Source organism: Arthrobacter globiformis NBRC 12137 (assembly GCF_000238915.1).
GTDB classification, from domain to species: domain Bacteria; phylum Actinomycetota; class Actinomycetes; order Actinomycetales; family Micrococcaceae; genus Arthrobacter; species Arthrobacter globiformis.
Window position 1 is genome coordinate 113098 of sequence record NZ_BAEG01000073.1, and the last position, 56504, is coordinate 169601.

The following is a 56504-nucleotide window of genomic DNA, read 5'->3' on the forward strand; positions in this document are numbered from 1 at the left end:
GCGCCCAAACCGGCAGCCACCGAAATAGCGGGCAACCGCTGACATGAGGCACGCGCTTTTAGGCGGCCGTAATTGGTGCCCAGCCGGGCAACGGCCCCACAGGCAGCGGAGGGCCAAGGTTCTCGAGGCTGTCCGGCTCGACACAGTCAGGCTCGACACAGTCAGGCTCGGGGCCGTCGCGCTCGGGGCCGTCACGCTCGGGCCTGTCGGACTCGAAGCTGCAGGGCGCCGGGCTGACCGGGCCGGGTTTGTCTGGCTTGAGGCTATCGGGCCAGTGGGGTGGTTCCCAGTCCTGTTGTTCCGCTGGGTAGGACCGTCCCGCGGGTGAGATCCAGCCGGGCGGGCTCTCGCGGGTGGCGCCGACCGGTCTCCACGCCGACGTGTGTTTCAGGCGGTGGTGCTTGGGGCAGGGCTGGCCCAGGTTGGTGATCCCGGTGGTCCCGCCGTTGGCCCAGGCCAGGATGTGGTCGGCGTCGTTGTCCAGGGAATGGTTGTTGCAGTTGGGGAACGTGCAATGCGCGTCCCTAAGCCGGAGCCAGTGGCGCATCGGCTTCGTCAATCGGTAGCTGGTGCGTCCGATCTCCAGCGGTGCCCCGTCCCGAGGGTCGGTCAGGACCCGCAGGAAGGACGTGCCGCCGTCAGCGACGAGCCGGCGGGCCATGGACGGCGGGATCGGCCCGTACCCGTCCAGCACCGCCGGCTCCTCCGTCTGTCCGAGCAGCGAGAACACCGGAACTGTGACCAGGACCTGCGCCCGCGGAGACGGCACATCACCCGCCCTCGCCGAATCTGCCGGCAGACAACCTGTGGCCGGGCCGTCAATCCCCTGGGCTGGCGCGAGCAGCCATCCGGCGGCCACATCAGCCCGCAACTGGGTCAGGGTCCGTGTTTCGGCAGGTCCCTGCAGGATGCGGGCGGCGGCGGTGGTGCGGTCCCAGATCCCGGCGGCCTGGTCCGCGGGCAGGTACGCCGAGAGCCAGGCCATGCCGTCCCGGTCCGGGGCATACTCCAGCCGCCGGTCCTTCGCACACTTGCGGTGGCGGGCCTCGATACTCACCGGATGATGCCGCTCCCGCCAGGCACGTGCCCTGGCCCGGAACCTCCCCGGTGCCTGCTCCCCGGCGGGGCAGCCGCGCGCCGGGCTGGGCGCGTGCGGGTCGAGGAAATGGGCCTCCAGGGCGGCGGCCGCGGCGGGCTCCAGGTTCGCTGTTTCATCACACATCACCCGCGCATGCTGCAACGAAATCCTTCCTACCCCCAGCGCAGTCAGCGTCATCGGCCGCTCGGCGGTCAGGGTATGCGCCTCGCACAGCAGGGCACCGGCACTGCGTTCGCTCACGCTCAGGGCACCCGCGACCTCAGCGGTCACGGACATTTCCCGGGCGCTGCCCTCCTGCCTCGAACTCGACGGCACCGCCAAGGCCTCGTCAAGGGTGGAATACCCCGCGACCAAACGGACTTTCAGAGCCGCCAGCCGGGCCTCCAACCTGCCCAGCTCCGCCATGCCGTCCAAACACGCGTCCGCCTGATCCCGGAGCGGATCACCCGCAGCGGGATCCACAACGGCCAGATCACCGGGCGCGTGGCCATCACCGGGCGCCTGGCCATCACCCCCGGCGGCCGCGCGGACAAAACCGGCCAGCACAGCAACGGAGGACTCAATGCCCTCCCACGTTTCCACCACTGCCGTGCTATCCATACCCACAGCATGACAGGGGGCACCGACAATTTTGCGGAGCGCAGGGCAGACCATCCCAGGGGCGGCTCCGCTGGTTGCGCGGGTTGGTTTCGACAAGTTCAACCAGCGGTTCGGCTCCCCGACGGCGCCGAGAAGGTGCCCCCGCGGGAAGCATGCCCCGCAGTCAGCTGCCGGTACCTTCGACGGTCCCGGAACCGTCGAGCGTGACGGTGCCGGCGTCGCCGTCGACCTTAACGTGCTGTCCGCTGGACACGCGCTGGGTGGCCACCCCCGTTCCAAGGACGGCAGGAATGCCGTACTCCCGGGCGACGATTGAGCTGTGGCTCAGCGGCCCGCCGACGTCCGTGACGACGCCGGACGCCATCGCAAACAGCGGTGTCCAGGCGGGGGTAGTCATGCGTGCCACCAGCACCTCGCCGGGCCGCATGCTGGCGAAGTCGTCGGGGCCGTGCAGCAGCCGGGCCGGCGCGCTCACCTGCCCGGAGCTCGCGCCCACGCCGGTGATGACGTCCCCGGCCTGCTGCACCGATCGGGCTGGCATCATGCTGCCAAAGGCCCGTTCCATCCAGCGGCTCTCGGGGAGCAACTGCGGGGCAGCCGCTTTCCGCTGGCCACGCCACAGCATCTTCCGCTGTTCAACGGCCTCAGCCCGCACCGGCCGGTCCGTGCCGGTGATGGCCGCGCCGGGCGTGGCCAGCCCGAAGTCGATGGCGTTGCGGAGTTCGTCGAGCCGTAGCCAGAAGATGTCCGACGGCGTCCCGATGACGCCCGAGGCCGTCAGCCGCTCCCCCAGTTCCAGCAGCATCCGGCGCATCAACGGCCAGGCCAGTCCGACGTCGGCCAGGGCGTCCTCACGGACGGGCGCTGCCTTCTGCGCCCAGCGGAGCAGCCTGCGGAAGACAGCGCGGCGGCGCGGCCCCAGCCTGGCGCTGACCAGCCGGCTCTGTTCCTCCCGCAGGTCGGCGGACCGCTGCTGGCGCTCGTGCGGGTCCTTCCCCTGCCCCCGCACGAAGTACCTCAGGGTCTCCAGCAGGGCGGAGGGGTCATCGGCCGGCACAGGGTTGATGAAGTCCAGGTTGTAGACGGCATGCCCGTACCGGTCCAGGTGCCGCTGGAGGCGGGAACGCCACTCGTCCCACTGTTCCGGATCCACAGCCGGGGCTCCGTCCACGCCCGCGGGAAGCGTGCCGGCGCGGAGAGCGTCGGCGATGCCGGCCGCTGATCCTTCCGTGACGGCCGAGGCAAGCTGCGGCCGTTCGCGGGTCCACGCCGCAAGGTCGTACAGGGATTTCTCCGCGCGGATGGGTTCGCTGTCGTAGCCAAGGAGAAAGACCTCCGCGGACGGATCGCCGGGCCGCCGGGCGAGCTTGTCGTAGTAGCCCCGGAACATGATCTCGCTGGTTGCGGCGATAGGGATGATGGACTGCACGGCGGTGTAGTACGCGGCGCCGGCGTCCAGCAGCGCCGAAATGCCCTCCAGCAGTTCGGTGGCCGGACGGTCGGCGGGCGACTTGGCCGCCCAGAACTTCACGAGTCCGCGGTACTTCGGGTGCGAGTGGTCGCGCCAGCCCTTGATTCCCATGTGGGCCTTGCCTTGGGCCAGAGCGCGCATCGCCGTCAGCGACTTGCCCATGACCCGCCGCATTCCGGCGTTGTTGTAGTAGTAGTACGCGTAGCCGTTGACGGTGGGCAGCGAGACGTCCCCGGGCCGCACGACGCTCTTGCCGAATGCCTCGCTGAACAGGGCATTCAGCGACCGCACCACAGCGCCGTCAATGAGGTCGGCGAACAGGGGCGATAACGGGTCCGGCAACTGCTCTACGATGCTGGCCCGGAAGTACATCCCGTTCGGGTAGGGCAGCGGCCACTGCGTCGGGGCGTCGGCCGAGGGCTCGGGCAGGGCGGTGATGGGACGGGCCTGCAGGATGAAGAAGTCCCCTGCCGCCTGCGCCCACTCGATGTCCTGGGGCACCCCGAAGTGTTTCGCTATGGCCGTTCCCTGGCGGGCCAGCGCGACCGCCAGGTCGTCATCGAGCACGGGCTCCCGGCGCTTCGCTTCGGGCACCGGCTGCTCCCTGGTGCCTGTTCCGTCGTAGACGGTCATGACGTCCTTGTCCGCCGTCCTGCGTTGCTCCACGCGGCCCGTCGCGGCATCCACCACTACGTCGTCCGTGGTGACGGCCCCGCTGACCACTGATTCGCCAAGCCCCCAGGCAGCGCTGATCACCACCTGGTCGCGGCGGCCGGTAGCGGGGTTGGCCGTGAACAGCACGCCGGCGGCACCGGCATCGACCATCTCCTGGATCACGACGGCGAGGCGCACGGTGGCGGGATCGAAGCCGTTCCGTGAGCGGTATGCCATGGCGCGGGCGTTCCACAGCGACGCCCAGCAGTCAATGACGGCAGCGACGACGGCGTTGTGCCCGGAGACGTTCAGGTAGGTGTCCTGCTGGCCGGCGAAGCTGGCCGAGGCGAGGTCCTCCGCGGTGGCCGAGGAACGCACCGCCACCCGCGCGGGGTGGCCATTGCCGGGCTCCGCGCCGGCCCCATCACCTGATCCGGCCGCCGCCTGGTGGTCCAGCGTCTGGTGGCTCAGCCGCCCGTAGGCCGCGCGGAGTTCGCCGGCGATCTCCTCGGGCATCGTGCTCTCGGCAAAGAGGGCGCGGATCTGCCCGGCGGCGGCGTCATAGTCGTCGTTGGAGGCACCGGCGGGGAGGGCGGCGAGCTCAAGGATGCGGCCGGCGATCCCGTTGGCGTTGACGAAGTCCTGGTAGGCCGCCGTGGTGAGGACGAAGCCCGGCGGCACCGGGAACCCGGCCCGGGACAGCTCACCGAGGTTGGCGCCCTTGCCGCCTGCCTCGTCCAAATCGCTGCGTCCCAGCTGGTCAAAGTCCTTGATGTAGGTCATGACCCTGCGTCCCTTCTGCCAGGAGCCGGGACCGCGGCATTGCGGCTGGTGACCCCGTTCCGGCGCTGCACCCTATTGTGGCACTGCACCCGGTTCTGGCAATGGGGGATGCCAGGCGGAGACGGCTAGACCGGGATGGCTAGAGGTCGCCACGCGGCCGCCACACCACCACGGCCTGCGAACGGGGCCGGGGGCGCTGGCCGCGCGCCAGGCTCACCACGTCACCGGCGGCGCCGGCGGCAAAGATCCGGGACTCCAACGGCTCACGACGGCGGGCCAGTTCCTGGGTCAGTTCGCTCACCCGGTGTTGCAGGGCAGCAACCTGGTTTTCGAGTTCCAGGATGCGCTTGATGCCTTCGAGCGAGACACCCTCATGGGACAGCCGCTGCACTTCACGGAGCCGGTTCACGTCCCGCTGGGAGTACCGGCGGGACTTGCCCGGCGCCCGGCTGGGCGAGACGATGCCCAGCCGGTCGTACTGGCGGAGTGTTTGCGGGTGCATGTCGGCGAGCTCGGCGGCCACCGAGATGACGAAGATCGGCTGATCGAAATTAATGTCCACGGCCGGCACCCGCCCCTAAAGCCGGGCCTTGGCTGCCAGGCCCTGGCGGACATCCGCGCCGGTGGTGGCGGCTGCGAATGCTTTCACGGCCTCCTCGGCTTCCTTGCTCAGGTTCTGCGGTACGGCGACGTCGATGGTCACCAGCAGGTCCCCGGTGCCCTTCGACGTTTTCACGCCGCGGCCCTTGACCCGGAGCGTGCGCCCCGACGGGGTGCCGGCAGGAACGCGGACCCGGACGTGTTCGCCGTCGATCGTGGGAACCTCGATGTCGGCACCCAAGGCGGCCTCCGGGAAGCTGACGGGCACGTGGATCCGGAGGTTGTCGCCGTCGCGGGTGTAAAAGTCATGGTTTTTGACGTTGACGGTGACCAGCAGGTCGCCGTTGCCAGCCGGGCCGTACTGGCCCTTGCCGCGCACGCGCACCTTCTGGCCGTCCTTGATGCCCGCGGGCACCCGCACGTCGATGACCTCGCCGTCCGGTTCACGCAGCCCGATGGTGGTGCCCCGGATGGACCCGGCGAAGGAGATGCTGGTGCTGGCCGTCCGGTCGGCACCCTTCTGCGGTGCGCGCTGGTAACCGGCAGGGCCTGCACCGAAGCCGCCGCCGAACAGGTCGGCGAACTCGGGCGGGACGCCGCCGGCGGTGCTGAAGCCGCCGGAGTGCCGGCCGCCGCCGCCGGTGAACAGGCCGCCGAAGAGGTCCTCGAAGCCGCCGTTCGCGGTGCTGCCGGCGCCGTGCGGGGCAAAGCGGGCGCCGCCTCCCATGGCCCGGATGGCGTCATACTGCTGCCGCTCATCAGGATCGGACAGCACGGAGTACGCCTCGGAAATGTCCTTGAACTTCTTCTCTGCAGCAGTATCCCCGGAGTTCGTATCAGGGTGGAACTGCCGCGCGAGCTTCCGGTAAGCCTTCTTGATGTCAGCGTCGGAAGCGTCCTTGGCAACACCAAGGATCTTGTAAAAGTCCTTGTCCACCCAGTCCTGGCTAGCCAATGGCGTTTCCTTTCAAATGTGCAAAACGATAAGGCGAGATTACCGCCGAACGCCGCAGCGGATGAGGGGGCCCGGGAGTGGCTTCGGGCCTACCGGAGCGTGGCGGCTTAGGTCCGTAGGACCAAAGCCGCCACGCGTAGGGGCGGGGCCCCCTCATCCGCGGAGGCGTGGAGATAAGACTACGCAGGTACCGCGACGATCACCTGTGCGGCCCGCAGGACCCGCTCGCCTGACTTGTAGCCGGAGCGGAGCACCTGGCTGACGGTGTCCACTTCGATGTCATCGCCGGGCTGCTGGATGAGGGCTTCGTGGATGGTCGGATCGAACTCCACGCCGGTCTCATCGATGCGGGTCAGGCCGTACGTCTTCAGCGCATTCTCCAGCTTGGCGGCGATCGCGGCGAACGGGCCGTCCGCGAGGTCACCGTGCTGGCGGGCGGCGTCGACGTCGTCCAGCACCGGGAGCAGGGAGTTCAGGACGCCGATGACGGCCATCTCCCCTGCCACGGCGCGGTCGCGTTCAACGCGCTTGCGGTAGTTGACGTACTCGGCCTGCAGGCGGAGCAGGTCGTTCTTCAGCTCCGCCGCCTCACCGGTGGTTGAGCCTGCCGCAACCCCCTGCGCCACGGACTCCTCGGCGGGCACCTCAACCTGGTTGAGGATTTCCTCAGCCTGGGCGAGGGCGTCGCCGTCGGAATCCGCATCCGGCGCGGAAGACTGTGCGCCCTCCGGATGCCGGGCCTCCCCGGTCACCGGATCCACCTTGCGGTGGTCCCGGATGACCGGCTCGTCGCGCTTGCTGCTCTGGTCTCGGGAAGAGTTGTGCTCTTCTTCGTTACCGTGATGCGGCATGGCTACTTCTTCTCTTCTTCGTCAACGATCTCGGCGTCGACGATGTCCTCGTCAGCCTTGCTTCCGCCGGCGGGAGCACCTTCAGCACCCGCGGCGCCGGTGGCGCCGTCCGGAGAACCTGCCTGGGCGTAGATGGCCTCGCCGAGCTTGGTCTGGGAAGCCTGCAGCTTCTCAAACGCGGTCTTGACGGCGGCGTCGTCGGTGCCTTCGAGGGCCTTCTTGAGGGCGTCGACGTCGGCCTGGACCTCGGTCTTGACCTCTTCCGGCAGCTTGTCGCTGTTGTCGGCGATCAGCTTGTCCACGGAGTAGGCGAGCTGCTCGGCCGTGTTGCGGGTGTCGGTGGCCTCGCGGCGTGCCTTGTCCTCGGCTGCGTGCTCCTCGGCGTCCTTGACCATGCGGTCGATGTCTTCCTTGGAGAGCGCGGTGCCGCCGGTGATGGTCATGGACTGTTCCTTGCCGGTGCCCTTGTCCTTCGCCGAAACGTGCACGATGCCGTTGGCGTCAATGTCGAAGGTGACCTCGACCTGCGGGACGCCGCGCGGGGCCGGCGCGATGCCGGTCAGCTCGAAGGTGCCCAGCGGCTTGTTGTCGCGGGTGAACTCACGCTCGCCCTGGAAGACCTGGATGGCCACGGACGGCTGGTTGTCGTCAGCCGTGGTGAAGGTCTCGGACCGCTTGGTGGGGATGGCCGTGTTGCGCTCGATCAGGTGCGTCATGACACCGCCCTTGGTTTCGATGCCCAGGGACAGCGGGGTGACGTCGATCAGGAGAACGTCCTTGCGCTCACCCTTCAGCACGCCGGCCTGCAGGGCTGCGCCAACAGCCACAACCTCGTCCGGGTTGACGCCCTTGTTCGGCTCCTTGCCGCCGGCCAGTTCCTTCACCAGGTCGGACACGGCGGGCATACGGGTGGAGCCGCCGACGAGCACGATGTGGTCGATGTCGGAAAGCTTGATGCCGGCTTCCTTGATGACGTCGTGGAACGGCTTCTTGGTGCGCTCGAGCAGGTCCTTGGTCAGGTCCTGGAACTTGGCGCGGGTCAGCTGCTCGTCCAGGTGGACCGGGCCGTCCGGGGTGACGGAGAGGTACTGGAGCGAAACGTTGGTGCTGGTGGAGGAGGAGAGTTCCTTCTTGGCCTGCTCGGCAGCTTCGCGGAGTCGCTGGAGGGCGATCTTGTCCTTGGACAGGTCGATGCCCTTGACCTTGAGCTGGTTCAGCAGGTAGTCGACGACGCGGTTGTCCCAGTCGTCGCCGCCGAGGCGGTTGTCACCGGCGGTGGCGCGCACCTGGATGGTGGAAAAGTCGTCCTCGTCCTTGCCGACTTCCAGCAGGGAGACGTCGAACGTTCCGCCGCCGAGGTCGAAGACCAGGATGAGTTCGTCTTCCTTGCCCTTGTCCAGGCCGTACGCGAGCGCAGCGGCGGTGGGCTCGTTGACGATGCGCAGGACGTTCAGGCCGGCGATCTCGCCGGCTTCCTTCGTGGCCTGGCGCTCGGCGTCGTTGAAGTAGGCGGGAACGGTGATCACAGCGTCGGTGACCTTTTCGCCGAGGTAGGACTCGGCGTCGTTCTTCAGCTTCATGAGGACACGGGCGGAGATTTCCTGCGCGGTGTACTTCTTCTCGTCGATGGCCACGGACCAGTCGGTGCCCATGTGGCGTTTGACGGAGGCGATGGTGCGGTCGATGTTGTTGACGGCCTGGCGCTTGGCGATTTCGCCGACCAGGACTTCGCCCGACTTGGAGAACGCAACGACCGACGGCGTGGTGCGGCCACCCTCGGCGTTGGCAATAACGGTGGGCTCGCCACCTTCGAGAACGGAGACGACGGAGTTGGTGGTTCCGAGGTCGATACCTACTGCACGTGACATGTGTTGCTTCCTTCTTTCCGTGGAAACTTGGGGCTCGCCCACTTCCTTGAGCGATCTGCACTCAACTTTACTCAGCCCGCAATTTAAGTCAACCAAACTTGAGTCGAGGACGCTCAACTTTGCCTTTTAGGCGACGCCGCTGCACGGAAGAACCCCCGGCTGCTACACGGTATTTCCGCGTAAAACCGGGGGTTCTTCGATAACCGGCGGCCGGATTTCGCCCAGCGTGAACCTGCGCCTAGCCTCCCGGGGATGTGCCGCCGTCGTCGTTCCGCGGCGCATTGACCTGGCCGCCGATCAGCTCATCCTTCAGATCTTCGGCGGCGCCGCCTTCGGGGGCCGTGCCGGCGGCGCCGTAGTCACCCTCGGGGTATTCGCCTTCCTCTTCCCCGGGCAACTCCTGGCCGACGGTTCCGGCCCGGCCATAGTCGCCTTCCGGGTACTCGCCTTCTTCCACCTCGGCGGACGGCTCAACAGTTCCGGCGTCGCCATAGTCCCCTGCCGGGTATTCGCCCTTGGGCTCGGCGGCGGATTCCTGCCCTGCCACGCCGGCATCGCCGTAATCACCCTCCACGTACTGGCCGCCGCCCCCTTCGAGTGCCGGATTCCTGGAGCTGTTGTGCGTCTTGCCCGCGTCGCCGGATTCACTGTTTTCGGTCATCGGTTGATCACTCCTTCGAAAGGACTGGGCTGCGCCTGGTTCGGGCGCAGTGGAAGTCTACTCAGCCGGCGCGGGCGGCAACAGGGGCCAGGCATGGGGCTGCCAGGCCGGGTCCGATGCGGCCGAATTACAGTCCGGCGAGATCAGCGAGGACGGCTATGTGGTGCTCGAACAGTTCATCCGGCGCGGAAAAAGTACCCGCGCCATATTGCCCGAACACTTCAAAACTGACGGCTCCAAAGAGTGAGGTCCAGACGAGGGTGCCGCGGGCCAGCAGGGCGCCCGGGACCTCCGCGCCCAGCTCATGCCGGATTGCCTCGAGATCGGCGGCCAGGGGCGCCGGCAGCACGGAAGGCCCGCGCTCGGCAAGGCGTCCGGCCCGGTGCGCGGTGTCCAGAATCTGCACCAAACTGTTGACCACCCGCGTGCCGGGCGCCGTGGTCCGCTCCGCCGGAGCCTGATAGCCCGGCACCGGACTGCCGAACAGGAGGCCGTAGCGCGCAGGCTCCCGGAGGGCCCACCCGCGGACAGCGCGGGCCAGCGCAGCGAACCGGCCCCTGGACTCTTCCGCAGGGACGGACCCGACGGCGGCCTCCACCGCATCCCCCAGGTCGTTGTAGGCATCCACGAGCAGGAGGGTCAGCAGTTCGTCGCGGCTCCCGACGTACCGGTAGACGGCGGAGGAGACCACGCCCAGGTCGCGGGCGACGGCGCGGAGCGACAGGGCGGCGGCCCCATGTTCCGCCAGGTGCTGCCGGCCCAGCCGGATGATGTCGGCGATGGTCTGGGCACGGGCACGTTCACGCGGCGTACGGACTTCCCCGCCGTCGGTCTGGGAGGTGGCTGGCATCAGCCCAGCATGGCATGAATCAGAGCAGTGTCAACAAATGAGAGCACTGCTCTTGACTTTGCTTGCGCGCGGCAGCATCCTTATTTCAAGAGCAGTGCTCTCATTTACTGCCTGGGACCATCCGGAACCACCCGCACGAAGGAGAAACTTGCATGTCCGATCTTTACGTGGTCACCGGCGCCGGCCCAGTGGGCTGGACGGTGGCGGAGCAACTGGCGGAGCGCGGCGAGCAAGTCCGGGTCCTCACCCGCTCCGGCGGCGGTCCCGATCACCCACTGGTCGAGAAACTGCAGGTGGATGTCTCCAACCCGGGCCTGCTGGGTGACGCTTTCGAGGGTGCGGCGGCGGTCTTCCACTGCGTCCACGGCTCCTCCTACAGCGCCGCGGCCTGGGGACGGGAGCTGCCGGCTGCCGAACGGACGGTCCTGGCGGCGGCAGGCGAGACGGGCGCCGTCGTCGTTTTTCCGGAAAGCCTTTACTCCTACAGCGATCCGGAGCGGGTGATGACCGAAAACAGCCCGCGGGAGGCGGGAGGCGGCAAACGCGGCGTCCGCGCCGCGCTGCTGCGGGCACGGGCGGCGAGCGCCGCTGACACCGTGTCCGTGGTGGCTGGCGATTTCTTCGGCCCCCGGGTCCGGATGGCACACGCCGGCGAGCGCATGGTGCCGGCCGTCCTCGCCCGTCGCCCTCTGCAGGTGGCGGGAAGCGCGGACCAGCCGCATTCCTTCACGTACGTTCCCGATCTGGCCGCGGCAATGATCGGGGCCGCGGGGAAGCCTGAGCTGTGGAACCGGGTGCTCCACGCGCCCACCAACCCGCCGCTCACGCAGCGCCGGATCGCCCATGCCTTCGCCGCAGCCGCCGGCGTGCCATCCGAGAAGGTCAACGCGATACCGGGATGGGCCCTGCGCGCCCTCGGGCTGTTCTCCGCCGACATGAGGGAGCTCGGCGAGGTGCTCTACCAGTTCCAGCGGCCGTTCGTGATGGATTCAACGGCCAGCGAGGAACAGCTGGGTCTTCACCCGACTCCCCTGCAGGCGGCAGCCAGGGAGACGGTGGAGTGGTGGCGTTCGGAGCTCACTGCAGGGACGGGACGGGCCCAGGCGGCCGCTTAGCGGATGGAAACTTCCGCACGGCCTTCCAGCTTGCTGGCTTCCTGCGCTTCGGGCCGGCTGAGTTTACCCGGCCACCAGATGCGCCGGCCCAGGTCGTAAGCCAGGGCGGGAACCAGGAGCGAGCGCACCAGGACGGTGTCCAGCAGCACCCCGAAGGCCACGATGAAAGCCAGCTGCACCAGGAACATGATGGGGATGACGCCAAGGGCCGCAAACGTGGCGGCCAGGACCACCCCGGCCGAGGTGATCACTCCGCCGGTCACTCCCAGTCCGCGCAGAATCCCAGGCCGGGTCCCGTGCTTCAGCGACTCCTCGCGGACCCGGCTCATCAGGAAGATGTTGTAGTCCACACCCAGTGCCACCAGGAACACGAAGCCGAACAGCGGCACGGTGGCATCGGCTCCGGGGAAGCCCAGGATGTTGTTGAACACGAGGGCCGAAACGCCCATCGCGGCCGCATAGGACAGAACCACCGAGGCGACAAGCAGGACGGGTGCGAGGACAGACCGCAGCAGCACCATGAGGATGAGCAGAATGACGGCCAGGACAACGGGGATGATGGTGGCCAGGTCGCGCTGGGCCGTGGTGTTCGTGTCCAGGGCGGTGGCGGTCACACCGCCGACGAGGGCGCCGGGGTCCACGCTTTTGACGCTGGTCCGCATCGCTGCCACGGCATTCTCCGCAGCATCAGAATCGGCTGCGAAGTCGAGGGTGGCGTTCAGGAGCACCCTGCCGTCCCGCACGGCCGGGCTGGCAGGCGTTCCCGGGGCTCCCGTGATGGGCGCGCCGCCCTCGGCCAGGAGGTAGGCGGCCCCCACGCCGCTGGTGGCCTTGACGGCTTCGAGGACCTCTCCGGCTTTCCCCTGGCTGGCGACGATGACCGCGGGACTGCCGCTGCCGGCGTCGAAGTGGCGCGCCAAGGCGTCCTGCCCGTCAACGGCGTTGGAGGCACTGAGGATGACGGCGGTCTGCGGCACGCCGTTGGCCTTCAGCTGCAGGATCCCGGCCGAGGCCGCGACCAGCAGGAGAACGGATGCCACCCACACAGTGCGGGGACGCCGCGACACCAGTGTTCCGGTGGCACGCCAGAGCCCACGCTGGCCCTCCAGCCCGGTGGTCAGCTCCGGCTCACGCGCCTCGTCGGGCAGGAGCCTGGGCCGGAACGGCCAGAAGGCGGCACGCCCCAGGAGTGCCGCGAAGGCGGGGAGCAGGGTGAGCGAGGCGAAAAGGGAGCACACGATGCCGGCGGCCGCCACCGGGCCCAGCGCCTTGTTGGAGTTGAGGTCGGAAAACAGCAGGCAAAGCAGGGCGATCGCAACCGTGGCACCGGATGCCAGGATCGGTGCGAAGGAGGCCCGCCAGGCGGCGAGTGCGGCGGCGGTGCGGTTGGTCGTGTGCTCGAGTGCTTCACGGAAACGGGCCACGTAGAGCAGGGCGTAGTCTGTGGCGGCGCCGATCACCAGGATGGAGAGGATGCCCTGGCTCTGGCCGTTGAGCTGGATCCAGCCCGCCTTCGCCATGCCAAACACCAGCAGGATGGCGGCGCACAGCGCGAACACCGACGTCAGGAGCACGGCGAAGGGCAGGAGCAGGGAGCGGTACACGACCAGGAGGATGATAAATACAGCCGCCAGCGCGACGAGCAGCAGGATGCCGTCGATGCCGGCGAAGGCTCCCGTGAGGTCGGCCGCGAGCCCGGCAGGACCGGTGACGAAAATCTGCATGCCGTCCGGAGCCGCCGCCCGGACCTCGTTGCGCAACTCTTCGACGGCGTCCGCTGGCTCCGCCGCCGCAACAGACACGATGTACTGCACGGCCTTCTGGTCCTGCGAAGGCACCGGCCCCACCACGGTGCTGCCCAGCTGCAGGTCTTCCAGCGCGGCTTTCAGGCCGGCGGCCGTGCCCAGTTGGGCAGGGGTGAGGGCGCTGCCGCTTTCAATAACGACGACGGCGGGCACCTCGCCGGAGTCCTGGAACTTCTGTTGCCACTCGCGGGCCTCGGTGGCCTCCGCGCCGGCCGGGAGGAAGGACGCCTGGTCATTGGACGAAACCCCATCCAGCCTGCCGAACGTGGGTCCGCCGACCCCGGCAATGGCAACCCAGCCGACGACGAGGACTGCCGGGATGAGCCACCGGAGCCAGAACGGAATGGTGGGGGTACGGGCTGCATGGTTCATGCGGAAGACCTCCTGGGCGTGACAGCCACGCGGGCCGCCGTCAATGATGCTTCCAGCTTAGACTATCTCTACCATGGAGATACATACGAACTTCCCATGGAGTGCGGACGGCCGGGCGGTAAACTCCGGAAGGCAACACTGAGGAGAGGAGGCGGACGTGGCCGAGAAGCCTGACACCCCGCGGCAGTCCGACGGACCCTCCGCCCCGGGCGCGCAGCACCTCCTGGTACGGCTGCTGCAGGAGTTCACCCTGGAGGCCAACCGCTACGTTGATTCTGCAGGCGGCCGGAACGACATGCACCGGACCGACCTCAACGCCCTCGCCGCCGTCATGAGGCACGCAGCGAACGGCGACGTCGTCACCCCTGGAACACTGCGGAAGGAACTGAACCTCAGCTCCCCGGCCACCACGGCGCTGGTTGACCGGCTGTGCGGCTCCGGGCACCTGGTCCGCGTCCGTGAAGGGCAGGACCGGCGGCAGGTGCAGCTCCGGATGACGGACAAGGCGTACCGGGACGGCTCCGCCATGTTCCTGCCCCTGGCCCGCCGCATGGACAGCGCCATGGCCGGGTTCACCGTGCAGGAACTCGAGACGGCCGCCCGGTTCATGGACGCGATGATCGCCGCAACGGTCCAGGCCAGTCAGGAAGCTTCCGGCGCGCCATAACGCCCCCTTCCACTACCTGCCCGAGGTGCGGAGAAGGAGTAGCGTTTCCCTATGAGCGCGCAGCAGCCGGAAGATGTCTACACTCACGGCCACCACGAGTCCGTGGTCCGGGCCCACGCCTCGCGGACGGCGGAGAATTCGGCCGCGTTCGTCATCCCGCACCTCACCCCCGGCGCGTCGGTGCTCGACGTCGGGTGCGGGCCGGGCAGCATCACGTGTGACTTCGCGCTTCTGGTGGCCCCCGGGAAGGTGACGGGACTGGACCGCTCCCCCGATGTGATCACCCACGCCCGCGAGCTGGCGGCCGACCGCGGAGTGAAGAACGTTGAGTTTGTAGCGGGCAACATCTACGACCTTGATTTCGAGGACGACACCTTCGATGTGGTCCACGCCCACCAGGTCCTGCAGCACCTGACCGATCCGGTGGAGGCGCTGCGGGAAATGCGGCGGGTGGCCAGGCCCGGCGGCATCGTTGCCGTCCGTGACGCGGACTTCCACGGCATGAGCTGGTATCCCGCCATTCCCGAGCTCGACGAGTGGATGGAGCTCTACCAGCGGATCGCCCGCCGGAACGGTGCCGAGCCCGACGCCGGCCGCCGGCTCGTCTCGTGGGCCCAGTCCGCCGGCTTCACGGATGTGGCGCCGACCAGCAGCAACTGGCTCTACGCCACCGGGCAGCAACGCCGCTGGCAGGCCAGGGTGTGGGGCGAGCGCGTGCTGCATTCCGCCTTCGCGGAGCAGGCCCTCGAGTACGGCTTCGCGCAGGAGGCCGACCTCACACGCATCTCGGCCGGCTGGCACCGCTGGGGCTCCACCGACGACGGCTGGTTCCTCATTCCCAACGGCGAGGTCATCGCCCGGGCGTGAGGCGGGCCACGCGTGTGAGCGGAACGTCCCGCCCCGCGGGCCGACTAAACTTGATGGGTGCAACTCTCCCTTTGGCTGGCCCTCGCGGGTGCCGGCGTCCTCATCAGCTTTACGCCGGGCGCAGGTGCCATCAACACCATGAGCAACTCGCTGACCGCGGGATTCAAGCGCTCCATCTGGGGCATTCTGGGGCAACAGGCCGCCCTGATCCTGCACGTCATCGTTGTGGCCCTCGGCGTCGGCGTCCTGGTTGCAGGCTCCCCGGTCGCCTTCAACGCCATCCGCTACGCCGGCGCCGCCTATTTGGTGTACCTCGGCATCAGGCAGTTCCTGCGCAAACCTGACCTGGACCAGGAGAAGGTCGCAGCGCTCCGGAACGAGCCGGCCTGGTCCATGTTCCGGCGGGGACTGTGGGTCAACCTGCTCAACCCCAAGGCCATCGTGTTCTTCCTGGCCTTCATGCCGCAGTTCATCCGGCCCGCCAGCCCGCTCCTGCCCCAATACGCCGTGCTCGCCGCGACCGTGGTGCTCATCGACGTCCTCGTCATGTGGTTCTTCTTCGCGGCGGCGGCAAAATCGTTCCAGCGCTTTACCCACAATGCCCACGGCCAAACCGTACTGAACCGGATTTTCGGTGTCCTGTTCGTCGCGGTGGGCGTGCTGCTGGCATTCATCCACTGACCACGAAGCACCCCCGGCGCACTTTTGTGACGGCCAGGCCAGCCAACTTTACGCAGAGCGCCGATCATAAGGGCACTTACTAGCCAAGCGGGGTTGGCATCCTCCATGCTTAGCCAATGAACTCAACGACGAGCCCATACCGCGTCATCGCCGTCTGCACGGGTAACATCTGCCGGTCGCCCATGGCGGAGCTGATGCTAAGTGCCGCCTTCGCGGAGGCCGGGCTCGCCGACGTCGTGATCGTTGATTCGGCAGGCACTACTGCCTACGAGGTCGGACGCCCCATCGATCCGCGGGCTGCACGGAAACTCACCGCCCACAACCTTTTCTCGGACCGTCACGTTGCACGGGAATGGCAATCCGGATGGTTCACCGAACGGCACCTCATTCTGGCGCTGGACGTGGACCACTATGGCTGGCTGCGGGCCTCAGCCCCGGACGAGGAGTCGCTGTCCCGGATCCGCATGCTCCGCAGCTTCGACCCCGCCCTGGAGGACGGCGATCCGCTCGAGCAGGGCATCGAGGACCCCTGGTACGGCGGCCACGCCGACTTCGAGGCAGTCTGGGACCAGGTCCAGGCCGCTGTCCCGGGCATCGTCCGCTACGTGCAGGACGCAATCGCTCAGGACGCACCCGTCGCTGACCGGAACGAGGCCGGCACCGTCGCGGCCCCTGCCCGGTGAATGTACGGATGGACGGGCACCGGGCCTGCAGCGGCAAGCGCCACAGCCACCCGGCCGGCGGCAGCCCGCTTCACAACGTCCAGGTTGGGGACAGCCAGCAGGTACGCTCTATTTCATGACCCCCGCACCTGTGATCATCGCCATTGACGGGCGGTCCGGCGCAGGTAAAACCACATTGGCCATCGAGCTCGCGGCCACACTGCGGAACCACCACAAAGTCTCGTTGTTCCACCTGGAGGACATCTATCCCGGCTGGGACGGACTGTCGGCCGGCATCGAACGCTACGTCACCACGGTGCTGGCTCCCCTGAGCCGCGGCGAAGCAGCCACGTGGGTCAGCTGGGACTGGGAAAACCATCACGACGGCGACCCGCGGGTCACGCTGCCCGCCGAGATCGTGATCGTCGAGGGTGTTGGGGCCGCCGCAGCCGCCGCCAGACCGCATCTGGATGCCGTCATCTGGGCGGATGCCCCCGACGGCGAGCGCCGCACGCGCGCGCTGGCACGTGACGGCGAGACGTACGAGCCGTTCTGGGACCAGTGGGCCGGGCAGGAGGCGGAACTCCTGGCCGCGGACGACATCCCGCAGTATGCCCATGTCCGGGTCCTCAACCGTGCGGACGGCACCGCCCCCGCGGACGCCCTGCAGGCACTTACTTACCTCCCGGCGCTCACCACGGCTCTGGTTCCCGAGCTCTCCTCGCGGCGCGGCCTGCGCCTGCTGTCGGAACGCATCGAGGCCAGTCCTGATCCCGCCATACTTTTCCAGGCGCTGTACGCGACGTCCGGCAATGCCGTCTGGCTGGACTCCTCCCTGCGTTTGGCCGGAACAGCCGGTCCCGGCAAGGAAACCCCCGCGGCGGAACGCAGCCGCTTCAGTATTTTGGCTGACGACGGCGGCACGTTCGGCCAGTCTGTCCTGCACAGCTCCGGGGTCACCCGGATCACCGCCGGATGCGCCACGGCCAATGTGTCCGGCCCGTTCTTCCGCTGGCTGGAGACCGTGTGGGGACGGAGGGCCGTACGCGGGCCCGAGGACTACCCGTGCGACTTTGCGCTGGGCTGGCTGGGCTACCTCGGATACGAGCTCAAGCGGGAAACCGGCGGGCACGACATCCCCTCGGATGCGCCTGACGCGGGCCTGATCTTTGCCGGCCGGGGCGTGGTCCTGGACCACACGGACAACACGGTGTGGCTGCTTGCCCTCGACGCGCCGGATGCCGCGGCCTGGCTGAACCGCGCCCGTGAGGCGGTGACCGCCGCAGCGGAATCCGGCGGCAGCACCGGCGTCGTACTTCCGGCGGCGAACGCCGCAGCCCCGGCCTTCGCCGGCCGCGACACCGAGACGAGCTACAAGCGCAAGATCGCCGAGGCACAGCATCAGATCGCCGAGGGGAATTCGTACGAGGTCTGCCTCACCACCACCCTCGCTGCGGAGGTGCCGGCACTCGACCCGTGGGCCGCATACCTGGCACTGCGCCGGCGGAACCCGGCGCCGTTTGCAAGCTACCTGCGGTTCGGCGGGCTCACGGTGGCCAGCACGTCGCCGGAGCGCTTCCTGCGGATAGCGTCCGACGGCGGCATGCGCGCCGAGCCGATTAAGGGAACCCGCCGCCGGGCTGCTGACCCGGACGCCGACGCCGCCCTGCGCGAGGATCTGGCCACGTCCCTGAAGGACCGGGCGGAAAACATCATGATCGTGGACCTGCTCCGGAACGACCTCAGCCACTTCGCCGAGCCCGGATCGGTGACCGTCAGCCGGCTGTGCGAGATCGAAAGCTATGCCACGGTCCACCAGCTGGTGAGCACCATCGACGCCGTACTCCTGCCGGGGTCGCCGCGGGCCGAAGCCGTGGCCGCCTGCTTCCCGGCCGGCTCCATGACCGGGGCGCCGAAGATCAGCACCATGGCCATCCTGGACGGGCTGGAGGAGGGCCCGCGCGGCGTCTATTCGGGCGCGATCGGGTACTTTTCGCTGAACGGGGCCACAGATCTGGCGGTGGCCATCCGTACCCTGGTGGTGCAGGACGGCGGCGAAGGCGGAAAGGTGAGGCTCAGCCTCGGCGTCGGCGGGGCCATCACGGCCGATTCCGTGCCGCAGGACGAGTACGAGGAGATCCGCACCAAGGCCTACGGCGTGCTCTCCACCCTCGGGTCGGCCTTCCCGGATTGAGTTTTTGTACAGATATCGCGGGCTAAAGGGCCTCTCAGCCGCGACGAGCGGAAAAAACTCCAGAGGTCGCGGGCTGCTGGCGCGCTTTTACTGGACCGTGGCCGTGAGGCGGGCTACGTTGTCCACGTATCTTGCCGCGAGAGGCCGGCGCATCCAGTCCTCGAGCCGCAGTTCGTGGGAGATGTCGCGGTAGGTGTCCTCCACGGCGCGCATGCTGTTCACGATGTCCGCGCCCACAAGCATCACCGAAACCTCCAGGTTCAGGGAGAAGGAGCGCATGTCCATGTTGCTGGAACCCAGGACAGCCACCTCGTCGTCGATGGTGAAATGCTTGGCGTGGAGCACGAACGGGGCCTTGTACAGGTAGATCCGGACGCCGGCCCGCAGCAGGGCCTCGTAATAGGACTGCTGGGCATGGTGGACCAGGAACTGGTCGCCCTTCTCCGAGACGAACAGTTCCACGTCCACGCCGCGCTGCGCCGCGGTGGTGATGGCGTAGAGCAGGGAATCGTCCGGCACAAAGTAGGGGCTGCAGACGGAAATCCGGTGCTGCGCCGAGTAGATCAGCGTGTTGAAGAGCCGGAGGTTGTTCTCGGTGGTGAAGCCGGGGCCGCTGGGCACCACCTGGGCCGTGACGCCGCCCGGCGACGGCTCGGCAGACACCTGCAGCTGGTCCTCGAGTGACTCGTCGGTCTCGCTGAGCCAGTCGGTGGCGAAGACGACGTTGAGCGTGGGAACGATCGGGCCCCGCAGGCAGGCCATCAGCTCGATCCACTCCCGGCCTGCCTTGCGGTGCTTGGGGTTGTTGTAGGAGGGCTCGATCAGGTTCTGCGACCCCGTGAAGGCGACTTCGCCGTCGATCACCATGATCTTGCGGTGGTTCCGCAGGTCCGGCCTGCGCCACTGGCCGTGGATGGGAAGCAGCGGAAGCATCCGCCGCCACTGGATGCGGCTGGCCTTGAGGCGCTTCAGCAGCCTGTTATACCCCTTCACGCGCAGCGTTCCGATGTGGTCGAACAGCACGCGGACCTCGACGCCGCGGTCCGCCGCCTCTTCGAGGGCCGTGAGGAGGTCATCCGTGACGTGGTCCGTGCTCATAATGTAGAACTCGGCGTTGACGAAGCGCTTGGCCTTCCGGACGGCCTCGGTCATGGCGCGGATGGAGTCGGGGTAACCGGGAATCAGCTCCACATGGTTGCCGTCCACCAGCGGGATCGACCCGAGCCGGCGGTTGAGTTCGGCCGCCGACTGAACCCACTCGGGACCCGAATACTCACTGGCAACATCTGAAAGCGCCGCACTGCCGGCGCGGACCCGCTCGTTAACCTGCTGCTGCTGTTCGATGCGGCGGCGTGAGAGCTTGAAGTTGCCGAAGAGCAGGAAGAGGATCAGCCCCAGGGCCGGCACGAAGAAGATGCCCAGCAGCCAGGCCATGGCCGTGGTGGGCCGCCGGTTGCCCGGAATGATGCCCACGGCCAGGACCCGGATGACCAGATCCACGCCGCTGAGCAGCAGGATCAGCCAGGCCGGCAGTGTTTCCGCTAGCGGAAATGGCCACAACACAGTTGAAACCCCCGTTATTTCTTGCCTTCGCAGCCATTCCGTATGGAGCGGTGAGGCCAGCCTATCGGGCGCCGGCCGCACTAAGCTTGAGGCATGAGCTCTCGTACCTCCCACACAGTGCTGGTGTTCCTGGATCCCGACTATGTGAACGGCAGGCTTGCCGACCCCGAAAAGCCGCAGCTGATGGCCACTGACCTGGGCGCCACCCGCGGTGACGGGGTGTTCGAGTCCATGCTCGCCGTCGCCGGCCACACACGGAAGATCCAGGCGCACCTGGACCGGCTGGCCCGCTCGGCCCAGGCACTGGACCTTGAGATTCCGGGGCAGGACGACTGGCGCCGGGCAGTCCAGACCGGCGTCGCGGCGTTCCGTTCCGACAACCCCGCCCCCTCGCCGGAGCTGGACGAGGCCGTGGTCAAGCTCATCGTCACCCGCGGCGTCGAGGGCGCCGCCGCCCCCACCTGCTGGGTGCAGGTCTCCCCCGTGGCCGCGGCCGGCCGGCGCCAGCGCGAGACCGGCATCGACGTCATCCTCCTTGACCGCGGTTATGACAGCGATGCGGCCGAGCGTGCCCCGTGGCTGCTGCTCGGCGCCAAGACCCTGTCCTACGCGGTGAACATGGCCGCGCTGCGCCACGCCCACAAGCAGGGCGCGGACGACGTCATCTTCACGTCCTCGGACGGCCGCGTGCTGGAGGGCCCCACGTCCACCGTGCTGCTGGCGAACGTGGAGAAGAACGACGGCGGCGCAACAGTTAAGCGGCTCGTCACGCCGCAGCTGGACAGCGGCATCCTTCCCGGAACCTCGCAGGGCGCCCTGTTCGCCGCCGCCAAGGCCGCCGGCTGGGAACTGGGCTACGGCCCGCTGAAGCCCCAGGACCTGGTGGACGCCGACGCCGTGTGGCTGATTTCCAGCATCCGCCTCCTGGCCCCGGTCAACCACATTGACGGACGCGAAATCGGCACGCCGGCGCTCCGCAAGCAGCTGACCGCCGAGCTGAACGAGCTGTTTGCCGGCATCGAGTAATAACAAAAGGGCACCGTTCGAAAAAATCTGGGACAAGCCGGTGCCCTGCGTTGTAGTCTTCTTCCACGGCCAACTGCCCGTACCCGCAGGGGTAATGGCACGCGGCCTGGTTCCGGGCTCAGCCGGAATGAGTACGTATAAAGGAATAGCCGATGTCTTGGGACGAGAATTCCCTTCCCGCATGGACAAACTCACCACCCACGGGCCTGGGGGCCCAGGCAGCGCTGCCGGGGGACATGGGTGGAATTTCCGTGCGCTGGCAAGCCCGCCAGATCATCACCGAACTGCTCGCCGAGACCGATCCGGCCAGCGAGTGGACCCGCGCCCAGCTGCGCGCCCTATTCGAGGCACATCCGGATAATCCCGAACACGTGCTGCTTGAGCACCTCACCGCCACCACAGAGTTGGCCAACGCCGAGAACAGTGCCATCCCGGTCGGCGTGGCTTCCCGGGCTGTGGCTGCTCCTGAGCCGGTTCCTTTTACCCGGCGCAGCAGGAACCGGATTGAAGCCATTCTTTCCGACAAGATGCTGATGACCGCGTTCCAGCCGATCCGCCGGCTTCCGGAGGGTCAGGTGATCGGGGTCGAGGCCCTGACCCGCTTCGTCAGCGACGACGGCGCCAGCGCAGACCACTGGTTCAACGAGGCAGAGTCCGTCGGCCTGGGCACAGACCTTGAACTCGCGGCACTGCACCGGGCCCTCTCTGCTGCGCAGGCGGTGCCCGGCCACATGTTCATCGCCCTGAACCTGACACCGGCAACGTGCGCGGACCCAAGGATCGCGGGGCTGCTGGAACATTCCCAGCTGGCCATGGACCGGATCGTCATCGACCTGAACGGCCCGATTCCCCTCGACCAGTACCCGGCCCTGACAGCCGCCATCGCTCCCCTGCGGCGCCGCGGGCTGCGGATCGCCGTGAACGGCGCCGAGGCCGGCTTCACGTCCATGGACCAGGTCCTGGAGCTGCACCCGGACGTCATCAAACTGGACCGGAGCTTCATCGCGGGCATTGAAAGCTCGCCCGGCCAGCGGCTCAGGGCCGCTGCCATGGGTGAACTCGCCCGGTACATCGATGCCGCACTCGGCGCCCAGGGCGTGGAGACGCCGGAGGAACTCGAAGCCGTGACCGAACTCGGCATGGCCGCGGCGCAGGGCTACCTGCTGGGCAGGCCCTCCGTCCACCCGCTGGACTGGAATGCCTGGATCCGTTCAGAAAGCGAGACGGCCACCAGCGGCCCTGCCTCCTGACGGGTTCCTGCGGGTCCGGTCCTCCGCGAGGTCCTAGTCCTCCGCAAGATCCGTGGCCAGGCGGATGTGGTTGTCCGCCAGCCACACAGGGTTGAAGGCCTTGCTCTGGTAGTTGCTGCCCGTGTCCGGGGCGATCGCCACCACCACTGACCCGTGCGGCGCCGCCCTGGCCACCCGGAGCGCTGCGGCCACCGTCAGGCCCGACGACGGCCCGAGGGACAGTCCTTCGTCGTTGAGCAGCCGGTGCAGCGTGGTGTACACCTCGTCATTCGGAATCCGCAGGAACCGGTCCAGCAGACCGCGATCGAAGACCTTCGGCCAGTCGGGCTTGGGCCAGGAGTTGCCCACACCGTCCACCAGGATCGGGCCGGGATGCCCGCCGCTGTAGACCGAACCGTACGGGTCCGCGCCGATTACCTCCACATGCCCGCCGGACTTCTCCTTGAGGTACCGCCCGTTCCCGCTGATGGTGCCGCCGGTGCCCACGCCGGCGACGAAGTGCGTCACCCTGCCCGCCGTCTGCTCCCAGATTTCCGGCGCCGTCCCCTCATAGTGCGCCCGCGGGTTGGCCGGGTTGTCGAACTGCAGCGGACGCCACGCGCCGGGAATTTCGGCCGTGATCCGGGCCGCGACCGCCCGCGCGTTGTCCGGCGAATCCGACGGCGCGCTCCAGTCGGTGAACACCACCCGCGCCCCGTACCGGTTGAGGGCCTCCAGCTTCTCCGACGAAATGGAATCACCCGTGACCACCACCACCGGATGGCCGGTCAGCGCCCCGATCAGCGCGAGCCCGATTCCGGTGTTCCCGGAGGTGCTTTCCACGATGGTCCCGCCGGGCTGCAGCTCGCCGCTGCGCTCAGCCGCCCGGACCATGCTCAACGCGGTCCGGTCCTTGATGGAACCGCCGGGGTTCTCCGATTCGAGCTTGACGAAGACAGTGCTCCCCAGCCCGCGGCTCAGCACGTCCAGCGGCACCAGCGGAGTGTTCCCCACCCGTGCCAGCACCGCACCGGCGTCCATCCCCGGATCCAGTACCTGCCCCACATGCCTTGCCTGGCGGCCGCTTCCTGTCACGGTGGTCATGATTCTCCTCCCCCATCATCCGGATATAAGTCGTTCGGGTCACGGTCGTTCGGCCCGCCCACGTCCGGTCTCCGTAATTCGGGCAGTTCTGCCAACAGCTCCTCCAGCGCAGCACGGGTGCTGTCAACCAGCACCGCCGCCGGCAGCTGCCCGGCCAACAGCTCCGACAGCCGCGCCACGACGGCGCCGGTGCCTGCTCCAAGCTGCCGGATCTCCGCTTCCCGCAGATCCGTGCCCTGCGCCTCCGCCAACAGGTAGGAGGCCGTCAACGCCTCAATGGTCAGGAGCTTGGCCGCAGCCTCCACCGAGCGCTCCAGCTGCTGGAGGGCCAGCGGGGCCAGGGTGGAATGGTCCTCCACGTCCGCGGACAGGGTGGGGGCACCGAGGGTGGCAGGCGCCGCCAGGAACTTCAGCTCTGCCAGCAGGCCGGCAGCCGAGTACCAGAGCAGTCCCGGCAGGTCTTCGGACGCGAGTGGAGTGCCGGCCCGGGCCGCCTCGAGGTTGAGCTGCCGGATCAGGCGCTGCGGCGGATAGAGCTTGGCGACCCGCCGCTCGCTGCTGATTCCGACATGCGCCAGTCCCAGTCGCAGGGCCTCGAACGCCAGGGCGAGCTGCATGGGCTGGAAGTTTCCGCCGGACACCATCCGGCCGGAGGCGACATCCGTCAGTGGGTTGTCGCCCCTGCCGTTGAGCTCCACCTCGAGCGCGTCGGCCAGGGCCGTGACCTGCGCCCGGAACGCACCGTGCGTTTGCGGCGCGGCGCGGAAGGACAGCGCGTCCTGGACCGATACCTGCCGCCGCGGGTCCTCCAGCCAGCCGCCTCGAACCAGCCGCCGGACGTTGGCCGCCGAGATGCGCTGGCCGTCCACTGCCTTGGCCGACTGCACGGCCGGCGAGAACGGGCTGAGGTTCCCGCCGCCGTCGTACCTGGCAGTGGCCTCGAGGGACAGCGCCAGCGCGGTGTCCGCCAGATCGGCGAGCCGCCGGATCCGGCGGAGCTCCAGCGCGCCGGCGCCGATCGAATAGGAGTTGGCGCTGACCAGCGCCAGGGCCTCGCCCGGCGCCAGCACCAGCGGTTCCAGCCCGGCGGCGGTGAGCGCTTCCGCACCGTCCTGCAGGCCGCCGTCGGGAGCAAGCGCCTGTCCCTCACCGATGGCGACGGCGGCAACCGCCGCCAACTGGGTGAGGTCCGACGAGCCGACGGACCCGTCGCGCGGGACGGCGGGCACCACGCCCCTGTTGAGCAGCCCGGCATAGAAGCGGGCAGTCTCCGGACGCACCCCCGAGCCGCCCCTGGTGAACCCGATGAGCCGTGCCAGGATGAGGGCGCGGACTTCCTCCCGGTCCAGCAGCGCGCCGACGCCGCTGTGGTGGTAGCGCACCACCTGCAGCTGGAAGTCGAGGATGGACTCCTGCTCCACGGCAGTGTCCCGGCCGGAACCCAGCAGGGTGTTCAGGCCGTAGACGCGGTGGCCGGAGTCGATGGCGGCCTGCACCACCTCGCGGGACAGGCCCACAAGCTCGAGGGCTTCGGCACTGAGGACCACCTCCACCGCGGGATCGGCGGCTGCCGCGGCCATGTCGTCGGCACGGATGTGGGCTGTGCCGATCAGGAACGTGCCGTGCCGGACGCCCGGCAACGGTCCGTCGTATCCCCCGGCTCCTGCCCTTGCACCAGCCCCTGCCATGGCGCTAGAAGTCCAGCAGGTTCCGGCGGAAGCCGCCGTCGCCGTAGCTCGTCCGCAGCAGTCCCCGCCTCTGCAGCACCGGCGCCAGCCTGTCCAGCACGCCATGAATGGTGGCCGGATCCACGAAGCCGGAGAAGAGGAAGCCGTCGCCGCCCACCGCAGCCCCGGTTTCCTCGAGGTAGTCGGCGATTTCCTCTGCGGTGCCGATGATGCTGTCGCCCGCGCCGCCGCTGCGTGCCTGCAGGATCTGCCGCAGGGTGGAACCCGGCGGTGCGGCCTTGGAGAAATGCTCCAGCGTGCCCTGGTTGCTGTTGGTGCTGAGCTCGGGGAGGGGCGCGTCGAGGTCGAACTGCTTGAAGTCGATGACGGACAGGTAGGAGATCGAGTTGAGCTGGCTGTCGATGTCCCGCTGCGTGAGTTCCCGGCGGGCAGCCCGCAGCTCCTCCGCCTCGGCCTTGGAACCGGTCACTGTGGGCTTCAGGACGAACAGCACCTTGACGTCGTCGGGGTTCCGGCCGGCCCCGGCGGCCTCGGCGCGGATGGAGTCCCGGTAGGCCTTCATGCCGTCCACGCCGCGGGCCAGGGCAATGGCAACATCCGCGTTCGCGCCGGCGAAGGCCTTGCCCCGCGGGGATGCCCCGGCCTGCACCAGCACCGGTTCCTCCGGCAGCGGGGCCGTGTTCAGAGGTCCCCGGACCTTGAAGAACTCCCCGTCGTGGTGGATCGGCCGGACCTTGGTGTGGTCGGCGAAGATGCCTGCCCGGGCGTCCTCCAGGATGGCGTCGGGTTCCCAGCTGCGCCAGAGCTTGCGCACGACGTCCACGAACTCTTCGGCCTTCTCGTAGCGGAGGTCGTGCTCGATCTGCTGGTCCAGCCCATAGTTCTGCGCGGCAAGGTCGCTGCCGGAGGTCACCACGTTCCAGCCCAGCTGCCCGTTGGAGAAGTGCTGCAGCGTGGCCAGCAGCCGGGCCGCGGTGAACGGCGGATAGAAGGAGGCGCTGATGGTGGGCACGATGCCGAGGTGCTCCGTGGTGGAGAGCAGATACGGCACCAGGGCCAGAGGATCGTGCTTGGGCGCAAAGGATGCCTGCGCCAGCGAAACCTCCGCGCTGCCGCCGTAGGTGTCGGGGACGGTGAGCGAGTCCTCGATGATGAACAGGTCCAGCCCGGCCCGCTCGAACTCCCGGACCGCGTGCTGGTAGGGGGCGGGCTTCTTCCAGTCATAGCCGATGCCGTAGCCGGGCGTCCCCCAGCCCTGAACCCCGAAGCCGTGGCCCACAAACCATCCAAAGTGCAGCATGGGAGTCACTGTATTCGCGGTCGAATCATTCACTGTGGCCTGGTTTCATCCGGCGTTACGGCGGTTCATCTCCCGTCATTATCCTCCCGGCCACCGGCTTTGTAACCGCAGCGCGGGGACTGCCGTCCCCACCCGATCCCTTCCCTCGCAAGCTCGGCCAGGGAACCCGGCGGGCGTGGGCCCACCGCGTTGCTTTTGATGCGTTACGGAACATGACGACGGCGGCGGTGCGCACCGCCGTCGTCAGTGTTACGTTTTTGGGGAGTAATGAGTACCGGCATGAAGCCCTGACTGGCCGGTCGGCAACCCTCCTTCCACGGCGGGGTGCCTCAGGTGAATACTCGGCATATCGACCACTTCGAGCTGCAAGCGTGAGAAAAGGAGATCCGTCGTGTCAGACGCCCCCGCCGTTGCAACGCTGCCGTCCCAGCAGGATAAACCTGAGGAAAAGCTGTCCTACCGCCTGATCACGGGCCCGGACGACCGTGCGTTCTGTGAGCGCATCTCGGCTGCCCTGGCCGAGGGATACGTGCTGCACGGCAGCCCGGCCGCCACCTTCAACGGCACCAGCGTGATTGTGGCGCAGGCCCTTGTCCTGCCCGCCGCTATCGCCACCGCAGATGCCGCCGTCGCAACCGCCGTGGACCGGCTGGACTCCGACGACGACCTCAGCGCGGAAGCCTACGAGGGCCACGCATGAGCTACGCCGGAGACCTCACCCCGCAGGACGCGTGGGCCAAGCTCGAGGAGGGCGCCGTCCTGGTGGATGTGCGCACCGAGGGCGAATGGGCGCACATCGGCATTCCGGACACCAAGGCCACGGAGAATGATCCTCTGTTCATCCAGTGGACGTTTCCCGGCGGCATTCCCAACCCCGACTTCGTCGAGCAGCTGAAGCAGCAGGCGCCTGAGGACAACCGCGTGGAGCTGGTGTTCCTGTGCCGCTCCGGCCAGCGCTCCATCGCCGCAGCCATCGCCGCCACACAGGCCGGTTTCACGGCCTACAACGTCCTCGAAGGCTTCGAGGGCGAACCCGACCGCTATGGTGAGCGCACCGTGAACGGCTGGAAGAACCGCGGCCTGCCGACGAACCTGGGAAAGAACTAAATTGACCTTTAATCACGACGCCGCCGGCTGGAGCCCCGATACCCAGGCCGTCCGCGGCGGTCTTGACCGCACCAATTTCCAAGAGACCACCGAGCCCGTCTTCCTGAATTCGGGGTTTGTCTACGAGTCCGCCGCCGCCGCCGAACGGGCCTTCACCGGCGAGGACGAACGCTTCGTGTACTCGCGCTACGGCAACCCGTCCGTGGCCACCTTCCAGGAACGTCTCCGGCTGCTGGAAGGCACAGAGGCGTGCTTTGCGACGGCGTCCGGCATGTCCGCTGTGTTCACCGCCCTGGGCGCCCTGCTCGGGGCCGGGGACCGCGTGGTCGCCAGCCGTTCCCTGTTTGGCTCCTGCTTCGTGATCCTCAACGAGATCCTCCCGCGCTGGGGCGTGGAGACCGTCTTCGTGGACGGTCCGGACCTCGAGCAGTGGCGTGCTGCCCTCTCGGTGCCCACCACTGCCGTCTTCTTCGAATCCCCGTCCAATCCCATGCAGGAAATCGTGGACATCGCCGCGGTCAGCGAACTCGCCCACGCCGCCGGCGCCAAGGTGGTGGCGGACAACGTCTTCGCCACGCCGCTCCTGCAGCGCTGCGGAGACCTCGGCGCGGACGTGATCGTCTACTCCGGCACCAAGCACATCGACGGCCAGGGCCGGGTGATGGGCGGCGCCATCCTGGGCACCAAGGAATTCATCGACGGTCCGGTCAAGCAGCTCATGCGGCACACCGGCCCGGCGCTCTCCGCGTTCAACGCCTGGGTGCTCACCAAGGGCCTGGAGACCATGGCGCTCCGCGTAAACCACTCCTCCGCCACGGCGCTGCGCCTGGCCGAATGGCTGGAGGCGCAGCCCGCCGTCAACTGGGTGAAGTACCCGCTGCTCAAGTCGCACCCGCAGTTCGAGCTGGCGGCCAAGCAGATGAAGGCAGGCGGCACCGTCCTCACGCTGGAGCTTGCGACGACGGCAGGCCAGTCGGGCAAGGAAGCCGCCTTCGCGCTTTTGGACGCCCTGAAGATCATCGACATCTCCAACAACCTTGGCGACGCCAAGTCGCTGATCACCCATCCCGCCACCACGACGCACCGGGCCATGGGGCCGGAAGGACGCGCCGCGATCGGACTGAGCGATGGAGTGGTGCGGCTGTCCGTGGGCCTGGAAGACGCCGATGATCTCGTCGCGGACCTGGAGCAGGCACTCAAGCAGATCTGACCCGCCAGGGTCCGGGCTTGCCGGATTCCGCCCTTCGGGATCCGGCTGTTTCTTACTTCCGATGGCGGGCCGTGAACGTGCGTTGCGCGGCACGTCCCTTCGTTTCGGGCGTCCTTGAGAACGGGGCTGCGGCACGGTTTAGTGGGTGGACAGGCAGGGTTTACCCAGGGTTTACACGGATGGTCTTGTGAGGTTCCGTGCGCACTGGGCAGACTCTAATAACACCGATGAACCGATCAAACCCCTGTCGGTTCAGCACCCCACCCAAGGAAAGACGCAGCGATGCGTTCGGGGCCGCGGCCGCGAAGACGCTGCGGCAGCCTCCCTGACCGGAAGGACCGCCATGGCCGGAGTTTTTGAAGTTTTTGTTGATGCAGAGTCCCAGTTCCGGTTCCGGCTGAAGTCTCCCGATGGGACTGTGCTGGCGATCTCCGCGCCGTTCGAGGACAAGCGCGCGGCCGCGGCCGGGATCGCGGACGTGCGCGAATGCGCCGGGACGGGGCTCATCACGGACCTTTCCCCGGCGGCAGCACAGGTGACGGCCAACGCCGCGGAGCAGGGGTGCACTGTACCGCAGGTGCCTGCCCAGTCGCCGCTGTCGGCACGGGCCGAGCACCGCAGGCAGGGTTTCGGCAAGAAGCGCACGCCGTCCGATGCCACCGGAACGCCCTTGCGCCGGCAGGCGGCAGCGCCGGCCCGATGGACCGGGGCTGCCTGACCGGCCGGCGATGTCTGCCGTCACCTTCACCGAGCCAAACCCTCCGCGGAAGCCCGCGGACTCCTCGCGGATCTGGTCCGCAATATCCACGGGCAACGTAATGAAGTGCCAGCCGGATTTGCCCGGATACAACCACATTGGGGCCCTGAACTGGTAAGACTCGCTCACGGAGCGAGTATCGCACGCCGTAACAGGCCGCGGAACGGTTTTACTTAGGTAAGGCTTAACTAATATCCTCTTCCGGTGACCACGCAGCTTGATTTCGCGCGGGTGCCCTTCGCCGCCGATCTCGCGGGCCACGGGGACAGGCCCGCCATTCTTACCGACAGTTTCACCCTCAGCTACCGGGAACTCGCCGACAGGGTTGATGCACTCGCGCTCCGGCTAGGCACGCAGCGCCGCCTGGTGGCACTGGCGGCGGCGAACGACGTCGACTCCCTGGTGGCCTACCTCGCTGCCCTGGTTGGCGGCCACCCGCTGATCCTGCTTCCGGAGGACAAGCCGGCGGCGCTTGAGTCCCTGGTGGCCGCGTACGACCCCGACGTCGTGCTGCGTTCCGCCAACGGACAGACGCTGCTCGAGGAGCGCAGGGCGGGCACCCGGCACGAACTCCATCCGGATCTGGCGCTTCTGCTCAGCACCTCCGGCTCCACCGGGTCGCCGAAGCTGGTGCGCCTGTCCGCCTCCAACCTGCAGGCCAATGCCGAGTCGATTGCCGAGTACCTGAACATCGGCCCGGCAGACCGCGCCGCAACCACCCTGCCGATGTCCTACTGCTACGGGCTGTCCGTGATCAACAGCCACCTGCTCCGGGGTGCGGGCCTGGTGCTGACCGACCTGTCCGTTGTTGATCCGTGCTTCTGGGAGCTTTTCCGCACCGGCGGGGCAACGTCGTTTGCCGCGGTGCCCTACACCTTCGAACTGCTGGAACGCGTGGGCTTTGCCGGGATGGACCTGCCTGGCCTGCGGTATGTCACCCAGGCCGGCGGCCGGCTCGCCCCCGAACGCGTGCAGGGCTACGCCGAACTCGGCCGCCGAAAGGGCTGGGAACTGTTCGTCATGTACGGCCAGACAGAGGCCACCGCCCGGATGGCCTACCTTCCGCCCGGGCTGGCCGTCGAGCACCCCGGTGCCATCGGCATCCCGGTGCCGGGCGGCGCCTTCCGCATCGAGCCCGTGCCCGGCCTCGAGCACGGCGAACTCGTCTACACCGGGCCCAATGTCATGCTCGGCTATGCGGAGACGCCGGAGGATCTCGGCGCCGGCCGCACGGTCCACGAACTCCGCACCGGGGATCTGGCCAGGCAGCACCCGTCCGGCGTCTACGAAGTGGTGGGGCGGCGCAGCCGGTTCGTCAAGATCGTGGGGCTCCGGGTTGACCTCGGCCAGGTGGAGCGCATCCTGGCCGACCTCGGCATTGAAGCGGCGAGCGCGGGCACGGACCAGGGCCTCGTCGTCGCGGTCGAGGGCAGCCACGACACCCAGCTGCTGGCCAAGGTCCTCGCGCAGGGCATCGGGCTGCCCCGTGCGGCCCTGCAGCTGCACGCCGTCGAGCATCTCCCCCGCCTGGGCACCGGCAAAGTGGACTACCAGGCGGTCCTGGCGCTGTCAGAACCTGCGCTTTCGGAACCTGCGCCCTCAAAACCCGGTCCGTACCCCGCTGCCGGCCCCGACGACGTGCGGCGGGTCTTCCGCGACACGCTGGAGCGCGCGGACATCGGCGACGGCGACACATTCGTTTCGCTCGGCGGTGATTCGCTGTCCTACGTGGCGACGTCCGTCCGCCTGGAGCAGCTGCTGGGTCACCTTCCGCCCGACTGGCATGTGACGCCGGTCCGCGACCTGGAGCAGCACGCGGGGAAAAAGCAAGCCAGGAAGATGCGTCGGTTCTTTGCCCCGCTCGAAACCAGCATCGTGCTCAGGGCCGTGGCCATCGTGCTCATCGTCAGCACGCACGTGGGGCTGATGAAATGGCCGGGAATGGCGCACGTCCTCATGGCGGTGGCCGGGTACAACTTCGCCCGGTTCCAGCTCAGCGGGGACCGGCTTCCGCGGTTCAGGCGCCAACTCACCAGCCTGGCTCGGGTGGCGGTGCCCAGCATGGCCTTCATCGGGGTCGCCTACCTGATCACGGACCGGTACACCCTGGCCAACGTCCTGCTCCTGAACTCCGTGGTCGGTCCTGAAGCTGTGACTACGCAGTGGCATTTCTGGTTCATCGAGGTGCTGGTCTACATCCTCCTGGGCATGTCGGCCCTGCTGGCGATCCCTTGGGTGCACCGGGCGGAGCGGCGGTTCCCGCTGCTCTTGCCGCTTGCCGTCACCGGCCTCGCACTGCTCTCGCGCTATGACATCGTTGATCCCGGCATCCCCCACCCGTCGCCAACACTGTGGCTGTTTGCCCTGGGGTGGGCCATTGCCCGGACCCGGACGTGGGTGCAGCGGTGCGCGGTATCGGTCCTCGCGATGCTCACGGTTCCCGGATGCTTCTTCGGGGACACCCACCGCGAGCTGACGCTTGTTGCCGGAATCCTGCTGCTCACGTGGCTGCCCACCATTCCCGTGCCCAAGGGGCTGCAGCGGCTGGCGGTCCTGCTGGCCAGCGCTTCCCTCTACGCGTACCTCGTGCACTGGCTGGTCTACCCGCTGCTGGATGCAACCAGCCCGGCATTGGCTGTGGCAGCGTCCCTGGCGGCCGGTGTGGCCTACTGGGCGCTGTGTACGCGTGTCATGGGGGCGCTGAGCCGGAGTGGCTGGGCCAACCTCCGCCTCCGGTTCAGGCGGTCCAAGGCGCACACCTCCTGAACCAGACGACCTGGGCTTAGACGGCCTGGAGGTCGCGGGATGCCACGGCGGAGACAAGCATGGAGCCCGCAGCCGTGACGGGGTCAATGACGGGAATTCCCAGCCTGCGCCGCAGGACGTCCGCCATGCCGATGCTCGTCAGTCCGGTAGTCGCCTCGAGGATGACATCCGCTCCGGCGTCCACCAGCATGTGGGCGGCGGCGAGCGCGTCGAAAATGCCAGTTGGCATGAGGAAGCCGTCCGGCGTTTCCACACTCTCGGGGCCATCGATCAGGAGCATACGCTCGCCGAGGGCATCGGAAATGGGCCCCGGCACGGAGTGCTTGAGGCCCAGGACACCCACCCGGCCGCCGAAGGCGAAGGCGGCCGCAGCCGCTGCGGAGCCGGCACCGATCACGGGGATGTCCAGCAGGGCACGTGCCTCCGGCAGACCGGGATCGGCGGCGCAGCTGATGACCAGCGCATCGACGTCCGGAGCCAACTCCAGCGCGAGTTCCACCACCTTGGGTACGGCGCGCTGCAGCGAGTCAGCGTCGTGGACGCCGGAGGGCTGGTCCTGGATGCAGCGCGTTGTGACATCGAAGCCGAAGGTCTCGCGGAGCAGCCTTCCGTGTGAGTTGAGCAGGCGCCGGTCGGTGGTGGTCAAAGCCCTGATGATTCCTACGCGCATGGTGCGTTCCTTCCCCCGTGCGGTTCTTGTGATGCCACACTAGCCAGCCGAGGTTTCACGCGGTTTGCCGGAAAATGACCATCGGAAACATGCCCGCCTCACCAGCGCACCACCCGGGGCGCGAACGCACACTTAAGCCCCGCCGGCCGCGGCCACCCCCGCGCGAACTGGCAGGTGATGCCTTCAAACGCGCGCTGTGAAGGCGTCCGCTGCCAGTTCGCGCGCCAGGGATGAGGCTTAAGTGTTCGTTCGGGCTGCGGGAACGGGTCAGAGCTGCCGGACGCGCAGTAGTTCCGGGGCGACGTCGGTATTCGGGCCGACGTACCCCTCGGCTCCCTTGTGGGTGGCCCGCACGGCGTGTGCGACGACGGCACCCAGCCCGCCGTCGTCGGGATCTGCTTTGTCCAGCACCACCTGCCGGACGCCGCGCTGCTCTGCGGCGCCAGTACCGCGCGCGAGGATCTCCTCGATGCCCCGCCGGGCCAGGTCCAGCTCGCCGTTCTCGGCAAGCACCGGCTCCAGGAAGTCGACCAGCGAGCGCACCACATCCTCGGCGGGCACCGGCCGGAAGCTGCCGAAGTCGAGCAGTTCACCGCGCAGGCCGAAGTTGCTGGCCTGCCAGGCGGCCATCCGCAGCAGCACGGTCGGCACGGGCGTGGGCTCCACACCTTCACGCCATTCCCGGCATGCCGATTCCACGAGCGCCCGGACCAGGACGGCGATCAGCGCGGCGTCCTCGGCGCGGAGACAGACGTCCGCCACCCGCACTTCCACGGTGGGATGGTTCCGGGAGAGCCGTGCGTCGAAGTAGATCATGCCCTCGTCCAGCACCACGCCGCTGTCCAGCAGCCGGGTCACCACACGGCGGTAGGAGGACAGACTGCCGTAAATGGCAGACGGGCCCGACGACGGCCAGCGGTTCCATGCCTGCGTCCGGTAGCTCTCGAACCCGGTTTGCACGCCGTTCCAGAACGGCGAGTTGGCGCTGAGCGCGATCAGGACCGCCAGTTTGTCCCGGATTCTGTCCAGCACGGCCACGCCTTCGTCCGGGGATTCGATGAAGGTGTGGACGTGGAAGCCGCAGGTCAGCTGTTCCTGGGCGGTCAGGCCGAAACGTTCCAGCATCCTGGCGTAGCGCGGATCCGGCGTCGTGTGGCTGGAGAGGGCCAGCGGTGACGTGGCCAAGGCGGCAATCCGCGCCCCGTGCGCCTGTGCGGCGCCGTCCGCCAATGCCCTGCCGGCACGGATCTGTCGCAGCAGTTCGGCATGGTCCAGGCACGGCCGCGTCTGGGTCTCGATCTGTTCAAGCTTGAGTTCGGCGCTCAAGCCCATTTCGTCGTCGCACTGGGTTTCGGCCTTTTTCTTCACCAGCCGGGGCTTGCCCGGGGCGTCATCGGCGGCGAGTTTGCGGCCCGCCAGCAGGGCATCGGCGAGCGCCAGCGGTTCCCCGCTGTCCGGATCAACGATCAGGAGCTCTTCCTCCACGCCAAAAGTCCGCATGCCTACATTGTGCGCCAGCACCGCGAAAACGTCCCCGACATGACGAAGCGCGAACGGGCACTTGTGGCCCCTGGCCGGCCAGTCAATGGGGCTTAAGTGCTCGTTCGCGCATCGTTGATGGGCTTAAGTGTCCGTTCGCGCGAGAAGCGGGGTCAGTCCTGGAAGTACTCGATCTTGGCGCCGATGGTGTTGAGCCGCTCGGCGAGGTCCTCGTAACCGCGCTCAATAACGTAGATGTTGCGCAGCTCGGACACGCCGCGGGCCGCGAGCATGGCCAGCAGCAGGCAGGCAGCCGGACGCAGCGCGGGCGGGCAGCCCACCTCCGCGGCACGCCACCGGGTAGGGCCGTTGACGTAGATCCGGTGCGGGTCCAGCAGCTGCACCCGCGCGCCCAGCTTGTTCAGCTCCGTCAGGTAGATCGCGCGGTTCTCGTAGACCCAGTCGTGGATCATGGTCTGGCCCTCGGCGTTGCCGGCGATCACCGCGAAGAACGGCAGGTTGTCGATGTTCAGCCCGGGGAACGGCATCGGGTGGATCTTGTCCTCGGGCGCACGCAGTTCGGAGGGTTTGGTGGTCACGTCCACCAGCCGGGTGCGCCCGTTGCGGGCCATGTACTCGCCGGAGACCTCCAGCTGCTGGCCCATCTGCTCCAGCGTGGCCAGCTCGATTTCCATGAATTCGATGGGAACACGGCGGATGGTCACCTCGGAGTTGGTGACGACGCCGGCGGTGATCAGGCTCATCGCCTCAATGGGGTCTTCCGAGGGGAAGTACTCGATGTCGACGTCGATGGTCGGCTTGCCGGTGATCTTCAGCGTGGTGGTCCCGACGCCGTCGATCTCCACTCCCAGCCGCTGCAGGTAGAAGCAGAGGTCCTGGACCATGTAGTTGGGGCTGGCGTTGCGGATGACCGTGGTGCCGCAGCGGTGGGCAGCCGCCATGATGGCGTTTTCAGTCACGGTGTCACCGCGTTCGGTCAGCACGAAGGAGCGGTCGAGATCGTCGGTCGGGGGTGCCTGCACGGAGTAGAAGCCCGAGCTGGCCTCCACGGAGAGACCGAACTGGCGGAGTGCCTGCATGTGCGGCTCCACGGTGCGGATGCCCAGATCGCAGCCGCCGGCGTAGGGCAGCCGGTATTCATCCGCCTCATCAAGCAGCGGGCCCAGGAGCATGATGACGCTGCGGGTCCGGCGCGCGGCCTCGACGTCCATGGACGCCAGGTCAAGGTCCGCGGGGCGGCGCAGGCGGAGGTCGTTGTCGTTGAGCCAGGTGCATTCGACGCCGATGCTGCTCAGGACCTCGACGATGCGGTTAACTTCCTCGATGCGGGCCAGCCGGCGCAGCGTCGTGGTGCCGCGGTTGATGAGGCTGGCGCACAGCAGGGCGACCCCGGCGTTCTTGCTGGTGTTGACGTCAACGGAGCCCGAAAGCGTCCGACCGCCTTCCACGCGGAGGTGTGTCATCTGTGGTTTGCCGAGCTGGACGATGCTGCGGCCGAAGATCGTCTCCAGGCGCTGGATCATTTTCAGGCTCAGGTTCTGCTTGCCCTGTTCCATGCGCGCCACGGCGCTCTGGCTGGTGCCAAGTTCCGCGGCCAGCTGGCCCTGGGTCCACCCCTTCTGGCCGCGGGCGTCGCGGAGCAGCAGGCCAACGTGTTCAGCGGTCTGTTGAGTCATGGACAAAAATATATCAGGTATGAGTTATTTAGTCGCCATAGATGGGGATATCTCCCGGGGAGGGTCGTTGATATACCCGTTACATGCATAAACTTACGGTAACGGTCCGGAGGGGTGTGACAGAATCCGTGGAGGCGCCCCACGGCCTCGTCAAGCGTCCTGCGCCCGCCTTGACCTCGGCGCGTATCCGGGAGCAAGCTAGCGGTACCTGCTGCGGCCATAAGGGAACGGGAGGCCGCCGTGTCCATTTTCAGCTCCGCTGTGCTGACCAGGAGGCGCCCGGCCGGGCGCCGGGCTTCAGCGCTGCTGTCGTTCATGATCGCCACCGCCGTGGGTTTTGTTCCGGGACCGCGGCTCGACGACGGCGCGCCGCCGGCCCCCGAATCGACCGTCACCGAGGCCTCGCCCCGGGCTTCCGCCGCTCCCACGGGCGACGCGCAGGCGCAACCGCCCGCGTCCCGGCCATCCCCGCAGCCGGCACGGTCCGCTTCCGCCCTGCCTGGCGACGAAGCCCCTGGCGACGCCGAAACAGGCAACGAAACCCTGCTGGGCAACGACGTCTCCTGGCCGCAGTGCAGCGGCGACCTGCCTGAGGGCCCTGCGTTCGCGATTGTCGGGGTCAACAACGGTCTGGCGAACACTACCAACCCGTGCCTCCACCAGCAGCTTGACTGGGCGGATGACTCGGCCGGCGGGACCGGCCAGCCGCGGTTGGCGCTCTACGTGAACACGGCCAACCCGGGGCTGCGCGGCTCCTGGTGGCCGACGAACAACGAGTACGGCGGCGAAGTCGTGGCCAACCCGTACGGCACCTGCCAGGGGCAGGACGACGCGGCATGTGCCTACATGTACGGGTACGCCAAGGCCTTCGACGACGCCTACCTCCGCACCATTTCCGAGCCCGGGACGTACCTCTGGTGGCTGGACGTGGAGACGGGCAACAGCTGGTCAGGCGACAGGAACGCGAACCGGGCGGACCTCGAAGGCATGGCCGACTTTTTCCACAGCATCGGCGCCAGGGTGGGCATCTACTCCTCTGCCCGGCAGTGGGGGCAGATCGTGGGCGAAGTGGGATCGGCCAGCAGCCTCTACTCCCTGCCAAGCTGGCTAGCCGGGGCGCGCACCGCCGGCGGGGCCGCCAGCATGTGTTCTGCGGCGCCCCTCACCGCCGGTGGCAGGGTGGTCCTCACCCAGTTCGTGGCCGACGGCTTCGACCACGACCACTCCTGCATCTGAGGCCGGCCGGGAACATTAGATCCGGAACATTGGACCCGCGCACATTAGACTCGGCGCCATGAATCACACCTGCAGTGTCCGCCAGGCCGCACCCGAAGACGCTGAGGCCCTGGCTCGGCTCCACCTGGAATGCTGGCGCGAAACGTATGCCCGCCTGCTTTCACCGGGCTTTATGGCCAGGCAGGGCGTGAAAGGGCGGCTGGCCATGTGGCGGCAACTCCTGGCCGGACCGCACGCGGGCCGCCATTACGTAGCGGTCGACGGCGGGACGCTGGTGGGGTTTGCCGGTTCATTTCCGCCCGAGGACGGGGTGCGGGAGCAGACCGAACTCTGGGGCATCTATCTCCTCGCCTCCCACCATGGCAGGGGCCTGGGCCAGGAACTGCTCGATGCCGCGATCGGGAAGGAAACGGCCGCGCTGTGGGTGGCCGAGGACAACCCGCGCGCCCAGGCCTTCTACCGGCGCAACGGCTTCGTCTTCACCGGGGCCAGGGACACGATCGAGGAATGGGAAGGGCTGCCCGAGGTCCGGATGGCGCGGCCTGCGGGCTAGGAGCCCTCAAGCCACACCATGTTCCACGTACCGGCCCACAGCGCGGCGGCCACCGCACCGACGGCAATCAGCACTCCGCCGAGCACCACCCAGACGTCCAGCACACTGAAGGTGGACACGCGCGCCCAGGTCCGGCTGGCCCCGCCGAATCCGCGGGCCTCCATGGTCACGGCAAGCCGGGTGGCGCGTCGGATGGCCTGGACCAGGAGACCGAAGCTCTGCCCGAGGGTGGCCCGCATCCGCTGCCACGGGTTGCCGCGCGATCCGACGCCGCGGGCGCGCCGGGCCATGCCGATGGTCTGCCATTCCTCGGCCATCAGCCCGACCAGCCGCATCGCGGCCAGGGTCCCCAACACAAAACGATGCGGAAGCCGCGCCTTCTGGGCGAGGGCGTCCGCCAGGTCCGTGGGATCGGTGCAGCTCATCAGCAGCACCGCAGGCAGGGCGATGGCCAGGCCCCGCAGCAGAAAACCCAGCCCCAGCTGAAGGGAACCGTCGCTCATGGACCAAAGTCCGACGTCGAGCAGTATCCTTCCGCTGTCCGGCGCCAGGATGGAGGTGCTCCAGCCGCCCACAGCGGCAGCCAGGATCAGCGGCCACCCGCGCTGCCACAGCAGCGAAAACGTCAACCCGGCCAGCGGAAAGACCAGCAGCTCGCACGCGAGCGCCACCGAGGCGGACATCCAGTCGATGGACAGCGCCAGCACCAGGGTGATCAGGAAGACCGCGGCGAATTTGGCCAGTGGATTGGCGCGTGTCAGCACTGCCCGGTTTCCGGTGAGTGTCAGTGCTTCCCTCATGTCGCAGCCTGTTCTGACGTTGGTTCGGCTTCTGAAGTGGGCACAATGAGCCCGGGCTCCACTGGTCTCGGCTCGGGCCGTCCGCCGGAGCCCAGCCGCAGCTCGGTGCCGCCGAGCACATGCGTGAACTCCTCGTCGTGCGTGACGGACACGACCGCCGTGCCGGCGTCGAGCAGCTCAGAAAGGAACGAGGCAAGCTCCGCCCAGGTGTTGGCATCCTGGCCGAAGGTTGGCTCGTCCAGGACCAGCACCTGCGGGTGGGCGGCCAGGACAGTGGCCACGGACAGCCGGCGTTTCTCCCCGCCGGACAGCGTGTACGGGTTGGCGTCCACGAGATGCGTGAGGCGAAGGCGCTCCAGCAGCTCGTCAACGCGGTCCTCGCCGCGGCCCAGATGGCGCGGCCCGAACTGCAGCTCGTCCAGGACGCGGCCGGTGACGAACTGGTGCTCGGGTTCCTGGAACACCGTGCCGATCCGGGCGATCAGCTGCTCGGCCCTCCACTTGAAAGGGTCAATTCCGGCTCCGCCACTCAACTCAACAGTCGCGGAGACCTTGCCGTCCACCGGAGGCAGCAGCCCGGCGAGCGTCAGCGCAAAGGTGGACTTGCCGGCGCCGTTGGGACCCGTGACGGTCAGCGCCTCCCCCGCCCGGACCTGCGCCGTGACGTCCCGCAGTACGGGCTCGGGCGGTACGGAGCGGAAGCCGCGGCGCCGGGGCCGTTCCCGCGACACCGCGAGCTTTTCGGCGGCGAGCAGCAGCTGGCCGCCGTCAATGCCAGGGACAGCCAGGCGGCGCCGGGTTTCGGGGACGTAGCCCGGGACCCAGACGCCGGCGGCGGTAAGCATCCCGCGGGCCTGCTCGAGGACCTCGTCCGGCGTCCCGTCGATCAGCACCGCACCGTTCGCTGCGGACCCCGGCTGCAGGACCACGATGCGGTCCACCAGATCTTTCCAGGCCGCGACCCGGTGCTCCACCACCACCAGGGTGGCCCCGGTCTTGTCGAGGCAGCGGCCCACGGCGTCCCGGACCTCCAGGACGCCGGCCGGGTCGAGGTTCGCGGTCGGCTCGTCCAGCAGGATGAGCCCCGGACGCATCGCCAGGATGCCGGCGAGCGCCAGGCGCTGCTTCTGGCCGCCGGACAGGGCCGACGTCGGGTGGTTCAGCGGCAGGTGCGACAGTCCGACGTCGTCCAACGCCTCGTGCACGCGGCGCCAGATCTCGTCGCGGGGCACGGAGAGGTTCTCGGCGCCGAAGGCGACGTCGTCGCCCAGGCGGGAGAGCACCACCTGGGTTTCCGGGTCCTGCTGCATGAGTCCGGCACGGCCCCGTTGCGCGCGCGGCGGCGCACCGTCGATGAGCAGCTCGCCGCTCTCATCCGGGTCGTCGCGGTCCGCTGCCCCGGTGTCAAGGGTCCCGGCGTCCAGGGTCCCGTGCACGGTACTGCTGCCCGCGTCGCTGTCCCCCAGCACGCCGGCCAGGGCGTGGAGCAGCGTGGACTTGCCTGCCCCGGAAGGGCCCAGCAGCAGGACGCGTTCGCCGGGGCGGATGTCCAGGTCCAGGGCGTGGACGGCAGGCTTGGTGCGGCCGGCGTGGCGCCAGCCCCACCCGCGGGCGTGTACCGCGGCGGGGCGGACCGCGCCGTCGTGTTGTCCGGGCATTAGGAGAAGACGGGCTCCGTGGCTGCCTTGCGGGAGGCGAAGGAGCTCAGCACGCCGGTCCTGGCCAGGCCCCGGGTGGCGATCCAGGACAGGGCACCGGCGATGACTGCGCCAGAGATGGCGCAGAACACGATGTACGCGAACTTGTCTCCTGCGGCGTAGGCGATGTTCCAGCCCCACGGTGCGAAGGAGTCGTTGAGGCCGCAGAACAGCCCGGCACCGGCGCCTGCCAGCAGCGATGCGGGGAGGTTGAACTTCCGGTACACCAGGGCGGCGAACACGAGCTCCGCGCCCAGGCCCTGCAGGACGCCGGAGATCAGCACCGTGGTGCCGTACTGCGAGCCCATGAGAAGTTCACCCGTGGCTGCCACCGTTTCGCAGAACAGGGCCGCGCCGGGCTTGCGGATAATGAGCATGCCCAGGACCGCCGGAATCATCCAGCCGCCGGCGTACAGGCCGGTCAGCGGCGGGTAGACGGCGTTGATGGGGGTGGAGATGAGGTTGGCCCCCTGGGACCAGGCCCAGAAGATCACGCCGCCGGCAACGGCGATCAGTGCTGCCACGACGATGTCGGCCACGCGCCAGTTGTAACTGGTTTTCTTGATTGCTGCAGTTGTCATGATGGTCCTCCTGAGGAACAGGAGGGGAAAGCGTTCCCCCGGCTGCCGGTGGCTGGGCCACCTGCTGCCGGGCACTTTGAGAACTCGACTCCCTTACGCCGGTACTAGCCGGATCAGGTTCGAGGGTCTGCGGCGGTCCGCACTCTCAGCGCCCATCCGCGGTTGCGCTGGCAGTTGCCTTTGCATCCCGACGGCGGCGCTCCCCTGTCGTGATAAATCTGCCCTTGTGGGCCGGTCCAGTTTACACCTCGGCGGTCCCGGAATCCCGGGGCCGTTGTCACAATGCCGGAGTTTTCCTGCGCCGTCGGGACAGCTGTCCGGAGTACATTGGGGCCATGACGCTACAGGACTCCGGCAGCACTGCCCTGCCCGCCTTTGACCCCGATGCCTCCGAGGAACAGCCGGCGGGATCCCTGGAAGCCCTGATCGGTCAGATCGAGGGTGAAATCGCCGAACTGCAGTTCCCGAGGTTCAGCAAGGACGATGCACTGGCGCTAGGCCTGGAACTGGTGGAACGCGGCAAGGAGGACAACCTGCCCATTGCCATCGACATCACCAAAGGCGAACAGGTCCTCTTCCACGTTGCGCTCGAGGGAGCCACTCCGGACAACGAGGGCTGGGTGCGGGCCAAGCAGCGGACTGCCGTGCGCTATGAGGAGCCCTCACTGCTGGTGGGCCTGCGCGGCAGGGCCGGCGGGGGACGGATCGAGGACAACGCCTGGTTCGACCAGTCCATTTACGCTGCCCACGGCGGAGCCTTCCCGATCTATGTGCGGGACGTGGGAGCGGTGGCCGTGGTCACGGTGTCCGGGCTGCCGCAGAAGGCGGACCACGACCTTGTGGTGCAGGCGTTGCGGGAAATCCACCGGGCCATGCGGCTAGGCTAGCGCTTCATGCGGATAGGGTAGGAAAAGACCAGTGTTCATCACGCGAGGAGTTCCGCAATGAGTTTCTTCATCAAGCTGCTTGGCACCGGCATCAGCCTGCTGGCAGGGTTCGCCGGCACCAAGGCCGTCGATACCATCTGGGAAAAGGTCACGGGCCGGAAGCCCCCCAAGGGCGACAAGGACGATGTCCCCACCACGCTGCGCACAGCCCTGACGTTCGCCCTCGTCTCCGCTTCCGTGAGCGCAGTGATCCAGGTGCTGGCCAACCGCGGCACCCAGCGGGCCATCACCCGCTTCGCCAAGACGCAGGACATCGTCTAATACCGGGCTTCATCCCGGCCCTTCAGCCCCCCAACATAGGGTGAGTCTGTTTCGGCCGGTTCGGCATTCTGCCGGGTTTCTCCAAGCCCGGCATGCCAATCTGCACATATTCTGAACCCGGCAGTGCTGATGACCTCGGCCGGGCTCAAAACAGCCGGACCCGGCACCGCAGACCTGCGGTGCCGGGTCCGGTCACATCCCGCCGTCGTTCTCCTCCGAGTCCCGGGCCGCCTTGGCGGCCTTCACCACCACGGCCTCCAGCTCATCTGTGCTGAGCAGCTCCTTGTGGAGGTGCTTGGTGCGGTAGCCGGCGCGGCCCACCATGTGGGCCGAGACCGGCACGGTGAGCAGCTGGAAGATCCAGGCCACGAGCAGAACCGGCCACACCCACCAGGTGCGCAACTGCAGCCCCACCGCCGCCAGCAGCAGGAACAGTCCGAGCACCTGGGGCTTGGTGGCGGCGTGCATGCGGCTCATCAGGTCCGGGAAGCGCAGCAGGCCGATGGCGGCGGCGAGGGACATCAGAGCGCCCACCACCATGAAGACGGCCGACACAGCATCGATCAGGGTATCCACGGCGTTCGGTTCAGGGCTCATTGGGCTGCTCCCGCCTGTCGGCCACGAAGCGTGCCACCGTCACTGAGCCGATGAATCCGATAACGGACACGGCCACCACCAGCATCAGGTTGTTCAGGTGCCGGTTCACTGCCATGTCGATGCACAGCGCGGCCCCGAGGATGGCAAGCAGCACGTCGGCCGCGAGGACCCGGTCCAGCAGGGACGGCCCGCGGGCGATGCGGATGATCGCACCCGCGGCGGCGAGGGCCAGCGCAACAGCCGTGACGGTGAGGACCAGCTCCATCATGCGCCAACCTCCTGCTTCAGGGCGGCAAGCTCTTCCTTCGTTCCCATGATCCGGATGAGCCCCGCCTCGGTGTCCCGGACTTCCTTACGCAGTTTGAGGACGTCTTCCCCGTTCCGCACGTTGAGCCCGTGGATGTAGAGCGTGGAGGTGGACCTGTCCACCTCCACAACCAGTGACCCCGGGATCAGGGAGATCACGTGGCCGGTTGCCGTCACCATCAGGTCCGAATGGCTGCGCAGCGGAACGGCCACGACGGCGTTGGTCACCTTGGGCCCCTGGGCCACCGCCAGGTAGAACACCTGGCAGCTGGCAGCCACCACCCTGCCGAGGAACACCACCGCGAACGGTACGGCCTTCAGCACGTTGAAGCGGCCGCTCAGCTCCACCGGCGGCAGGTAGAACAGGCGCGCCACCGCAACCGCCAGCAGGGCGCCTAAGAGCAGGTTGCCGGGACTGAAGTCCTGCCAGAGCGCTCCCCAGACGATGACCAGCCAGACCAGCAGCGGCAGTTCCTGCCGCAGGGACACCCTTTGCCGGCTCACTTTCCGCCTCCGCTCAGCGCCAGGGCCGGGACGGACGCGCCGTCACCGAGCACCGCCTGGATGTAGGCGGACCTGTCCAGCATGGCCGCGGCGGACTGGTCCGCCACCTGGAAGAGGGGTCCGGCGAACACGGTGAGCGCGACACCCAGGACCACCAGGCCCAGCGTGGACCCGACCATGGTCCGGGGCAGGAGGCGCACCGCCGTCGTGCCGCTTTCCGGGGCGGGGACCGCCAGGAGTACCGGGTCGGGGTGCTCCGCGTCCTCGGCCTTGCGCCAGAAGGCACGGTTCCACACCCGGGCGACGGCCAGGAGGGTCAGGAGGCTTGTCAGCACGCCGCCGATCACCAGGGCGTACGCCAGCGGGGTTCCCAGCCCGATGCCGGCCTGGATCAGGCCGAGCTTGCCCAGGAAGCCCGAGAACGGCGGGATGCCGGCCAAATTCATGGCGGGAACAAAGAACAGCAGCGCCAGCAGCGGCGACAGCTTAGCCAGCCCGGCGAGCCGGTCCACCGAGGAGCTGCCGCCGCGGCGCTCAATCAGCCCGGTGACCAGGAAGAGGCTGGTCTGGATGGTGATGTGGTGTGCCACGTAGAACACGGCAGCCGCGAGGCCGGCCACGGAGGACATCGCCAGGCCGAACACCATGTAGCCGATGTGGCTGACCAGGGTGAAGGACAGCAGACGCTTGATGTCGCTTTGGGCGAGGGCACCCAGGATGCCGACGACCATGGTCAGCAGCGCCACCACCATCAGCGGCGTGTTGAGGCTGTCGCCGGGGAACAGCAGGGTTTCCGTGCGGACCATGGCGTAGACGCCCACTTTGGTCAGCAGGCCGGCGAACACGGCCGTGACCGGGGCCGGGGCGGTGGGGTACGAGTCCGGAAGCCAGAAGGACAAGGGGAAAACGGCGGCCTTGATGCCGAAGGCCACCAGCAGCATGACGTGCAGGAGGGTCCTGGTTCCCTGGTCCAGTTCCGACAGCTTGATGGCCAGGTCCGCCATGTTGATGGTGCCGGTCGCGCCGTAGACCATCGCGATGGCGATCAGGAACAGCACCGACGACACCACCGAGACCACCACGTAGGTGACGCCCGCACGGATGCGCGGACCTGTGCCGCCAAGGGTCATCAGCACATAGCTTGCCGTCAGCAGGATCTCGAAGCCGACGTAGAGGTTGAACAGGTCCCCGGAGAGGAACGCGTTGGAGACCCCGGCCACGAGGATCAGGTAGGTCGGGTGGAAGATCGACACGGGGGCGTCCTGGTCGCCGTCGGCCATGCCCTGGCCGGTGGCATACACGAGGACGGCGAGGCTCACCGCGGAGGACACCACGAGCATCAGCGATGAGAACTGGTCCACCACCAGGACGATCCCCCACGGCGGCACCCAGCCGCCGATGTTCACCGCCGCGGTGCCCCCGTTCCAGACGGATGCCAGGAGCAGGCACTCCAGCAGCAGGGTGAGCGAGAGCAGACTGATGCTGACGGCGCGCTGGGCGCGGGAGTGCCGGATCAGCACGAACGTCAGCGCCGCTCCCAGGATGGGAAGTACGACGGCGAGCGGGGCCAGGCTTGCGAGGTTCACTTCGCCCCTCCATCCGTGTCTGTGTCTGTGTCCGCGCCGGTGACGTTGGCGGATCCCGGCTTTTCTTCCAGCGCCGCGTGCTCTGCCAGAAGGGTCCGGCCGCCCGCTTCGACAGTCGCCGTCGGCTCTGCCGCGGCGGAACCGTCCGGTCCGCGCATGGGCAACGGGAACTCTGAGGTTTCCACGGGGATGACGGCGTCGTCCTCCGCGTCGAAGCTGGGGGTTTCGGCCACGCGGCGGTCCTCGATGTCGTCCTGGATGTCGTCCTGGCGGGCAAGCACCCAGGTCCGGTAGATGATGCCCAGCATGAACGCGGTCACCGCGAAGGAAATGACGATGGACGTCAGGATCAGTGCTTGCGGCAAGGGGTCGTTGTAGGATGCGGGGTCCGTGTCCTTGCTGAAGAAGGGTGCCAGCCCGGCGTAGCCGCCGGTGGCGAGGATCAGCAGGTTGGTGGCGTTGGCCAGCAGCATCAGCCCCAGCAGCACACGGGTGAGGCTGCGTTCCAGGATCAGGTAGATGCCGCAGGCGTAGAGCGCACCCATGACGGTGAGCAGCGTCAGATTAACGGTCATGGGGTGCCGCCTCGGGTTGATCCGGCCGGGATACCCGAGGGCACCGGTTCGCTGCCCTCGTCGCCGTCCGGTCCGTCCTGCTGCAGGGGGCGCTCTTCAAAGTGCTCGTCGATTTCGGCGCCAAGGCTGCGGAGCACGTCCAGCACCAGGCCGACGACGACAATGTAGACACCGGTGTCGAAGATGGTGGAGGTGACGAACTTGATGTCGCCAAAGACCGGCAGCCAGAACTCGATGATGGCGCTCTGGAACACCTGGCCGCCCAGCAAAACGGGCGCGGCGCCGGACAGCGAGGCCGTGGCAAGGCCGATCCCGAGCAGGGTGCCGGCGCTGATGGGGGTGGCTTCCCGCAGTTCGAAGCGGCCGCCCGCAAGGTAGCGCAGGGTGAGGGCCAGCCCGGCCATGAGGCCACCGGCGAAGCCGCCGCCGGGGAGATTGTGGCCGGCGAGCAGCAGGTAGAGCGAGAAGATGATCATCGAGTGGAAGACCAGCCGGGTGACCACTTCGAAGATGATGGAGCGGCGCTCCGGTGCCAGGGTGCGCCCGGCAACGAGCCACGGGTCCCGGGTGGCCGCGGCAAACTTGCGGGTCAGCGCCAGCGCGGCGCCATCCCTCGACGATTTGTCCACGCCGTGGCGGCGGCCCACCGTGCCTTCGGCCACGGCGGACGCCGTGCGCAGCCGGTCCCCGCGGCCCCGGACGAAGATGAGGCTTGCCACGCCGGTCGCGGCCAGCGCCAGCACGGAGATCTCACCGAAGGTGTCCCACGCACGGATGTCCACTAGGGTGACGTTGACGACGTTGAGCCCGCCGCCGCCCTCGTATGCCAGCTTGGGGAACTCGAGGGAGACGGGCGTGGCGATGCGGGCGCCCATGGCGTGGATCGCGGCGAAGATCATGGTGGCGCCGAAGGACAGGCCGATGATCACGCGGACCACCCGGTACTTGCCCCTGGTGCGGTCCCGCAGCTCTGCCGGGAGGCTGCGCATGGCCAGTACGAACGCCACCAGGATGATGGTCTCCACGAGCATCTGCGTCAGGGCCAGGTCGGGGGCGCCCTGCAGCGCGAACATCAGCGCGATGCCGTAGCCGGTGACGGACACCATGAGCACGGCAAGGAAGCGCTTGTTGGCCCGGACGGCGGCGAGTGCCCCGATCACGATCCCGGCTCCCGCCACCAGCTGCAGGGGCGAGTTGGGGTCGACGAAATAGAGCCCTTCGGGAAGAGGCTTGTTCGCGGCGATCAGGGCGGACAGGGGCAGCACGAAGGCGACGCTGAGGATCACGGCCAGGTAGAAATACAGCGAACCACGCTGCGTGCGTCCGGTGATCCACACGGCGGCGTCATCCAGCGCGCCGATGGTCAGCTGGTAGCCGCGGTCGGCGTCGAACCAGGGCGGAACGGCGCTCTGGATCCTGTCCACCACCGCCCGTCCGTAGAACATGGCCGCACCGGCGGCGAAGGTGATGGCGGTCAGGCCCAGGGCCGGGGTCAGCCCGTGCCACAGCGCGAGGTGCCCTGCGGCACCTTCAGCAGTAGCGGCGTCGTGCGTTCCCTCGGTAAACAGGGCCGCGTAGGGCTGGATCCAGGCATCCACGGGAGCCGGCCACAGGCCGTAAGCGATGGTGAGGACGCTCAGGACGGCAGGAGCCGCCAGGAAGGAGGGCCGGATGGCCTTGAACGGGGTGCGCTCGACGCCCGGTTTCACGGCGAACGCGCCCCACATGAAGCGCGCGCTGTAGGCAAAGGTCAGCACGGAGCCGAGCACCACGCCTGCCAAAGCCACTGCGCCCCAGGGGCCGTAGCCGGGTGCGGCGGCGAAGTGCACGAGCGCCTCGAGCACCGACTCCTTCGCCACGAAGCCGCCCAGCAGCGGGATGCCGGCCATGGAGGCGGCGCCGACGCCGGCCACGATGCCGAGGGCCAGGGCGGAACGGAAAACGCCCGAAAGCTTGCGGATGTCGCGTGTGCCGGACTGGTGGTCGATGATGCCCACCACGAGGAAGAGTGTGGCCTTGAACAGCCCGTGTGCCAGCAGCATGGCGAGCACGGCGAGCGCGGCGTCGGGCTTGCCGAGCCCCACCACCATGGTGATGAAGCCCAACTGGCTCACGGTGCCGTAGGCCAGGATGAGCTTGATGTCCGTCTGGCGCAGTGCCCGGTAGCCGCCCACCAGCATCGTGGCGAGCCCGAGCCCAAGGACCATCGGCAGCCAGTAGGCGGTGTCCGTGAAGCCCGGCGCGAGGCGCGCCACGATGTACACGCCCGCCTTCACCATCGCGGCGGCGTGCAGGTACGCGCTCACGGGTGTTGGTGCGGCCATGGCGCCCGGGAGCCAGAAGTGGAAGGGGACCAGCGCGGATTTGGTGACCGCGCCGATCAGGATGAGGACGACGGCGGCGCCCACGGCTCCCGCCGCCGGTCCGGAGACCAGCCCGGGTGCCTGTTCCAGGATGGCCGAGATCCGGTAGGTGCCGGCGCTGGCGCCGAGCATGATCAGGCCGACGAGCATGGCCAGGCCGCCGGCGGTGGTGACCATGAGGGCCTGCAGCGCGGAGCGGCGGGCAGCAAGCCGTGTCCGTGCGTAGCCGATCAGGAGGTAGGACAGGACCGTGGTGAGTTCCCAGAAGATGAACATCATCAGCAGGTCATCCGCGGTGACCAGCCCGAACATCGCTCCGGCGAATGCCAGCAGCTGCGCGCCGAACCCGCCGAGGTAGCTGTCCTTGTCCTTGAAGTAGCGTGCGCAGTAGACCAGCACCAGGGCGCCCACCCCCAGGACCAGCAAGGACATGACCCATGCCAGGGCGTCCATGCGGAAGGCGAATTCGATGCCGAGACTTGGAATCCACGGGACGGTTTCGGCGAGTGCTCCCGTGCCGTAGACGGCGGCGTGCTGGAACAGGAGCCAGATGAATGAACCGGCAGGCACCGCGGCCAGCGCATAGAACGAGTTGCGGCCGAACTTCCGGAAGACGAACGGCGCCACAGCGGCCACCGCGAAGTGCACGGCAAGGACTGTGATCACTGGTATCTCCGCAAAGTCAGAATTCGGTTGTCAAAAGTTGGAGCAGGCGGTCATTCGTTGGGTTCGGTCCCGACAGTTTATCAAGGGGGCACTGACAGTTTTCCCCGCACTGGCGGGGCGCAGGGCGAGTTTCGCCAGTCTGCGGGAGAGTTTCCGTTGCCTGTTCGCCACGGGCGGATAGCATCGGCCTATGAACTCCGCAGCCGCATCCGAGGCAACGCAGCCGTCGTCGGAACTTGAAGGAGGCCCCCGGGCGTCCAGCAAGGGCCGTGTTCTGGCCTGGGCGGCGTGGGACTGGGGGTCCGCGGCGTTCAACGCGGTCATGACGACGTTCGTCTTCACCGTCTATCTGACCTCCCAGGCGTTCGGCGGCGAAGACCGGGCATCGGCGGTGCTTGGCGGAGCACTGGCCATTGCCGGGGCGGCCATCGCGCTGCTCGCCCCGGTCACCGGCCAGCGGTCCGACACCGGAGGCCGCCGCAAACTCTGGCTGGGAGTGAACACGGCCGCCGTCGCGGTCCTGACGGCACTGTGCTTCTTCGTGTTTCCCCGTCCCGAGTTCCTCCTGCTCGGGGTGTCCCTGATCGCCCTGGCTAACGTGTTCTTCGAGTTTGCGGGCGTCAACTACAACGCCATGCTGGCGCAGATTTCCACGCCCCGGAACATCGGCAAGGTCAGCGGGTTCGGCTGGGGCATGGGCTACCTCGGCGGCATCGTGGCCCTGCTCATCGTGCTCCAGCTCTTCGTGCAGCCGCGCTTCGAGTGGTTCGGCGCCTCCACCCAGGACAGCCTCAACATCCGGCTGGTGGCGGTGTTCTCCGCCCTGTGGTTCTTCATCTTCGCGCTGCCGGTGATGTTCGCGGTCCCTGAGCTGCCCAAGCCGAAACGCGCAGCGAGCCTCGGATTCCTGGCGTCGTACGGGCTGCTGGCGCGCAGGATCAAGGCGATCTACCGGACCAGCCCGCACACCATCTTCTTCCTGCTGGCCAGCGCCATCTTCCGGGACGGACTGGCGGCGGTCTTCACCTTCGGCGGAATCATCGCGGCCGGAACCTTCGGCTTCGCTCTGCCGCAGGTCATCTTCTTCGCCATCTTCGGCAACATCGTGGCGGCCGTGGGCGCGATCATCGGCGGCTTCCTGGACGACAGGGTGGGGCCAAAGGCCGTGATCATCAGCTCCCTCACCGGACTCCTGGTCGCCGGGACGGTGATCCTGGTGCTGGGTAACGACAACCACACGTTCTTCGGCGTGCCGTGGCCGGGTTCCACGACGTTCTGGGTTTTCGGCCTGTTCCTTTGCCTGTTCGTCGGCCCCGCGCAGTCCTCCTCGCGCGCCTATCTCGCCCGGCTGGCCCCTCAGGGCGAATCCGGCGAGCTGTTCGGCCTGTACGCGACCACCGGCCGCGCCGTCAGCTTCCTCGCACCCGCCCTGTTCACCCTGTGCATCACCGTTGCCACTCCCCTGGTGGCCCAAGGGGAAGCACAGCGCTGGGGCATCCTCGGCATCATGGTGGTGCTGCTGGCCGGGCTACTGGTCCTCCTGCCCGTGAAGGCCCCGAGCGAAGCCGAAATCGCGGTCGTCCCGCAGTCCTAGCCCGACCCTGGGCGCGAACGCACATTTAAGCCCCGCCTGTCCAGCGCGAACGCACATTTAAGCCCCGCAGCAGGGGGGCCCGGTTTCAGCCGAAATCGCAGGTTCGCGGACTAGGCTGATGTTATGTACATGGAAGAGACAGACCTCCCGGGCCTGGGCAGGCGCAAGGACTTCATGACCGCTTCCGGCCGGCGGATCGGGGTGGTGGAACTGCGCGAGGGCCAGACCGAGCTGTTCGTTTCCACCTGGGATGACCCGGACACGTGCCAGGCCTCGATTCCGCTGACCGGCGAGGAAGCGGCATGTCTGGGGAATCTGCTGGGAGGCCAGCACCTTGCCATGACGCTGACCGAGGCCCACCGGGAGGTTCCCGGCATCGCCACCCGGCAATTCTCCATTGCCGCGGACTCCCCGTTCCAGAACCAGCCCATGGGCAAAGCCCGCATCCGCACGCGGTGCGGCGTTTCGATTGTGGCGATCATGCGTGAAGGCGAGGTGGTTCCTTCGCCTGGCCCCGACGTCCTCCTTCACCCCGGCGACCTGCTGGTCGCCGTCGGCACGCAAGAAGGCCTGGACGCTGCGGCCGACATCCTGCGCAACGGCTGATCCCCATGGACCGCGTGGCCCTGTCGCTCATCGAACTGGGGGCAGTCGTGTTCTGCCTCGGCCTGTTGGCGAGGCTCGCGGGGCGGATCGGGATGTCCCCCATTCCGCTGTATCTGGTAGGCGGCCTGTGCTTCGGTGCAGGCGGCGTGGTGGAACTGAGCGGCATGAAGGAGTTTTCCCACCTCTCGGGTGAGATCGGCGTCATCCTCCTCTTGCTTATGCTCGGTCTGGAATATACGGCGACAGAACTCGTTACCGGCCTGCGAAGATCATGGAAGGCCGGCATCCTCGACTTCGTCCTGAACTTTGTTCCCGGCGCTGCCCTGGCCGCCCTCCTCGGGTGGGGAGTCGCGGGCGCCATGGTTATGGGCGGCGTCACGTATATATCGTCGTCGGGTATCGCGGCCAAGGTCATCACAGACCTTGGCCGCATCGGTAACCGCGAGACACCAGTGGTCCTCTCCATCCTGGTCTTCGAGGACCTTGCCATGGCGATCTATCTGCCGATCCTCACCGCCACGCTTGCCGGAGTCAGCTTCCTGGGCGGCATGCAGACCGTGGGCGTCTCGCTGGCTGTCGTCACCGTGGTGCTGCTGGTTGCCCTCCGGCACGGGCACCACGTCTCCAAAGCCGTGCACAGCGAAAATTCGGAGGTTTTCCTGCTGAACCTGCTGGGCGCCGCCCTGCTGGTTTCGGGCCTGGCGGCGGCGCTGCAGGTGTCCGCCGCGGTGGGCGCCTTTATGCTCGGCATCGCGATCTCCGGCGCCACGGCCCACAGTGCCACGCGGATCCTTGAGCCGCTGCGGGATCTGTTTGCCGCCATCTTCTTCGTGGCATTCGGGCTCAACACGGATCCCACCTCCATCCCGCCGGTGCTGGCCTGGGCGCTGGTCCTCGCGGTGCTCACCGCTGCCACCAAGATCATCACCGGAGCCTGGGCCGCCAAACGTGCAGGCATTGCGCGTCCGGGACGCTTCCGCGCAGGAGCTGCGCTCATAGCCCGGGGCGAGTTCTCCATTGTCATCGCCGGCCTCGCCGTAACATCCGGAGCGGTCGAGGCCGAGCTGGCCGCCCTGGCCACGGCATACGTTCTGATCATGGCGGTCCTGGGGCCGCTGGCCGCCCGCTACATCGAGCCGCTCGTCAAGAAGTTCTCCCGCCCGGCGCGGCCGGAGCCAGTGCCGGCCTGACCCCGTTCGTGGCGGCCCGGCCGGCCCCAATCCGGCGGCCCGGGGCCGTTCCAGCCGGCCCGAGGCCCAGCCGGCGTGGCGGCCCGGCCGGCCCCAATCCGGCGACCGCGCTAAATGTCGGTCCGGTGGAAGTTCAGGTGGCTGCGGCTCGCGGTGGGTCCGCGCTGGCCCTGGTAGCGGTTGCCGTACTCGCCGGAGCCGTAGGGGAACTCCGCGGCGGAGGTCAACCGGAAGAAGCAGAGCTGGCCGATCTTCATGCCCGGCCAGAGCTTGATGGGCAGCGTGGCCATGTTGGACAGCTCCAGCGTGACGTGCCCGGAGAAGCCGGGATCAATGAAGCCGGCCGTGGAGTGCGTCAGCAGGCCGAGGCGCCCGAGCGAGGACTTGCCCTCGAGTCGCGCGGCGATGTCGTCCGGCAGCGTGACCGTTTCGTAGGTGGAGCCGAGCACGAATTCGCCGGGGTGCAGGATGAACGGCTCGCCCTCTTCCACCTCCACCAGCCGGGTAAGCTCGGGCTGCTCCTCGGCAGGGTCGATGTGGGCGTATTTGTGGTTGTCGAACAGCCGGAAATAGCGGTCAATCCGGACATCCACCGAGGACGGCTGGACCATCGCGGCTTCGTACGGATCGAGGACGATCCGTTCGGAATCAATTTCGGCACGAATGTCGCGGTCAGAGATCAGCACACCGTCAAAAATACCATTGCCGGTCCCCTGCCCTGCCGCTAGTGTTGCGTGGACAATCAGGCCGACGGTCTCACGTCACACGGTCAGAAATAGAGCTGGGGATATTTTGAACAGGATTGCGGCCAAGGCCGCTGTTGCACTCGCCTGCGCCCTGGCGCTGGCGACGCCCGCGGCCAGCGGCCTGCCAACCGTGGCACCCGCCGGCAGATCCGCTGCCGCCATGCCGGGCACCACTGCCCCTGCACCGGAAGCCCCGGTGCGAAAAGCGGCTTCCGGTTCCGGTGCAGCAGCTGCCCTTCCGGCCGGCACCCCAACAGCAACGGGGACAGCAGCGGGGACAGCGGCGGCCGCAGGGGCAGCGATACAGTCACCAGCGGCACCCGCCGCTCCAATCCACACCACGCAACCCGCTCCCGCCCGGCCTCCGGCCCAGACCACCCGCCCCGCAGCGCCCGAGGGCCCGCCCGAACCAGCTTCGATCCCGCCGCTCTCGGCCCCTGCCGAGGCGTTCGCCGCACCGCCATACACGGCCCGCACAGAGCCGGGCAGCGCCGCCAAGGGCCTGCTGACAACGCAGGCGCTGGTGCCGGACAGCAATGCCGCCCAGGTGGCCGCCGTCTTCAACGCCATCAACACCTACCGGGCGTCTCTGGGCCTGCCAGCCGTGAAGTACCACGCGACGGTTGCCGGCATGGCGCAGGAATGGTCGGACAGCATCGCCTCCCGCGAGGTCATTGAACACCGGGCGAATTTCTGGACAGATGCGCGCGCCATGAGTCCAAACAACGGCGCCGGCGAGGTCATTGCCGTCCGCTGGGACCGCGACGCCGCGCAACTCGTCGAATGGTGGAAGAATTCGCCGGCCCACAACGCCATCCTTACCGCCCCCCCGGTTCAACGTCGTCGGCATTGGCATCACGTTCACCGACGGGAACTGGCAAACCACCCCGAGCCGCTACACCATGTGGGGCGTGGTGAATTTCTTCGGCTACTCGGCGCTGCCCGCCGGCACCACGGCCGCGCCGGGTGGCAGCACCTCGGTTCCCGTGCAGCCGACAGATGTGTGCGAGCCCCTGGTCAAGCACATGCCGCCCACGCTGGACCTGGCCACGGCGGCCATCAAGGGTGCCGGGGACATCGTGTCGGTCGACGCAGCGGGGCAGCTCATCAACCGGCCCGCACTGGGCGCCGGACAGTTCGGGCCGCCCGGCACCATCGGCTCCGGCTTCGCGGCCGCGCGGCAGGTTCTTGTTACCGACTGGGACCGGGACGGTGTTTTCGACGTCCTGGCGCAATGGTCCGATGGCCGCCTGACCCTGTATCCAGGGCAACTGGCGGGCGGGTTCCTGCCGCCGGTCACGCTGGGGCAGTCCGGCTGGGCGGGCATGACGCTGGCTGTCGGCGGATGGTGCTCCACCAATAGGCTTCCCGAACTGCTGGCCCTCGACTCCGACTCAAACCTCTGGCTCTATCCCAACCGGGGCGCCGGCGACCTCGTCCAGCGGACCCTCATCGCTTCCGGCGTCGCCGCCACGCGGCTCGCCATGGTGGATTACGACGGCGACGGTTTCCAGGACCTGCTGGCCCGCCAGGGCGACGGCAACGTTCTGCTGTACCGGGGTTCCGGAGGGCCGTCGCCCAAAGCCGAAACCCGGACACTCGTCGCCAGCGGGTGGGGTGACGTGACAGCCGTCCGCGCACTGCGCGGCGTCACCGGCACCTACTCCGTCGGCCTGGTCCTGCAGCGCACCGGCACCGCCGGGCAGACCAGCCCCGTGCAGTACTGGAGTCTCGACGCCGGAGTCCTGTCACCGCCGTCGTCCGTCCCCGGGACGTGGGCGGGCCAGCGGCTGGCCCAGTGAAGTCTCAGTCCGCCGTCGTCCGCTCTTCGATGACGGCGGGCAGCTTGGCAAGCTGTCCCACGGCCGCACGGAGCTGGCGCCGGTATGCCGGACGGAGGAAGCTCCAGAAACCGAGTGTCGGCGCCTCAAGTGCGAACCGCACCCGGGTTCCGGCGCTCTCGGTGCTGAGGTAAAAGCCGCCGCGCAGGAGGGACGGACCGGCCACGACCTGGAACTGTATTTCGGCGCCGGGCCGCGCCTGGGTGATCTCGTAATCGCGCGCCACTGGCCGGTCCCGGGGACCGTCCATGGTGACCTGGTACCTGGCTCCCACGCTGCCGGCGCTACCCGAGCTGAGCCCTATGCTCCGGACGTCGGCCTGCCAAATGGGCAGATTCGCGCCGTCCAGGAGGAATGAGTAGACCGTCATGGCGTCGCGCGCAACGAGAACCTCGTGTTCTGCACCTGCCATGGGGATCCTTTTCCGACGTCGGGCCTTACGTTGCGTAGCCCGTTCCCCTTACTGCAGCTAACGAGATTCAGGATAGTCACCCGCACCGGCCCGCGGCCGCGCAACGCCCGGGCCTTTACCGAACAGTTACGGGAGGGCTTTCGTCCGTGTTGCGACGCGCGCGGACCCGTGATCCAGATGGCCGGAGTCGCCGCACAACTGCGCTAAGCTAGGTTCTGCCCCGGGCAGTTTCCGGTGCGACTGCGGCTGTAGCTCAATGGTAGAGCGCTAGCTTCCCAAGCTTGATACGCGGGTTCGATTCCCGTCAGCCGCTCCAAACCACCTCCTGAACACGCCGCCTGCGGCGTCATGACGCCCGGCGCACCACGCGCAGTGGTCCCCGCCGGTTCCGCAGGTCCACCTTCAGCGTCAGCTCACCTTTGCGGGCAAGCACGACGGCGACAGTCGCCGCGGCGAGCGCCGGCACCCCTCCGGCCACCAGCAGTCCGGCATGCGGATCAAAGTGCTCGGCGATGAAACCGATCATCGGTCCGCCGAGGGCCTGGCCGCCGATCAGCACCATGATGTACAGGCTCATCACGCGGCCGCGGATGCTCATGTTGGAGCTGGTCTGCACCAGCTGGTTAGATGCGGTGAGGAACATCAGGCACCAGAACCCGGACAGCACCAGGGCGGCGCCGAAGAGCGGCAGGGTGGGGACGGCGGCGGAGAGGCACAGCATCAGCCCGTACATCCCGGCCGCGAGGACCACAGACCGCAGCCGGAGCTGCCGCCGACGGGTGGACGCGACCGCCCCGGTCAGCGCCCCGAGGGCCACGAGCGCATTGAGCATCCCGTAACCGCCGGCGCCGATGCCGTACACGCGGTCCGCGAAGGCGGCGAGCAGGACCGGCAGGCTCATGGCGAACACGGAGATGAACCCCACCATGAGCCACGGCCAGTAGATGGTGGGTTTGCTCAGCGCGTACCGCAGTCCTTCCCGCAGCATGCCCTTGGACTTGGGTGCCGGCGCGCTGACGAACAGCTCGTCCCGGCGCAGCAGCAGGAGCATGGCCACGGTGGAGCAGCAGGCCGCGGCGTTGGCGGCGAAGG

Annotated in this window: 50 protein-coding genes, 1 tRNA gene, 2 pseudogenes and 2 riboswitches (1 of these 55 running past the window's edge); of the genes and pseudogenes, 23 read left to right on the top strand and 30 right to left on the bottom strand. The window is 68.0% G+C overall.

Going from position 1 to position 56504, the window contains the following annotated elements:
* Window positions 1-58 precede the first annotated feature (58 nt).
* The 8 genes from ARGLB_RS13045 to ARGLB_RS13080 all read right to left on the bottom strand — a co-directional run bounded on the left by ARGLB_RS13045 (window position 59) and on the right by ARGLB_RS13080 (window position 10392).
* Complete coding sequence (locus tag ARGLB_RS13045; protein ID WP_043419071.1) at window positions 59-1699, bottom strand: HNH endonuclease signature motif containing protein; 1641 nt, start codon at window positions 1697-1699, stop codon at window positions 59-61.
* Window positions 1700-1862: 163 nt separating this feature from the next.
* Window positions 1863-4607 carry a PEP/pyruvate-binding domain-containing protein gene (locus tag ARGLB_RS13050; RefSeq protein WP_003803191.1) on the bottom strand — a complete coding sequence of 915 codons (2745 nt, stop codon included), beginning with the start codon at window positions 4605-4607 and terminating at the stop codon, window positions 1863-1865.
* Window positions 4608-4746: 139 nt separating this feature from the next.
* Window positions 4747-5169 carry a heat shock protein transcriptional repressor HspR gene (locus tag ARGLB_RS13055; RefSeq protein ID WP_043419124.1) on the bottom strand — a complete coding sequence of 141 codons (423 nt, stop codon included), beginning with the start codon at window positions 5167-5169 and terminating at the stop codon, window positions 4747-4749.
* A 15-nt stretch (window positions 5170-5184) separates the two neighbouring features.
* Complete coding sequence (locus ARGLB_RS13060; protein WP_003803195.1) at window positions 5185-6162, bottom strand: DnaJ C-terminal domain-containing protein; 978 nt, start codon at window positions 6160-6162, stop codon at window positions 5185-5187.
* 179 nt (window positions 6163-6341) lie between these two features.
* Window positions 6342-7013, bottom strand: a complete 672-nt coding sequence (locus ARGLB_RS13065) for a nucleotide exchange factor GrpE (RefSeq protein WP_003803197.1) — start codon at window positions 7011-7013, stop codon at window positions 6342-6344.
* A gap of 2 nt (window positions 7014-7015) precedes the next feature.
* Window positions 7016-8881, bottom strand: a complete 1866-nt coding sequence (gene dnaK, locus ARGLB_RS13070) for a molecular chaperone DnaK (RefSeq protein ID WP_003803199.1) — start codon at window positions 8879-8881, stop codon at window positions 7016-7018.
* 238 nt (window positions 8882-9119) lie between these two features.
* Window positions 9120-9542, bottom strand: a complete 423-nt coding sequence (locus ARGLB_RS13075; RefSeq protein WP_003803201.1) for a hypothetical protein — start codon at window positions 9540-9542, stop codon at window positions 9120-9122.
* Between the two features lie 127 nt (window positions 9543-9669).
* The gene (locus ARGLB_RS13080) at window positions 9670-10392 is read right to left on the bottom strand and encodes a TetR/AcrR family transcriptional regulator (RefSeq protein ID WP_003803203.1); all 723 of its coding nucleotides are present in this window, start codon (window positions 10390-10392) and stop codon (window positions 9670-9672) included.
* A 152-nt stretch (window positions 10393-10544) separates the two neighbouring features.
* Here ARGLB_RS13080 and ARGLB_RS13085 point away from each other — a divergent pair, with 152 nt between their 5' ends.
* On the top strand, window positions 10545-11507 hold the full coding sequence (locus tag ARGLB_RS13085; RefSeq protein WP_003803205.1) for an NAD-dependent epimerase/dehydratase family protein: 963 nt from the start codon (window positions 10545-10547) through the stop codon (window positions 11505-11507).
* Here ARGLB_RS13085 and ARGLB_RS13090 read toward each other — a convergent pair.
* Complete coding sequence (locus ARGLB_RS13090) at window positions 11504-13684, bottom strand: MMPL family transporter (protein ID WP_003803207.1); 2181 nt, start codon at window positions 13682-13684, stop codon at window positions 11504-11506. The two genes, ARGLB_RS13085 and ARGLB_RS13090, sit on opposite strands and share 4 nt — an antisense overlap.
* A gap of 157 nt (window positions 13685-13841) precedes the next feature.
* Between ARGLB_RS13090 and ARGLB_RS13095 the strand changes: the two genes are divergently transcribed.
* The 5 genes from ARGLB_RS13095 (at window position 13842) to pabB (ending at window position 18755) form a co-directional block, all read left to right on the top strand.
* Window positions 13842-14351, top strand: coding sequence for a MarR family winged helix-turn-helix transcriptional regulator (locus ARGLB_RS13095; protein WP_003803209.1), 510 nt, complete (start codon window positions 13842-13844; stop codon window positions 14349-14351).
* 51 nt (window positions 14352-14402) lie between these two features.
* Window positions 14403-15218: a methyltransferase domain-containing protein gene (locus tag ARGLB_RS13100; RefSeq protein ID WP_003803211.1), complete on the top strand. Its 816-nt coding sequence runs from the start codon at window positions 14403-14405 to the stop codon at window positions 15216-15218.
* Window positions 15219-15275: 57 nt separating this feature from the next.
* Entirely contained in the window at window positions 15276-15899 is a 624-nt protein-coding gene (locus ARGLB_RS13105; RefSeq protein WP_003803213.1) for a LysE family transporter, read from the top strand.
* Window positions 15900-16015: 116 nt separating this feature from the next.
* A complete protein-coding gene (locus tag ARGLB_RS13110; protein WP_043419076.1) occupies window positions 16016-16582 on the top strand; it encodes a low molecular weight protein-tyrosine-phosphatase in 567 nt (188 codons plus the stop codon).
* Between the two features lie 115 nt (window positions 16583-16697).
* Window positions 16698-18755: an aminodeoxychorismate synthase component I gene (gene pabB / locus ARGLB_RS13115; protein WP_003803217.1), complete on the top strand. Its 2058-nt coding sequence runs from the start codon at window positions 16698-16700 to the stop codon at window positions 18753-18755.
* Window positions 18756-18842: 87 nt separating this feature from the next.
* On the opposite strand, the gene cls is transcribed toward pabB, so the two are convergent.
* Entirely contained in the window at window positions 18843-20315 is a 1473-nt protein-coding gene (gene cls / locus ARGLB_RS13120) for a cardiolipin synthase (RefSeq protein WP_003803219.1), read from the bottom strand.
* 96 nt (window positions 20316-20411) lie between these two features.
* Between cls and ARGLB_RS13125 the strand changes: the two genes are divergently transcribed.
* Together ARGLB_RS13125 and ARGLB_RS13130 are read left to right on the top strand one after the other, a co-directional pair.
* Entirely contained in the window at window positions 20412-21344 is a 933-nt protein-coding gene (locus ARGLB_RS13125; protein WP_003803221.1) for an aminodeoxychorismate lyase, read from the top strand.
* Between the two features lie 152 nt (window positions 21345-21496).
* A complete protein-coding gene (locus ARGLB_RS13130) occupies window positions 21497-22594 on the top strand; it encodes an EAL domain-containing protein (RefSeq protein WP_003803223.1) in 1098 nt (365 codons plus the stop codon).
* 33 nt (window positions 22595-22627) lie between these two features.
* Here ARGLB_RS13130 and ARGLB_RS13135 read toward each other — a convergent pair whose 3' ends face one another.
* Genes ARGLB_RS13135 through ARGLB_RS13145 form a run of 3 tightly spaced genes read right to left on the bottom strand, consistent with a single transcriptional unit; the run spans window position 22628 to window position 26665 of the window.
* The gene (locus ARGLB_RS13135; RefSeq protein WP_003803224.1) at window positions 22628-23677 is read right to left on the bottom strand and encodes a PLP-dependent cysteine synthase family protein; all 1050 of its coding nucleotides are present in this window, start codon (window positions 23675-23677) and stop codon (window positions 22628-22630) included.
* Entirely contained in the window at window positions 23674-25365 is a 1692-nt protein-coding gene (locus ARGLB_RS13140; RefSeq protein ID WP_139023338.1) for an aromatic amino acid ammonia-lyase, read from the bottom strand. Before ARGLB_RS13140 ends, ARGLB_RS13135 begins: the two co-directional genes overlap by 4 nt.
* 4 nt (window positions 25366-25369) lie before the next feature.
* Window positions 25370-26665 (bottom strand): NtaA/DmoA family FMN-dependent monooxygenase, encoded by a 1296-nt coding sequence (locus ARGLB_RS13145; RefSeq protein ID WP_245531531.1) that lies wholly within the window; start codon window positions 26663-26665, stop codon window positions 25370-25372.
* 263 nt (window positions 26666-26928) lie between these two features.
* Window positions 26929-27043: riboswitch (SAM riboswitch) on the top strand.
* Window positions 27044-27056: 13 nt separating this feature from the next.
* Here ARGLB_RS13145 and ARGLB_RS13150 point away from each other — a divergent pair.
* The 4 genes from ARGLB_RS13150 (at window position 27057) to ARGLB_RS22460 (ending at window position 29700) form a co-directional block, all read left to right on the top strand.
* A complete protein-coding gene (locus ARGLB_RS13150; protein WP_003803230.1) occupies window positions 27057-27365 on the top strand; it encodes a DUF1737 domain-containing protein in 309 nt (102 codons plus the stop codon).
* Entirely contained in the window at window positions 27362-27772 is a 411-nt protein-coding gene (locus ARGLB_RS13155) for a rhodanese-like domain-containing protein (protein WP_003803232.1), read from the top strand. Before ARGLB_RS13150 ends, ARGLB_RS13155 begins: the two co-directional genes overlap by 4 nt.
* 1 nt (window position 27773) lies before the next feature.
* A complete protein-coding gene (locus ARGLB_RS13160; protein WP_003803234.1) occupies window positions 27774-28982 on the top strand; it encodes an O-succinylhomoserine sulfhydrylase in 1209 nt (402 codons plus the stop codon).
* Between the two features lie 343 nt (window positions 28983-29325).
* Entirely contained in the window at window positions 29326-29700 is a 375-nt protein-coding gene (locus tag ARGLB_RS22460) for a YegP family protein (RefSeq protein WP_050934359.1), read from the top strand.
* A gap of 15 nt (window positions 29701-29715) precedes the next feature.
* Here the strand turns inward: ARGLB_RS22460 and ARGLB_RS24465 are convergent.
* Window positions 29716-29838 (bottom strand): annotated as a pseudogene (locus ARGLB_RS24465) (DUF1905 domain-containing protein); the annotation flags it as partial.
* Between the two features lie 105 nt (window positions 29839-29943).
* On the opposite strand from ARGLB_RS24465, the gene ARGLB_RS13170 reads away from it, so the two are divergent.
* Window positions 29944-32505, top strand: a complete 2562-nt coding sequence (locus ARGLB_RS13170) for an AMP-binding protein (protein WP_003803239.1) — start codon at window positions 29944-29946, stop codon at window positions 32503-32505.
* 16 nt (window positions 32506-32521) lie between these two features.
* Here ARGLB_RS13170 and ARGLB_RS13175 read toward each other — a convergent pair whose 3' ends face one another.
* The 3 genes from ARGLB_RS13175 to ARGLB_RS13185 all read right to left on the bottom strand — a co-directional run bounded on the left by ARGLB_RS13175 (window position 32522) and on the right by ARGLB_RS13185 (window position 36351).
* Window positions 32522-33175 carry an aspartate/glutamate racemase family protein gene (locus ARGLB_RS13175; RefSeq protein WP_003803241.1) on the bottom strand — a complete coding sequence of 218 codons (654 nt, stop codon included), beginning with the start codon at window positions 33173-33175 and terminating at the stop codon, window positions 32522-32524.
* Between the two features lie 267 nt (window positions 33176-33442).
* Entirely contained in the window at window positions 33443-34675 is a 1233-nt protein-coding gene (locus tag ARGLB_RS13180) for a glutamate--cysteine ligase 2 (RefSeq protein WP_043419079.1), read from the bottom strand.
* 152 nt (window positions 34676-34827) lie between these two features.
* Window positions 34828-36351, bottom strand: coding sequence for a type II toxin-antitoxin system RelB family anti-toxin (locus tag ARGLB_RS13185; RefSeq protein ID WP_003803245.1), 1524 nt, complete (start codon window positions 36349-36351; stop codon window positions 34828-34830).
* A 240-nt stretch (window positions 36352-36591) separates the two neighbouring features.
* Here ARGLB_RS13185 and ARGLB_RS13190 point away from each other — a divergent pair, with 240 nt between their 5' ends.
* Window positions 36592-37587 (top strand): hypothetical protein, encoded by a 996-nt coding sequence (locus ARGLB_RS13190; RefSeq protein WP_003803246.1) that lies wholly within the window; start codon window positions 36592-36594, stop codon window positions 37585-37587.
* Between the two features lie 58 nt (window positions 37588-37645).
* Window positions 37646-38140 (top strand): GNAT family N-acetyltransferase, encoded by a 495-nt coding sequence (locus tag ARGLB_RS13195; RefSeq protein WP_003803247.1) that lies wholly within the window; start codon window positions 37646-37648, stop codon window positions 38138-38140.
* Here the strand turns inward: ARGLB_RS13195 and ARGLB_RS13200 are convergent.
* From ARGLB_RS13200 to ARGLB_RS13210, 3 genes are read right to left on the bottom strand one after another with little or no spacing between them, the layout of a single operon-like run.
* The gene (locus tag ARGLB_RS13200; RefSeq protein WP_003803249.1) at window positions 38137-38940 is read right to left on the bottom strand and encodes an energy-coupling factor transporter transmembrane component T family protein; all 804 of its coding nucleotides are present in this window, start codon (window positions 38938-38940) and stop codon (window positions 38137-38139) included. The two genes, ARGLB_RS13195 and ARGLB_RS13200, sit on opposite strands and share 4 nt — an antisense overlap.
* Window positions 38937-40598, bottom strand: coding sequence for an ABC transporter ATP-binding protein (locus tag ARGLB_RS13205; RefSeq protein ID WP_003803252.1), 1662 nt, complete (start codon window positions 40596-40598; stop codon window positions 38937-38939). Before ARGLB_RS13205 ends, ARGLB_RS13200 begins: the two co-directional genes overlap by 4 nt.
* Window positions 40598-41218 carry an ECF transporter S component gene (locus tag ARGLB_RS13210; protein WP_003803254.1) on the bottom strand — a complete coding sequence of 207 codons (621 nt, stop codon included), beginning with the start codon at window positions 41216-41218 and terminating at the stop codon, window positions 40598-40600. Before ARGLB_RS13210 ends, ARGLB_RS13205 begins: the two co-directional genes overlap by 1 nt.
* A gap of 72 nt (window positions 41219-41290) precedes the next feature.
* Window positions 41291-41434, bottom strand: a riboswitch (TPP riboswitch).
* Between the two features lie 119 nt (window positions 41435-41553).
* Between ARGLB_RS13210 and ARGLB_RS13215 the strand changes: the two genes are divergently transcribed.
* Together ARGLB_RS13215 and ARGLB_RS13220 are read left to right on the top strand one after the other, a co-directional pair.
* Complete coding sequence (locus ARGLB_RS13215) at window positions 41554-42105, top strand: heme-degrading domain-containing protein (RefSeq protein ID WP_003803256.1); 552 nt, start codon at window positions 41554-41556, stop codon at window positions 42103-42105.
* A 57-nt stretch (window positions 42106-42162) separates the two neighbouring features.
* Entirely contained in the window at window positions 42163-42426 is a 264-nt protein-coding gene (locus tag ARGLB_RS13220; protein WP_003803257.1) for a DUF4235 domain-containing protein, read from the top strand.
* Window positions 42427-42618: 192 nt separating this feature from the next.
* Here ARGLB_RS13220 and mnhG read toward each other — a convergent pair whose 3' ends face one another.
* From mnhG to ARGLB_RS13250, 6 genes are read right to left on the bottom strand one after another with little or no spacing between them, the layout of a single operon-like run.
* Complete coding sequence (gene mnhG, locus ARGLB_RS13225; protein WP_003803260.1) at window positions 42619-43023, bottom strand: monovalent cation/H(+) antiporter subunit G; 405 nt, start codon at window positions 43021-43023, stop codon at window positions 42619-42621.
* Window positions 43013-43291, bottom strand: a complete 279-nt coding sequence (locus ARGLB_RS13230) for an MrpF/PhaF family protein (protein ID WP_003803261.1) — start codon at window positions 43289-43291, stop codon at window positions 43013-43015. The genes mnhG and ARGLB_RS13230 overlap by 11 nt, the downstream gene beginning before the upstream one ends.
* On the bottom strand, window positions 43288-43833 hold the full coding sequence (locus tag ARGLB_RS13235) for a Na+/H+ antiporter subunit E (RefSeq protein WP_003803264.1): 546 nt from the start codon (window positions 43831-43833) through the stop codon (window positions 43288-43290). The genes ARGLB_RS13230 and ARGLB_RS13235 overlap by 4 nt, the downstream gene beginning before the upstream one ends.
* Complete coding sequence (locus ARGLB_RS13240; protein ID WP_003803267.1) at window positions 43830-45419, bottom strand: Na+/H+ antiporter subunit D; 1590 nt, start codon at window positions 45417-45419, stop codon at window positions 43830-43832. The genes ARGLB_RS13235 and ARGLB_RS13240 overlap by 4 nt, the downstream gene beginning before the upstream one ends.
* Window positions 45416-45994, bottom strand: coding sequence for a Na(+)/H(+) antiporter subunit C (locus ARGLB_RS13245; RefSeq protein WP_003803268.1), 579 nt, complete (start codon window positions 45992-45994; stop codon window positions 45416-45418). The genes ARGLB_RS13240 and ARGLB_RS13245 overlap by 4 nt, the downstream gene beginning before the upstream one ends.
* Window positions 45991-49023, bottom strand: coding sequence for a Na+/H+ antiporter subunit A (locus tag ARGLB_RS13250; protein WP_003803269.1), 3033 nt, complete (start codon window positions 49021-49023; stop codon window positions 45991-45993). The genes ARGLB_RS13245 and ARGLB_RS13250 overlap by 4 nt, the downstream gene beginning before the upstream one ends.
* Window positions 49024-49213: 190 nt before the next feature.
* On the opposite strand from ARGLB_RS13250, the gene ARGLB_RS13255 reads away from it, so the two are divergent.
* From ARGLB_RS13255 to ARGLB_RS13265, 3 genes are all read left to right on the top strand, one after another.
* Entirely contained in the window at window positions 49214-50617 is a 1404-nt protein-coding gene (locus ARGLB_RS13255) for an MFS transporter (protein WP_003803271.1), read from the top strand.
* Between the two features lie 123 nt (window positions 50618-50740).
* A complete protein-coding gene (locus ARGLB_RS13260; RefSeq protein WP_003803273.1) occupies window positions 50741-51223 on the top strand; it encodes a cation:proton antiporter regulatory subunit in 483 nt (160 codons plus the stop codon).
* Between the two features lie 5 nt (window positions 51224-51228).
* On the top strand, window positions 51229-52413 hold the full coding sequence (locus ARGLB_RS13265) for a cation:proton antiporter (protein WP_003803275.1): 1185 nt from the start codon (window positions 51229-51231) through the stop codon (window positions 52411-52413).
* Window positions 52414-52523: 110 nt separating this feature from the next.
* Here ARGLB_RS13265 and dcd read toward each other — a convergent pair whose 3' ends face one another.
* Window positions 52524-53099 (bottom strand): dCTP deaminase, encoded by a 576-nt coding sequence (gene dcd / locus ARGLB_RS13270; RefSeq protein ID WP_003803277.1) that lies wholly within the window; start codon window positions 53097-53099, stop codon window positions 52524-52526.
* Between the two features lie 75 nt (window positions 53100-53174).
* On the bottom strand, window positions 53175-53729 hold the full coding sequence (locus ARGLB_RS24105) for a hypothetical protein (protein WP_003803279.1): 555 nt from the start codon (window positions 53727-53729) through the stop codon (window positions 53175-53177).
* A 34-nt stretch (window positions 53730-53763) separates the two neighbouring features.
* Between ARGLB_RS24105 and ARGLB_RS24110 the strand changes: the two are divergent.
* Together ARGLB_RS24110 and ARGLB_RS24115 are read left to right on the top strand one after the other, a co-directional pair.
* Window positions 53764-53928: pseudogene (locus tag ARGLB_RS24110) on the top strand (CAP domain-containing protein); the annotation flags it as partial.
* A gap of 142 nt (window positions 53929-54070) precedes the next feature.
* Complete coding sequence (locus tag ARGLB_RS24115; RefSeq protein WP_245531532.1) at window positions 54071-54961, top strand: FG-GAP repeat domain-containing protein; 891 nt, start codon at window positions 54071-54073, stop codon at window positions 54959-54961.
* A 4-nt stretch (window positions 54962-54965) separates the two neighbouring features.
* Here the strand turns inward: ARGLB_RS24115 and ARGLB_RS13280 are convergent, their stop codons facing one another.
* The gene (locus ARGLB_RS13280; protein ID WP_003803283.1) at window positions 54966-55412 is read right to left on the bottom strand and encodes an SRPBCC family protein; all 447 of its coding nucleotides are present in this window, start codon (window positions 55410-55412) and stop codon (window positions 54966-54968) included.
* A 242-nt stretch (window positions 55413-55654) separates the two neighbouring features.
* Between ARGLB_RS13280 and ARGLB_RS13285 the strand changes: the two genes are divergently transcribed.
* Window positions 55655-55728, top strand: a tRNA-Gly gene (locus ARGLB_RS13285).
* A gap of 30 nt (window positions 55729-55758) precedes the next feature.
* Here the strand turns inward: ARGLB_RS13285 and ARGLB_RS13290 are convergent.
* Window positions 55759-56504 carry the 3' portion of an MFS transporter gene (locus ARGLB_RS13290; protein WP_003803286.1) on the bottom strand. Its footprint extends 583 nt past the window's final position, so only the last 746 of its 1329 coding nucleotides appear in the window; its start codon lies off the right edge, out of view; the stop codon is at window positions 55759-55761.

Excerpts from the sequence above, each read along its gene's own strand:
- ARGLB_RS13220 (WP_003803257.1), top strand. The coding sequence starts at position 42,163 with ATGAGTTTCTTCATCAAGCTGCTTGGCACCGGCATCAGCCTGCTGGCA.
- ARGLB_RS24105 (WP_003803279.1), bottom strand. The coding sequence starts at position 53,729 with ATGGCGTTGAAGACGGCGGCCACCTGGGCGGCATTGCTGTCCGGCACC.
- ARGLB_RS13145 (WP_245531531.1), bottom strand. The coding sequence starts at position 26,665 with ATGCTGCACTTTGGATGGTTTGTGGGCCACGGCTTCGGGGTTCAGGGC.
- ARGLB_RS13110 (WP_043419076.1), top strand. The coding sequence starts at position 16,016 with ATGAACTCAACGACGAGCCCATACCGCGTCATCGCCGTCTGCACGGGT.
- ARGLB_RS13045 (WP_043419071.1), bottom strand. The coding sequence starts at position 1,699 with ATGGATAGCACGGCAGTGGTGGAAACGTGGGAGGGCATTGAGTCCTCC.
- ARGLB_RS13135 (WP_003803224.1), bottom strand. The coding sequence starts at position 23,677 with ATGACCACCGTGACAGGAAGCGGCCGCCAGGCAAGGCATGTGGGGCAG.
- ARGLB_RS13215 (WP_003803256.1), top strand. The coding sequence starts at position 41,554 with ATGACGCTACAGGACTCCGGCAGCACTGCCCTGCCCGCCTTTGACCCC.
- pabB (WP_003803217.1), top strand. The coding sequence starts at position 16,698 with ATGACCCCCGCACCTGTGATCATCGCCATTGACGGGCGGTCCGGCGCA.
- ARGLB_RS13205 (WP_003803252.1), bottom strand. The coding sequence starts at position 40,598 with ATGCCCGGACAACACGACGGCGCGGTCCGCCCCGCCGCGGTACACGCC.
- ARGLB_RS13195 (WP_003803247.1), top strand. The coding sequence starts at position 37,646 with ATGAATCACACCTGCAGTGTCCGCCAGGCCGCACCCGAAGACGCTGAG.
- ARGLB_RS13230 (WP_003803261.1), bottom strand. The coding sequence starts at position 43,291 with ATGATGGAGCTGGTCCTCACCGTCACGGCTGTTGCGCTGGCCCTCGCC.
- ARGLB_RS13075 (WP_003803201.1), bottom strand. The coding sequence starts at position 9,542 with ATGACCGAAAACAGTGAATCCGGCGACGCGGGCAAGACGCACAACAGC.
- ARGLB_RS13130 (WP_003803223.1), top strand. The coding sequence starts at position 21,497 with ATGTCTTGGGACGAGAATTCCCTTCCCGCATGGACAAACTCACCACCC.
- ARGLB_RS13255 (WP_003803271.1), top strand. The coding sequence starts at position 49,214 with ATGAACTCCGCAGCCGCATCCGAGGCAACGCAGCCGTCGTCGGAACTT.
- ARGLB_RS13100 (WP_003803211.1), top strand. The coding sequence starts at position 14,403 with ATGAGCGCGCAGCAGCCGGAAGATGTCTACACTCACGGCCACCACGAG.
- ARGLB_RS13210 (WP_003803254.1), bottom strand. The coding sequence starts at position 41,218 with ATGACAACTGCAGCAATCAAGAAAACCAGTTACAACTGGCGCGTGGCC.
- ARGLB_RS13260 (WP_003803273.1), top strand. The coding sequence starts at position 50,741 with ATGTACATGGAAGAGACAGACCTCCCGGGCCTGGGCAGGCGCAAGGAC.
- ARGLB_RS13080 (WP_003803203.1), bottom strand. The coding sequence starts at position 10,392 with ATGCCAGCCACCTCCCAGACCGACGGCGGGGAAGTCCGTACGCCGCGT.
- mnhG (WP_003803260.1), bottom strand. The coding sequence starts at position 43,023 with ATGAGCCCTGAACCGAACGCCGTGGATACCCTGATCGATGCTGTGTCG.
- ARGLB_RS13185 (WP_003803245.1), bottom strand. The coding sequence starts at position 36,351 with ATGACTCAACAGACCGCTGAACACGTTGGCCTGCTGCTCCGCGACGCC.
- ARGLB_RS13265 (WP_003803275.1), top strand. The coding sequence starts at position 51,229 with ATGGACCGCGTGGCCCTGTCGCTCATCGAACTGGGGGCAGTCGTGTTC.
- ARGLB_RS13175 (WP_003803241.1), bottom strand. The coding sequence starts at position 33,175 with ATGCGCGTAGGAATCATCAGGGCTTTGACCACCACCGACCGGCGCCTG.
- ARGLB_RS13155 (WP_003803232.1), top strand. The coding sequence starts at position 27,362 with ATGAGCTACGCCGGAGACCTCACCCCGCAGGACGCGTGGGCCAAGCTC.
- ARGLB_RS13140 (WP_139023338.1), bottom strand. The coding sequence starts at position 25,365 with ATGGCAGGGGCTGGTGCAAGGGCAGGAGCCGGGGGATACGACGGACCG.
- ARGLB_RS13200 (WP_003803249.1), bottom strand. The coding sequence starts at position 38,940 with ATGAGGGAAGCACTGACACTCACCGGAAACCGGGCAGTGCTGACACGC.
- ARGLB_RS13065 (WP_003803197.1), bottom strand. The coding sequence starts at position 7,013 with ATGCCGCATCACGGTAACGAAGAAGAGCACAACTCTTCCCGAGACCAG.
- ARGLB_RS13280 (WP_003803283.1), bottom strand. The coding sequence starts at position 55,412 with ATGGCAGGTGCAGAACACGAGGTTCTCGTTGCGCGCGACGCCATGACG.
- ARGLB_RS13085 (WP_003803205.1), top strand. The coding sequence starts at position 10,545 with ATGTCCGATCTTTACGTGGTCACCGGCGCCGGCCCAGTGGGCTGGACG.
- ARGLB_RS22460 (WP_050934359.1), top strand. The coding sequence starts at position 29,326 with ATGGCCGGAGTTTTTGAAGTTTTTGTTGATGCAGAGTCCCAGTTCCGG.
- ARGLB_RS13125 (WP_003803221.1), top strand. The coding sequence starts at position 20,412 with ATGAGCTCTCGTACCTCCCACACAGTGCTGGTGTTCCTGGATCCCGAC.
- ARGLB_RS13090 (WP_003803207.1), bottom strand. The coding sequence starts at position 13,684 with ATGAACCATGCAGCCCGTACCCCCACCATTCCGTTCTGGCTCCGGTGG.
- dnaK (WP_003803199.1), bottom strand. The coding sequence starts at position 8,881 with ATGTCACGTGCAGTAGGTATCGACCTCGGAACCACCAACTCCGTCGTC.
- ARGLB_RS13180 (WP_043419079.1), bottom strand. The coding sequence starts at position 34,675 with ATGCGGACTTTTGGCGTGGAGGAAGAGCTCCTGATCGTTGATCCGGAC.
- ARGLB_RS13050 (WP_003803191.1), bottom strand. The coding sequence starts at position 4,607 with ATGACCTACATCAAGGACTTTGACCAGCTGGGACGCAGCGATTTGGAC.
- ARGLB_RS13245 (WP_003803268.1), bottom strand. The coding sequence starts at position 45,994 with ATGACCGTTAATCTGACGCTGCTCACCGTCATGGGTGCGCTCTACGCC.